Below are 57671 nucleotides of genomic sequence, written 5' to 3'. Positions count from 1 at the left end.
AAGGGCAAAAATTTGCTTTGCCGTTTCATCCTTGGATAGCATTGGTAAGCTTTCTTCAAGTCCATTTTTACTAATAAAGGTAACTTGATTCGTCGAGGATTGAAAACCTACACCTTCTTGGCTCACATCATTTACGACAATGGCATCTAAGTGCTTTTTCTTTAGTTTCTCTTTACCGTATGTCACTGCATCGTTCGTTTCCGCCGCAAATCCGACCAAATATTGCCCTTGTTTTTGTTCACCTAATGATTTTAATATATCTTTCGTTCGTTCCATTTCAATATGTAACGAGCCTTCTTTCTTTTTCATCTTCCGATCAAACACCATTTTCGGTTTATAGTCAGCAACCGCAGCGGATTTTATTACGATGTCACTGTTCGGATAGTGTTCGTGCACCGCCTGATACATTTCCTCTGCAGTAGTAATAGAAATACACTTCACGTTTGGAGGACAGTCTAAATTTGTCTTCCCGGCTATTAACGTCACTTCTGCACCAAGTGATGCTGCAATCCTTGCTATGGCATAACCCATTTTACCAGAAGAATGATTTGTAAAATAACGTACCGGATCAACTGCCTCTTGTGTTGGTCCTGCAGTTACTAGAACCTTTTTACCGTTAAAGTAAGAAGGAATCTCCTTCTCTTCATCCTCTAACACCTTTACAATGGTTTCGGGCTCTTCTAATCTACCTTTTCCTACGTATCCGCAGGCCAAATAACCTTCACCTGGTTCAATAAATTTATAGCCAAAGCTATCTAATAATTGAAGATTTCGTTGTACAGCTGGATGCTGATACATATGTACGTTCATAGCAGGTGCAACATAAACAGGAGCTTGTGTTGCTAAAAGTGTCGTTGTTAGCATATCATCCGCAATACCGTTTGCAATTTTGCCTAATACGTTAGCTGTTGCCGGTGCTATTAAAAATAAATCTGCCCAATCCGCAAGATCGATATGTGCAATTTTACTTGGATCTTTTTCATCAAAGGTATCTGTATAAACTGGTTGCCTAGACAATGCCTGAAATGTTATAGGTTGCACAAATTCTTGAGCACTATTCGTCATAATAACTTTTACATTTGCACCCTTTTGGACTAACTTACTCGTTAGAGCACAAGCCTTATATACGGCAATACCTCCAGATACACCCAATACAATATTTTTGTTTTTTAACATATGGTTCCCCCCTAATAACGAGTCTTGCAGGATAAAAATACCTAGTCACAAAAATAACAACCTAAAATAAGGTTGTTATTTACGTAAGTTAACTATTCATGTAATCGTTCGTTGTTGTTTCTAATTTATTGGCACGAATTTCCTCTAACGCCACTCCAACAAGTTTATGCGAAATAGGTTTTTCAATCATAGGATCTCTCGTATCTTGCATTTCACGAGCTCGTTTCGATGATAAAATAACTAAAGCATATTTAGAATTAATTTTTTCTAACAATTCATCAATAGAAGGATCTAACATCATGTTTAATCACGCTCCAAAGCTTTTTTATATTCTTTTGCAACACGTTCACGTTTACAGTGCTCACTTTGAACGATTGATTGGACTTTATTTACAGCATTTTCTATTTCATCATTTACTACTACATAATCATATGCATCCATCATTTCTATCTCTTCTTTTGCAGCTAAAAGTCTATTCTTTACTAAATCTTCTGTTTCCGTACCTCTATTAATGATCCGGTTTTTTAGTTCTTCTAAGCTAGGTGGAATTAAAAAGATAAAAACTCCTTCAGGGAAATTTTCCCTTACTTGCATTGCTCCTTGGACCTCTATTTCAAGAAACACATCTTTACCTTCTTCAATCGTTTGTTCCACATAATCTCTTGGTGTTCCATAATAATTGTTAACATATTCAGCCCACTCGATAAGTTTTCCGTTTTCGATCATTTTTTCGACTTCTTCTTTTTCGCGAAAAAAGTAATCAACACCGTCCACTTCGCCTGGTCGTGGCTTACGTGTAGTAACAGATATGGAATATTGTAAATTCGTAGATTGCTCAAACAATGCTTTTCTTACCGTACCTTTTCCTACACCTGAAGGTCCTGAAAGTACGAACAAAATCCCTTTCTCTTTAATCACCTTCTAGCCTCCTACCCTTCGTATGATATATCGTCACTGGAAATTACTCGTTGGCCAACTGTTTCCGGCTGAACTGCAGATAAAATGACATGGTCACTATCCGCTATAATCACTGCACGTGTACGTCTTCCGTATGTAGCATCTATTAGTTTATTATTGTCTCTTGCGACAGAGATAATTCTCTTAATTGGTGCAGACTCAGGAGATACAATAGATATGATGCGGTTAGCAGAAACGACATTCCCAAAACCAATATTAATTAATCGTAGTGCCATTTGTTGGTTCCTCCTCTATTAGCGCTTGCTAGGACAATATTCTCTCTTTATCGTTTTATTTAATTTACCTTATTCTTGTAGATTATTCAACATTTTGTGACTGTTCTTTTAGTTTTTCTACTTCACTTTTTAAAAGAACCACCCATTCACTAATTTTTACATCGTTTGATTTTGCTCCTATTGTATTCACTTCCCGATGCATTTCTTGCACAATAAAATCCAATCTTCGGCCAATTGGCTCTGTTTTTTCTAATGCACGTAAAAATTGTTGAATATGACTATATAAACGAGTTACTTCCTCTGTTATGTCCCCTTTTTCAGCTAAAATTGCAACTTCTTGAATGATTCTCGAATCCCCATCTATCGCTAAATTATTTAAATGTTCGTCAATTCTTTTTTTAATTCTGTCCTTATATTGTTCTGTAACAATATGTCGATGTTCATCTAGCATAGAGACGATTCGATGCAAGTTTTCCGCGCGTTCACTCAGGTCTTTTTCTAAACTCTCGCCTTCTTTAAGCCTCATTTCAGAAACAAGTTCCATCGCACGAGAAACGGTATGTATCAACTGATTTTCAAACTCATTGCTTTCATCACTTTGTTCCTCAATGGAAAAAGGCTCTTGTAATTGGATTATGTCTCGAATCGTAAAATGTTTTTCAAGGGAATATCTTTCTTGAATAAGCTGTAACTTTTCCATATATTGATCTAATAAATCCCAATCTACATTTAACTTTTTTTTATTTAAGCCTTCTCCCTCTATAGACACGAAGACATCAATTCGCCCACGCTTAAAAAAACTTCTGGCCAGCTTCTTTATTTTTTCTTCCATATAAAGAAGTGTTTTAGGCAACTTTATAGAAAGGTCAAGAAAGCGATGATTTACGGTACGAACTTCAACAGTTATTCTCGTTTCGTCTACAACAGTAGAGTTTCTCCCGTATCCTGTCATACTTTTAATCAAACGCATCACTTCCATTTCAAATTGAAACTAATACAAACAAAAAGCGCCAACACAAGATGTTCACTTGCACATAGTTAGCTTGGCGCTTTTCTTATTGATATGATTTTTTATGTTTCCCTTATTAATCATAACATAAATGTTGGGACTCTTGTAAAATTAATCTCTTTGTTTCTTTGTGCCTGGTCCCCAAATAACTGTAGGAATTGCACTTAGAGCAACGATAAACAGCCATTCATTTAATGGTAAACTTACCGTATGGAAAATTGGCTGTAACGGAGCATAGTATACGACTACTAGTAATAAAAGAATTGATGATAGAACGGCTCCTATTAAGTATAAATTACCAAATGGGTTTCTCGCAAATACGGAACGATCGGAACGGCAATCAAATACATGGATTAATTGAGCCATCACCAATGTGGAGAAAGCGATCGTTTGTGCATATTCTAAATGGTTCGGTTCCTTACTATAGGCAAACAGGAAGGCTATTAGCGTAACAAGTCCAATTAATATCCCTCTCGAAATAATTTTCACACCCAACCCTCTGGAAAATATACTTTCCTTTGGATTTCTTGGAGGCCTACTCATTACATTTTTTTCTGGCTTATCTAGGCCTAAAGCAAGCGCAGGCAATCCATCGGTAACTAGATTCACCCAAAGGATTTGCACAGGAACTAACGGTAAAGGCAATGCCAATAGCATCGCAAATAACATGACAAGAATTTCCCCAACATTCGAGGCTAATAGGTACCGGATAAATTTCCTTATATTTTCATAAATATTTCTACCCTCTTCAATGGCTGACTTAATGGTTGCAAAATGATCATCCATTAAAATTAAGGAAGAAGCCTCTTTTGTAACATCTGTTCCACTTTTCCCCATGCTTATTCCAATATCACTTGCTTTAATTGCCGGAGCATCATTTACCCCGTCTCCTGTCATGGCAACAACATGACCGTGAGATTGAAATGCTTTTACAATTTGGAGTTTATGCTCGGGTGATACTCGTGCAAATACATAAACATCATTAATGACATCCCGTAACTCATCCTCCGTCATCCTGCTAATATCGGCACCTTGAAGAACTCGTCCGTGTTTAGGCAATAGATTTAATTGTTTTGCGATTGCAGTTGCAGTTTGAACATGGTCTCCTGTGATCATAACGGTTTTTACTCCCGCTTGATGACAGGATGCTATTGCTTCTTTTACCTCTTCTCTTGGTGGGTCCATCATACCAACTAACCCTAAAAAGCATAAGTCCGTTTCGAGTTGATGATCCGTATATCTTTTGTTTCGATCAATTTCTTTAAAACAAACCGCAATCGTACGTAACGCCTGATTAGCCATTTGACCTAATTGCTCGTACACAATTTTCTTTTTATCCTCTTTAAAAGGAATTTTCTTCTCCCCATCCTTCATCCAGACCGTTGCGTGTAAAAGAACATCAGGAGCACCTTTTGTAATAACAAAGCGATTTTGATTTTCATCCTCTACTACGACGGACATTCGTTTTCTCGTCGAATCAAAAGGAATTTCATGAACAATTTTAAGGGATTGTAAAGACTTTCTAGTAATTCCTGCTTTTTCTGCTGCAACTACCAAGGCACCTTCAGTAGGGTCACCATCAATAAAATATTTCCCCTTTGCTTCCATAAGCTCAGCGTGATTACATAACAATGCATACTCCAGTAGTTGTTTTGTAGTTTGATTGGTTAGAGGGTCTATTCGTTGATCGTTAAAGTAAAAGCTTCCTTTAGGCTCATACCCTTTCCCAGAAACGGCAAGATGTATGCCAGGAACATATATTTGTCGTACAGTCATTTCATTTTGAGTCATCGTTCCCGTTTTATCGGAACAAATGATGGAAGCACTTCCTAATGTTTCAACTGCCGACAGCTTCCTAACTACTGCTTTACGCCGAATCATTCGCTGAACACCAAGAGAAAGCGCAACCGTTACAATGGCAGGTAATCCCTCTGGAATGGCGGCAACAGCAAGTGAGACGCCCGCTAAAAACATTTCGTATATCGGATGACCTTGATAAATACCGAGTACCGAAACGAGTACAGTTAACAGTAAAGCTACTATAATTAACACTTTTCCTAACTCCGCTAGCTTTCTTTCTAATGGAGTCGGAATTCGCTCCGTTGTTGACAACATTGTTGCAATTTGACCCATTGCCGTCTTCATACCAGTTGCAATAATAACACCGACACCACTTCCGCGGGTAACTAGCGTACCAGAGAAAGCGAGGTTCGATTGGTCTCCTAAACTGACTTCATCTTCTTGAATTTCATCTGTATTTTTACTAGCAGGTAGTGATTCCCCTGTAAGTAAGGACTCCTCTATTTCAAGGCCATGTGCTTCCAGAAGGCGTAGATCTGCACTTATTCGATCTCCTGTTTTAATCTTTACTATATCTCCTGGAACTAAGTTGCGACTGGATACATTAATCCATGCACCATCTCGTAACACCACTGCATTCGGAGCAGATAGTTCTTTTAATTTTGCTAACGATTTTTCTGCCTTTTGTTCTTGGAAATAACCTAGAATGCCATTTATTAAAACGATAGCCATTATAGCAATGGCATCCACATATTCTCCTAATATCCCGGATACTAATGTGGCGGCTAGCAATACTAAAACCATGAAATCTTTAAATTGTTGCACAAACAAATACAATTTCGAGACCTTTTCACTGTCTTCAATCACATTTTGACCAAATTGATTCAGTCGTTCCTCAGCTTGTTTTTGACTTAAACCATGTGTTGGATCTGTTCCTAGAGTTTCTGTTGTTTCTCGCTTACTATATTGATACCATTTCACCGTCTGTCCTCCCCTTTTCTACATAACAAAAAAATGCTCCAATTCTAAAGCTTATTTTGGAGAGCCACAAAATTAAATAGCATCATTCCAGAGATTGCTTTGATTGGAGTAGGTACTTGTAGTTTTTCTACTGTATATCTATTCAGACTTGTCCTAAAAAATGCTATACTTTGTATGGATGTGAGGTGATTTTCATGTCATTTGATGGTGTTGTTACTCGTGCAATTGTTCATGAGCTTTCCGAGCAACTTATTTCGGGAAGAATTTTGAAAATTTATCAACCAACAAATACTGAAATAATATTAACTGTACGCGCTAAAGGAAAAAACCATCAACTTCTTTTATCCGTACATCCTAATTATTCAAGAATCCATGTTACAAATGAATCATTGAAAAATCCGAAAGAGCCACCGATGTTTTGTATGGTTCTTCGTAAATATTTGTCAGGTGGGTTTATTGAACGTATTTCGCAATTGGAAATGGAGCGGGTAATTGAAATACAAGTTAAAAGTAAGGATGAAATCGGGGATATTACGACTAAAAAAATCGTTGTCGAAATCATGGGGAAGCATAGCAATATAGTTTTAGTTGATGTAGAGCGCAATGTTATTTTGGATAGTATTAAACATATATCCCCTGCACTAAATAGACATCGCAGCATTTTACCGGGGCAACCTTATGTGTTACCACCAGATCAAGGAAAACAAAACCCACTTACTATTTCGACAGACGAATTCATCCGAAAACTCGATTTTAATAGTGGGAAATTAGATAAGCAGATAGTAAATAATATAATGGGTTTTTCTCCCATACTATCAAACGAAATTGTCCATTTAGCTTATTTAGGATCAAATGCAAAATACCAAGAAGTGTTTGAGTCCATTCAAAAAAACTTATTACAGCATAAGTATGAACCTATTATTTATCGCGGGGAAAAAGAACAGTTTTATGTATTAGACTTACAATCCGTCAATGCGGATAAAGAGCACTATTCTTCTGTTAGCGGCATGCTTGATGCTTTCTATAGTGGCAAAGCAGAACGCGATCGGGTGAAGCAACAGTCCGGAGATATTCATCGCCATATACTGAATGAACGGAATAAACTAATTCGGAAAGTAAAAAAGCAACAGCAAACAATAAAAAAAGCGGAAAAAGCAGATGAATACAAACGTTTAGGGGAGCTATTAACCGCACATATGCACTTGATTAAAAAAGGCGATACAAGTGTGACCGTTGTGGATTATTATGATCCAGAGGAAAAAGAAGTGAAGATAGAATTAAATCCTAATAAATCACCTAGTGAGAACGCACAGAAGCTTTTCCAAACCTACCATAAATTAAAAACATCAAAAGAGTATGTTACGATGGAAATTGAAAAAGCGAATGCTGAAATATTATATTTAGAACAGCTTATGCAACAACTAGAATCCGCTAGAGAGCAAGACCTGGAGGAAATCCGAGAAGAATTACAGGAAGAAGGGTATTTACGGAAGCGACCTACACAAATGAAGAAAAAACAACAAAAGCATATTCCACTCCCTGACTCTTATGTTTCATCAGATGGAACCGTCCTTTTAGTAGGTCGGAATAATAAGCAAAATGAATACTTGACCAACCGACTAGCAAGTAAAAATCATATTTGGTTACACGCAAAAGACATTCCAGGTTCTCATGTAGTCATTCAAGATGAACAGCCTTCAGAGGAAGCCTTACAGGAGGCTGCGATTTTAGCAGCGTATTTTAGTAAAGCAAAACTGTCCTCTTCTGTGCCTGTGGATTATACACAGGTTCGAAATGTAAAGAAACCGAATGGGGCAAAGCCTGGATTCGTTATTTACGAACAACAAAAAACAGTATACGTTACACCAAATGAGCAATTCGTAAAGACCTTAAAAAAGAATGCCCAATAAAAGACAGTTTCTTTACTGGATTCGAGAAGAGTTCTAGTTCGTAAACATTTACAAGCCGAAAACGGACGCGTATTTTCCGTTTTCGGCTTGTATTATTTTGGATTTAACTCGTAAATCTATGTTATGGACGAGTATTTATCAAGCGGACGAGTATTTTTAATATGAGATGAGTATTTTCCCTTGATTGAAGAATAAGTTTGCCATTAGACGAGTATTATCGATTTGGACGAATAAGTACGTAAAATAGACATGTAAAATTATAAAGTTGAAGAATATTCTTCATGGAATGACGAGTATTTATTCATTTCATGTATTTTTCCCTTGATTCCCCTTATAACAAAGCATCAAATGTACAACTAATTTTTTAATCCATTCCATACTAGAAGAACTACGTGGCAATTCCGCTAAAATGTGAATGAAGATCATCATAGTATAAAAACATCGCTATCGAAAAAAGCAAGTGTTTTCGAACTGGCTCATCTTTATTTTTATACAAATTGAAACATGAAAAAGAATAATATAATAGTGCCTAAAAATGTTGTAATGCTATGTATCCAATATTTCTTATGATGCATTTTTAACATAAAGTAATTCCAAATGACATAAACAACGAATCCGATGATAAAACCCAGTCCTGTTCGTACCGAAAAAAACGTATCCGTATTCTGGCCAGAATCGGTAATCCACAAAAAAATACTTGCATAACACGTGAAAAGACCAAGTGCTGCATTTCCTATTATTAACCAAGCCCACCTCGAAATTTGCATATTTATCACTGCCTTTTTTCCACAATTATGATTGACTAATTTTACTATGACTAGAGGATGAAGCACAACCATTTCAATTGATAAAAATTCAATGCTTTTATATTATATAGCATCACATGTCGTTATTTTTCATAAATCGAAACGTCATCAAGCTGATCCGTTTCCTTTAATTGTACAACAATTACTTCATTTTGAGACGTTGGGATATTTTTGCCAACATAATCTGCTCGAATTGGTAGCTCACGATGCCCTCGGTCAACTAAAACAGCCAATTGAATTTGTCCTGGTCTTCCCTTATCCATTACTGCATCCATTGCAGCTCTAACTGTACGTCCTGTATATAAAACATCATCTATTAAAATAACCGTTTTTCCAGTAATATCTTTATGGATTGCGGTGCCTTTTAATTCAGGCTCCATCAAGCTATTTTTATTGCTTAAATCGTCGCGATATAAGGTAATATCCACTTCTCCTGTTGGTACTGCTATCCCTTCAATTTCTTCAATCTTTTTTGCTAGCCTTTCTGCAATAGGTACCCCTCTTGTTTTAATTCCTACGAGCATTAGTCCTTCCGTTCCTTTGTTCTTTTCTAATATTTCATGAGCAATTCTTGTTAATCCACGACGTATTGCGGCGTCATCCATGACCTGTGCTTTTAATTGCAACGTTTTAACCTCCTTTAATAATAAAAAAACCCTTTCACCACAGAAGGTAAAAGGATTTAATATAACGGATCCGGTTCTTGTATTCCATAACCTTCTTTAGCCTCTCTGGACTAAAATGAAAGGGCCTATTTATTTCCTATTCGATTATGTCATCCATGCTATAAGATGTCAATGCCCTTTTCTAGTTGTTCCAAGGTCTCTTGAAAGATTTCCGGTGGCTCTACACTAAACTCCAACCACTTGTTTGTTATCGGATGTTCAAAACCAATGACTTTCGCATGAAGAGCTTGTCCATTTAATTCTAACGTTTTTCTCGGGCCATATTTTGGGTCACCAGCGAGCGGATAACCTATATATTTAAAATGAACACGAATTTGATGGGTTCTTCCTGTTTCTAGTCGGCACTCCACATGGGTAAACTGATTGTAGCGCTTTAGTACTTTAAAATGTGTAACTGCATGTCGACCATTGTCCACAATAGCCATCCGTTGCCGATCTTTTGGGTCTCTTCCAATAGGAGCATCAATCGTCCCTACTTCGTGTGGAAGTTCTCCGTGTACAATGGCTTCATATTTTCGCTTAACTGTTTTCTCAGAAAGCTGCTTCGCAAGACCTACATGAGCTTGATCACTTTTGGCAACCATTAATAAACCACTCGTATCTTTATCAATACGGTGTACAATACCTGGACGTAAAACCCCATTAATACCAGACAAGTCCTTACAATGGTAGAGAATCGCATTTACAAGCGTTCCAGACATGTGCCCAACAGAAGGATGTATTACCATTCCTCTTGGTTTATTGACAACAAGGACATGCTCGTCTTCATAAACAATTTCAATAGGAATATTTTCAGGTTTAACATCAAGGGGCTCAGGCTCCGGGACCTCCCAAGTGATTTCATCCTCTATTTGACACTTATAATTACTTTTAACTTCTTTTCCATTTACTTTAACCAGTCCATCTTTTATGAAAGCTTGAGCTTGAGATCTTGACATATCCTCATTGATATTCGCTAAAAGCTTGTCAATCCTCTCATTTCCTTCTTCTGATGTTACCGTGTGTGACAATACTTCCATTCTTAAGATCTCCTTTTAAGCTTTTCTTCAAATAAAATAAAAATAATCATTAAAATGACACCTACGACGAGGGCAGAGTCTGCTATGTTAAATATCGGAAAATCGTAACTAAAAATAATAAAATCAAAGAAGTCTACAACCTCTTGACGAAAAACACGATCGATGAAATTCCCGATTGCACCACCTAAAATAAAGCCTAGAGCAATTCCAGATAACATATGCTCCCTGCCATACTTTTGTAAATAAAAAATAACAAAGCCTACAACAATAATGGTAACGATGTAGAAAAAGCCCATTTGTCCTTGTAGTATACCCCAAGCCGCTCCTTTATTACGATGGGATGTTATGTAGAAGAAATTTTCAATGACTGGAAAACTTTCATATAGCTTCATATTATTAACAATGATCCATTTCGTGAGCTGGTCAATACCAATTACACCGAATGCTAAAATGTAATACCACACATTATGTTCCCCCATTTTGTTTTTATTCCTCTATGCATTTTACCATAAAAAAATGTACCAGACACGAAATAGTCGTATCTGGTACACCATAAAAATAATTAATAATGTGTTGCTACAATATCAGCACAGCGATCGCATAGATCAGGATGCTCTTCATTCTTTCCAACTGTATCTGATGCTACCCAACAACGTTGACATTTCTCAGCAGAATGTTTCTCCACAAGCACTTTTACATGGTTGTACTCTTTTGCATCTGGATGATTATCCAATACATTTGCTTCGGACACAATTAAATATTGATGTAAATGCTCAACATCTGTCAAGATTGTTTTTGTCTTTTCATCTTTTGGTACAATCGTTACTTTTGCTTCTAATGATTTACCAATTACCTTTTCCGCTCTAGCTTCCTCTAGTGCTTTAAGCACATCATCACGCACTTCAATGAAATGATCCCATTTTGCTTTTAATTGATCCGCATCGGCAATTTCTCTCGCTTTTGGAATATCTGTAAGCTGGATACTTTCTTCTTCCACTCCAGGAATATAGGACCATAATTCATCCGAAGTATGTGCTAGGATTGGTGACATAACTTTCGCTAAAGTAGTTAAGATTTCATAGTATACTGTTTGAATACTTCTACGTCGTGCATCATTTTCTGGTTCAATATATAAGATATCTTTTGCAAAGTCTAAATAGAATGCACTTAAATCAATCGTAACAAAGTTTTGTACCACATGATAAATAGTAGAGAATTCGTATTCATCATACGCTTTTGTAACTTTTCGTAAGACATCTTGAAGTTTTACTAGCATGTAGCGATCTACTTCTTGTAAATCTTCTTCTTTCACCGTATCTTTTGCCGGATTGAAGTCATTTAAATTTCCAAGCATAAAACGGAATGTGTTACGGATTTTACGATATACTTCCGCCACTTGCTTTAAAATGTCATCTGAAATACGAACATCCGCTTGGTAATCTACACTTGCTACCCATAGACGTAAAATATCTGCACCAAGCTGTTTGATCACTTTCCCCGGAATAATGACATTACCTAATGATTTACTCATTTTACGTCCTTCACCATCAAGTGCAAATCCATGACTTAATACTGATTTATAAGGAGCTTTTCCAGTTACGGCAACACCTGTAGTTAAAGAAGAGTTAAACCATCCACGATATTGGTCAGAGCCTTCCAAATACAAGTCTGCTGGGCGCTGTAATTCAGGACGCTCTACTAAAACCCCTGCATGAGAAGAACCAGAATCAAACCAAACATCCATAATGTCTGTTTCTTTCGTAAATTGACCATTAGGGCTAGAAGGATGTGTGAAGCCTTCTGGAAGTAGGTCCTTCGCTTCCCGTTCAAACCATACATTCGAACCATGCTCACGGAAAAGCTCCGAAACATGTTTGACTGTTTCTTCTGTAATAATTGGTTCCCCGTTCTCTCCATAGAATACAGGGATTGGAACACCCCATACCCGTTGACGAGAAATACACCAATCTTCCCGATCTTTAAACATATTATACATACGAGTTTCTCCCCACTCTGGAGTCCACTTCGTATTGTTTATTTCCGCTAAAATATCATCACGGAATGCTTTAATAGATGCAAACCATTGAGCGGTTGCACGATAAATTACCGGTTTCTTCGTGCGCCAGTCATGTGGGTAGGAATGGGTAATGAATGTTAACTTCAGTAATGCACCCACATCTTCCAGTTTTTGGGTAATCTCCTTATTTGCTTTATCATAAAATTGTCCTTCAAATCCAGGAGCCTCAGCTGTAAACTTACCTTTATCATCTACTGGACAAAGCACGTCTAATCCATATTTCTTTCCTACCCAGAAATCATCTTCCCCGTGTCCTGGTGCAGTGTGAACACAGCCAGTACCAGCCTCTGTAGTAACATGCTCACCTAGGATAACTAAAGATTCTCGCTCGTAAAATGGATGTTTTGCTACCACTCGGTCAAGCTTATTACCAACAACAACTTTCTTAATCTCGTAATTTTCCCACTCTAATACATCCGCAACTTCTTCTACCATTTTGTGAGCAACAATATATTTATCTCCATTTACTTCTACTACTGCATACTCCAAATCTGGATGAATCGCTATTGCTAAGTTTGCAGGAATCGTCCATGGAGTTGTGGTCCAAATAATAAACTTTTCATCACCATCTAGTACCCCTTTACCATCCACAACATTAAAGGCGACATAAATAGATGGGGAGCGTTTGTCTTTATATTCAATTTCTGCTTCCGCAAGGGCTGATTCAGAAGAAGGAGACCAGTATACCGGTTTTAATCCTTTATAAATATACCCTTTATTCGCCATTTCGCCGAAAACTTGAATTTGAGCTGCTTCAAATTCTTTTGTTAACGTAACATACGGATTTTCCCAATCGCCACGTACACCTAATTGTTTAAATTGCTCGCGCTGACGATCGATCTGTTCAAATGCGTATTCCTCACATAACTTACGAAATTCTGCAATACTCATTGCTTTGCGATCTACTTTACTGCTTTTTGTTAGTGCTACTTCGATTGGTAATCCATGTGTATCCCAGCCTGGTACATAAGGAGCATGGAATCCAGACATCGATTTATAACGCACAATAATATCTTTTAGGATTTTATTTAATGCGTGACCAATGTGTAAATCTCCATTCGCATATGGAGGCCCATCGTGTAGAATAAAAAACGGACGTCCTTCTGTTCGCTTTTGCACCTTTTCATAAATTTTTGTTTCATCCCAATGCTTTTGCATTTCCGGTTCACGCTTCGGTAAATTACCACGCATTGGAAACTCTGTTACCGGCATCCGTAACGTTTCTTTGTAACCCATACCTTTTCCTCCTTATTTCACTCACTCTTACATGCTAGTTTTTAGAAAAATAAAAAAAGACCACCTCATCCCCGGAAAGGGACGAGATCGTCTCGCGTTACCACCCTAATTGGTTTTTAGTAAAAATACTATAAACCCTCTTAATTATTCTTAACGTGAATAAACCGTCCATAGCTACTTATACATGATTCACTAGGAGACTCCAGGGTGATCTTCCTCAGAATGACTGTATCAGGCTTCCACCATCCCTGACTCGCTTGACCAAGTCGTTAATTCTTCGTACTGTCCCTATCTTCGTCGTAACCATATTTAAATTTTACGTTATGATAATGAATTATATTGAATATTGCAGTAAACGTCAAGATTGATCGGCAAAATTATAATTTCTTGCATTCTGTTCTGTTTCTTCTGGCTCGTCAAAATCTGTATTAAATAGATCGTCCCAATCATCATTTTCGATCATATCTAATTGCGCTTGTACGATCATTTTCATTCTAGTTCGGAACACTTTTGCTTGCTTTTTAAGCTCCTCAACCTCAATAGCTAGACGACGAGATTTGGATAATGCTTCATTTATGATACGATCTGCATTCTTTTCTGCCTCTTTAATAATTAACTTCGCTTCTTTATTGGCATTGTTTTTAACTTCTTCAGCTGTTTCCTGAGCTACTAGAATAGATTTGTTTAACGTTGATTCAATTGTATTAAAATGGCTTAGTTTTTCTTGCATTTCAATTAATTGTTGCTCAGATTCTTTTTTCTCACGTATTATTTTTTCAAAGTCTTTTATTACTTGATCTAGAAATTCATTTACTTCATCTTCATCATATCCTCGAAAAGCACGAGTAAATTCTTTATTATGAATATCTAATGGAGTTAATGACATGAAGGATCCCCCTTTTAGCAGTTATATTTATTATCTAGTAATTCGACGTAATTCTCCAATAATCCTTCTATTCTGCTAGTTTTATTTTAACATAGCTGTCGTAATTCGCCATTTATCTTTTTTTGTTTTTCCTTCAATTTTTACAATTTTACTCCTGCCTTTTTTCTGAAAGGATATCATATCCCCCTCTTCCATCTGAAAAGCAGGATTTTCGACAATTCGAAAATTTACTTTTATCGCACCTCTTGTTATGAATTCAGAGGCTTTTTGTCGCGAGATATTATAAATCTCTTTAATGATAGCATCTAAACGTAAAGAGGAGACCGTGCTAAGCGTCTCCTCCCAGTTTTGCTTAGCGATTTGTAAATTCGATATATCGACATGTTTAAAATGGACATTTGCCCTTTTGATTTGCGTCAAATGAAGTTGTAAAAAAGAAGAGATGGATTGATCAACGACGATTTGAATCGACCCATCCTCTACGAACAAATCCCCAATTTTCTTTCGTTGGATTCCTTGAGACATGAGTGCCCCTAATACATCCCGATGAGACAATTGAACAAACCTTTGTGCATAATTAGCTTGAAGTAAGTCGATTTGAAAATGCTCTTCCGTAATATTTTCATAATAAGGACTCAATATTGCTCTTTTCCGCTCTGTTTGTTCTAAACCTCCGAAAAAGTGAAGGTTTATGTCGGACTGATTTCCAATAATAGATTGAAAAATCCATTGCTCTCTTGGGTCTAGAAAATCGGTAAGTTTGGATTCATAGTACGTTTCAACCGATTCCTTCCAAGATAGAACTTGGTCAATAAATGGGCGTTCTTCTATTCGAAAGTGCTGGTATATGTCCATTTAAATTAAATCACCTTTTAAAATAAAATCATTTGAAATAATTCACCTAAACCAATTAAAGCAAATTGCAATGCAAAAATAGCAACAATTGGTGAGATATCAATCATACCAATTGGCGGTATAAGCTTTCGGAACGGCTCAAGATACGGCTCCACAAGTCTTCCTATAATTTGACCGAAGGATGATTCTCTTGCTCCAGGAAACCAGGACATTAATATATAAATAATAACGAGATATATGTAGATTTGAATTGCGTAATATATAATCTGATAAATATCAAGTAAATCCATTTGATGATCACCTTCTTTTCACAAAGTTATCCATTCCAATATATTGGTTAATATAAATCTTCCATTTCTGTTATCGTTCCGGAAATGTCAATATTATCCGGCGCACACAAAAAGGTTTGCTGCCCTAATTTTTGCATCGTTCCACCAATAGCATACACACATCCACTTAAAAAGTCCACAATCCGCTTCGCTTCATAATGGTCTACTCTTTGTAGGTTAATTACTACAGCTCGTCTATTCTTTAAGTGATCTGCTATCTCTTGAGAATCATCAAAGTCCTTTGGCTCAACCAACACAACTTTTGATGATGACTGAATGGACTCAAGACGAACAACATTATTGTTATTACTAGACTTCTTTACCTGTTGTACTTCTTCTTGTGCAGGTTCTTCTATGTATTCATATTCATCCTCAACTGAAAAAAACGATTTAAACTTATTTTTTATACTCATAATCCTCTCTCCTTATACCTCTTTCCCTACAAGACTTGTTCCTAACCGAATATGTGTTGCACCCTCTTCCACCGCAATTTGGAAATCGTTACTCATCCCCATTGATAAATAATGGCAAGGAGCATAGGGCAACTCTAAAGCTTCTACATGTTCTTTAAGTACTCTTAATTTCTTAAAGCAATTACGCAAAATGCTTTCATCCTCTATATGAGGTGCCATTGTCATTAATCCGACAACCTGCACATTCGGATACGGTTCCAGATTCCGAATAAAGCGCTCTACCTCATCAGGAGCTAATCCATGTTTTGATTCTTCACCGCTAACATTCACTTGTACAAAACAAGGAACTTGACGGCTAGATCGTTTGTTAATTTCCTTTGCTAAGGAAAGCCTGTCCAAGGAATGTACATAATCTACTTCATCGATTATTTCTTTTACCTTCCTAGACTGAAGGGTTCCAATAAAATGCCATGTAGCCTTATTTTGTAATACTTGCTTTTTGTATAATAAGCCCTCCACACGATTTTCACCTAAATTGGTAATCCCTGCATCAAGTGCTTGCTTCGCTCGTTCTATAGAGACATATTTCGTTACAGCTATTAACTGAACATCCTCTGCTTTACGATTCGACTTTTCACAAGCTTCTGCAATTTTTTGTTTTATGATCGATACGTTGTTTGCAACATTCATTTGTTATTTACTCCTTTCCAACCCGATAAATGCCATCATTCTCCCAGTTTCACCATTGTCTCTGCGATGTGAAAAAAATAGTTCTTTATCTTGGAAGGAACAATAATCTGTTACGTTGATTTGTTCTTCGTGAATTCCAGCATGGAGTAACATTTCTTTATTTAATTGCTTAAGATCCAGTAAATAATGGGTAGCATCTACTTTGGTAAGGGTTGAACTATGAAATGAGAGTGGAATATGTTTTACAACGTTTAGTTCCACTTCATAATGCGTAGCACTGATAGACGGACCAATAACAACTTGAATATTACGCTTGGATACGCCTTTCTTAACTAATGCTTCAACCATTTTTCTTCCAATACCATTTACAGTACCCTTCCAACCAGCATGAGCTAAGCCAATCCATTGATCTTTCTCACTATAAAAATATAATGGGACACAATCAGCAAATACCGCAGTTAATAGACAATTTTGTTGATTTGTTATGAATCCATCAAATTCTACATCAAAATTAGGTGGAGGTTGATTGTGAAGTAGATAGTGTTCATCTACTTCTAAAATACTAGTGCTATGTACTTGTTTTGAGCTAATCCAGTTATTTAACGGAATCGAAATGATGTTTTCAACAATTGAATAATTCGTATCCACTGCGTCTTTTTTATCACGTACATGATAGCCCATGTTTAACGAGCGAAACAGTTTTTGACTAACCCCACCATTTCTGGTTGTAAAACCGGCTATTACATGACTTTGGTCCCAATGCTTAATTGTCAATACTTTCTCGTTATCCGATAAAACGAAAGGTTCACACAAGTTTAAAACCCCCAGTAGGCGTAGTATCCTAACAAAGATGACTCCAGCATTTCGCCAATTTTGGAGTTTTTCTATCATTTTCTCTTATTTTATCATATTTTCTTAATCATTTCTTATCTTTTATTAATTATGAGCTTGATGAGATAATTTTGGACGTTCTGTACGAACAAGGATGACATCAGCACCAATCGTTACGATATTGTTCCAAGGAATGACCACTTCTTCCTCCTTGCCAAAAAAGCCAAGCATTTTCCCCCCTAAGGAGATTATTAAAGCGACAATATATCCACGATCAACATCAATTTCTAAATCCGATATAAAACCTAACTTCCTGCCATCTTCAATTGCCACTATATCTTTCATTTGTAGTTCTGTAATTGTCATTATCATCACCACCTTAATACACTATATGCAAGCATTATGCACATCTTCCCCTAATCATACGAAAAACCCCTGCTTTTCCATGAAAATAGCAAGGGTTTTTCGTTTCAAAGTGCCTATCGGTCCTGACCAAGGCGCCTTCGCTTTTCTTTGTCCAGCTACGGCGCCTAGGACCTCGGGGTCATAAGTCATTTCCCTCCGTGGCTCAAACCGCCACTTCGGGACTTGCCTTATGCCTGTCGGTCCTGACCAAGGCGCCTTCGCTTTTCTTTATTGATGTATGTTTTTGTTCATTTGTTCGATTGCGGCTTTTTCTAGGCGGGATACTTGTGCTTGGGAAATTCCGATTTCGTCTGCGACCTCCATTTGTGTTTTTCCTTGAAAAAACCGTTTGTTAAGTATCATTTTTTCCCTATCGTTTAGTCTTCTCATTCCTTCTTTTAAAGCAATCTCATCTATCCATATCGAATCCTTATTTCGCTCATCTTTTAATTGATCCATTACGAAGATTGGATCACCACCATCATTATAAATTGGTTCGAATAATGATACTGGATCTTGGATTGCGTCCAATGCGAAAACAACTTCTGAATGTGGTATTCCCATATCTTCTGCAATTTCCATTGGTGTCGGTTCTCGTGAGGTTTTGCTCATTAATTTTTCACGAACTTGAAGAGCTCTATAGGCAATGTCACGTAAAGAACGGGAAACTCGAATTGGATTGTTATCTCTCAAGTATCGGCGAATTTCACCAATAATCATAGGTACTGCATACGTTGAGAACTTTACATTTTGACTCAAATCAAAATTATCGATCGATTTCATAAGACCGATACAACCAACTTGGAATAAATCATCAACATATTCGCCGCGATGATGAAAACGTTGAATAACACTTAATACTAAACGTAAATTCCCGTTAACTAACTCCTCCCTTGCCGATAGATCACCTGCTTGCATTTTCTTAAACAATTTCCGCATCTCTTCATTTTTCAGTACTGGTAACTTTGATGTGTCGACACCGCAAATTTCTACTTTATGTCGTGTCAATCTAAAACCCCTCCTAAGTGGAGCTAGTGTCAAGAATAAGTTTCTCCATAGGAAAGGGTTTTTATGCAGTAATGTTAAGTCTTACTATATTTGTAACTTTCTAAATCCTTTTACAAAACTCACTGAATCTGGTTATCCTCTCATTTCATTAGACCATCTTGTTAAACTCTTTACGTAAACGCTTAATAATTTTTTTCTCTAGTCTGGAAATATACGATTGAGAAATTCCAAGCATATCCGCAACATCCTTTTGTGTTTTCTCTTCTCGACCAATTAACCCAAAACGTAGTTCCATAATTTGTTTTTCCCGATCATTTAATTTCGACAAAGCTTTTAAAAGAAGTTTTTTATCAACATTGGATTCTAGACCTCTTGTGATAATATCTTCATCGGTACCGAGTACATCAGATAGTAAAAGTTCATTACCATCCCAATCTACATTCAAAGGCTCATCAAAGGAAACCTCTGAACGAACTTTATTATTTCTTCTTAAATACATTAATATTTCGTTTTCAATACATCTAGATGCATAGGTCGCGAGTTTTATTTTTTTCTCTGGATTAAACGTATTCACAGCCTTAATTAATCCAATTGTCCCTATACTTATTAAGTCTTCTATATTAATCCCTGTGTTTTCGAATTTACGGGCTATATACACTACTAGTCGTAAGTTTCGTTCGATTAGAATAGATCTTGCCGCCGCATCCCCATTTGGCAGCTTTTTCAAAAGCTCCTCTTCTTCCTCTTTCGAAAGAGGAGGAGGCAATGCTTCATTTCCTCCTATGTAATAAATTTCATCTGATTTGATTCCTAATTTGAATAACACTTTATACCATGCAAGTTGTATTTTTATTCTCCATCTTTTCATATTGAACAATACTCCCCTCGCTTTTCTAATTCCTGCAATTATTACCATATTAAAAATGCTAAAAAAATCATGGTCATGGTAATGAAACTATGAAATTGTTTGAAGTTTAGGTGCCTGCATCATTTTAGGGTGTAGCAAGCAATGATAGCTACCATCTGCCGAAAGCTCTCCAAATTGAACGCCTATTAAAACGTTGTTAAAGCTCATTTGTTGTTCATTATACGTAACCAGCACATTATCTGGTTTTATAACAATAAGAAAAGCACTTTTTCCGCCAACCCCTTGATAAGGTATCATTCTCATTTTCGTTAACCATTTATCAGGTAATTTTTCAAAGGACCAGTCTTCCTGACACTTTTTCATTTGATCCCATTCTTCCGAAGTAAAACAGGGTTTTAAGGCAATTTCATCACAAACCACTACCGGCTTTTTTGTGAATGGGTCGACCAAGCTATTGCCACTATCTATAAAACCCACGATATCTTGTTTATACCCATTTAATTCAATCGTTACTTTACACATTTCATCGTAGCGGAGTTTATCAAACGATACTTGATCAAGTCTTCTCCTCGTAAAAAACCATACAATCGGAAAACAAATCACTACAAATATCCAGCTGATCATATCTCCATAGCCATAATTGTACGTTATAAACAACCCATTTTCAGACTGTATTTGTTGACCCACCAAATAATAAATACCGAATAAACCACCACCTAATGTAAAAGAAACAAAGTAGAAACTTAAAAACTGCTTCATAAATTGTCGTATGTTTCGAAAACCGAATGCTGAAAGAATGATGAGGAACGAAAATAATATTTTCCCAAAAAACGATGCAAAAATATTATTCGGATAAAATAGTGTCAACGGTACAAGTAAGGAGGCAACAAATCCACCAAACATTAACATTCCACGTTTTGTAGAGGATTTTGTAAGCCAGTGCACTAGTTGTAAAATCATCCAGTCAAATAGAAAATTTAATAGCCATACAGCATCTAAATAAATAGTCACAATCTTTCAGCCTTTCTTTTGGACAACTTTACTAGTCTGTCGTTAGTATAGAAAACATCCTCTGAAAAGTCTGTCAAAATCTGAATGCGAAAATTAACTTGTTTTGTCATCCTTCCTGTTACATGTCGAAATGTTTTGATTTCGACATGAAGAGCTGTCCCAAACTCTCTATTAAATCTATTTATATTCTGGTTGCCATTTCGAAACAACAAAAAAGCTTCTACTTTATGAAAAGTAGAAGCTTTTTATCTTTATATCATGGTCTACGATTGCGATTACGCAAGAACGTAGGGATATCTAATGTATCTTCTTCAACAACCGGTGTATTTCGTGCTGGCGTACGTCTTTCTTCTTTATCTTTTGCATTCGTTTTATTTCCACTAGCTGCTACCGGGCGCTTGGTCGGCTGTGGATTTGCTACTTGTGATTCATCAAATCCTGTAGCAATTACCGTTACAATAATTTCATCCTTCAAATCTTCATTAATGACAGATCCGAATATTACGTTCACTTCTTGATCTGCAGCAGATGTAACAATATCAGCTGCTTCTTGTACTTCAAACAAGCTCAAGCTTGCTCCACCTGTAATATTCATTAATATACCATGCGCTCCATCAACGGAAGTTTCCAACAATGGAGAAGAGATTGCCTTTTTCGCAGCCTCGGCTGCACGATTTTCACCAGTAGCAATACCAATACCCATTAACGCCGAACCTCTATCTGACATAATTGTCTTTACGTCTGCAAAGTCAACGTTAATTAATCCTGGTACTGCAATCAAATCAGATATACCTTGAACACCTTGACGTAAAACATTATCCGCTTCACGGAACGCTTCTAGCATCGGTGTGTTTTTATCAACCATTTCTAATAGACGGTCATTTGGTATAACAATTAATGTATCTACATTACCTTTTAATGATTCAATTCCACTTACAGCTTGGGTAGAACGGCGACGACCTTCAAACGAGAACGGTCGAGTTACAACACCTACTGTTAGTGCACCTAGTTCTTTCGCAACTTGTGCTACAACCGGAGCTGCACCAGTACCTGTTCCACCACCCATGCCAGCGGTAACAAATACCATATCTGCACCTTGTAATGCTTCTTCAATTTGCTCTTTACTTTCTTCAGCAGCCTTGCGTCCCACCTCTGGATTCGCACCTGCACCTAAACCTCTTGTTAATTTTTCACCTAATTGTAATTTCACATCTGCTTTTGATAGATTCAATGCCTGAGCATCTGTATTTACAGCAATAAATTCTACACCTTGCACTCCATGTTCAATCATTCGATTAACAGCGTTACTACCTCCACCGCCGCAACCAATGACTTTAATTGATGCGAGTTGATCCATATTTGTATCAAAGTTCAACATTTTCGTTCCTCCCAATTTGCAAGTTTACCAGATTCATTTTGTTTTGTTGAAGGAAACGCCAAATTAGTCAAAAAAGTAGCTGAACAATTTAGCAAAGCCAGATTCCTTTTTCTTTTCCGTTTCCGCATGGCGATTATTTGATGTATTTTGTTTCGCCTTTTTTATTTGTTTTACAGGGTTTTTATCAACTGTTTGCACTTTAACCATTGTTACGGATGGATGTAACTCTTTCCCTTGTACTCGTGCATTTCGGTAAGCAAACTGTAATGCTCCGAGACCAGCAGTATATTGGGGATCTCTTACACCGATGTAATCAGGAACGGCTATACGCACATTTGATTGGAAAGCGTGTTGTGCCAATTCTAGTACTCCAGGAAGATTCATAACTCCACCTGTTAACACAAAGCCTCCAGGTAAGTCGTAGTAACCCATTTTACGTATTTCCTGCATAACAAAAAGATAGATTTCCTCTAATCTTGCTTCAATGATATCCGCAATTTCGAGTTGGTTAAAAGTCTGCTTTTGATTGGAACCGATGATGGAAACTTCAAACGTCTCATCCTCTAAAGCATCATTGTAAAATGCATGTCCAAAATTTTGCTTAATTTCTTCTGCTTCTTCTGTTGTCGTTTTTAACCCAATCGATAAATCTTTTGTTATATTGTCTCCGCCTAATGGAATTACTGTTGAATCCTTTAAAAACCCAGATTCATACACAGATATAGTAGTGGATCCTCCACCAATATCAATCAGAGCCACACCTAGATTCTTCTCGTCATTTGATAAAGCTACAAATCCTGATGCAAGTGGATGTAAAACCACATCTTGAATTTCTAATCCGGCACCTTCAATACATTTTAATGTATTATGTAAAACTGTTTTCGAGCATGTGATTAATGTACCTTCCATTTCAAGACGAACACCAATCATTCCGCGAGGGTCTGTTATTTCGTCTTGTCCATCAACAATAAATTGTTTAGGGAAAACATCAATAATTTCCCGTTCAGGTGGAATGGAAATAACTTGTGATGCTTCAATCACACGTTGGATATCTTCTTGACTAATTTCACGATTCTCACTAGAAACAGCAACTACACCATGACAGGATTGTAGCTGTACATGGTTGCCATTAACGCTAACGATAACTCTTTCAATTTGCATATCGACCATTCTTTCTGCTTGTTCAACAGCAGAACGTATAGCATGTACTGTTTGGTCTATGTCAACAATGGCGCCTTTTTTCATTCCGTCAGATTTTGCAGTTCCTACACCAATAATGTTTAATGAATCTTTTGTTACTTCACCAATAATTACTTTTACTCTAGATGTACCTATGTCTAGGCTAACTAGTATTTCATTGTTGATCAAAATGTTGCACCTCCTAAAAAAGGGCCAAAAATATGTTTGATTAATTGTTTCATAGATTTGCATTTACAATGTTCAAAAATTACTTTGTATCTTACTATAATATTACCATAAAAGGTTACAGGTAGCCTCATAAAAATGAAAAGTTAAGGAAAAAAACTTAACAGCCGCTTCCTTTTCAATATTCTATCACTTTCTATCTAGTAACCCTATTATATATTATTAAACAATTCAACAAATAAATAAAGATTTCCTTTTAAATTTTTGATTTTTTCTTCCTGGTATTTTTTTCAAATCGTTCCAATATATATCTTCTGATTAATGCAATATTTTGGAACAGTCTTACACCGAAGGCAAACACGGCTGCTAAGTATAAATCAATACCTAATTGGACACCTAAAAAGGCTAGTAGCGCAGCTAAAAATATGTTTGCAAAAAAACCCGTTACAAATACTTTTTCATCGAACTTCTCTTCCAAATGAGCACGTATCCCACCAATTAAGGTGTCAAATGCAGCCAATACTGCAATGGATAAATAGTTTTCATATATATCAGGTACACGAAGATCGGTTAACAAACCTAACGTAATTCCAATTATAAGAAAAATAAAAGTAAGCCACATATTATGATTCACCTGTTTCTACATTTTCAGAATCAAACCATTGAAAATCAATTGGCATATCGTATTTAGGTAGTGTAATAACCTCTTCAATCTCATAGCTCAATTCAATATTTTCAATGGCAAAATAATCATTAATCTTATTCACTTCCATATAATCCATAAGCTTCTCTAAATCCTTAGACATCACCTTTATATCAATTGGTAATGGTGGGACTGGGCGATTATTTACATAGGTGGAATCCCCAACAGCACGAACTGGTGTAATGGAGATAATCCGCTCGTTTTCAATCGCAATATCTGTTGCTCCATATAGCTTTAACTCATTTAATAATCGGTTTATTAATTCAGGCGGAATAGTTGGGTACGCTTGACCATTTTTTATATCACGAAAAATTGGCTTTACCGTAATCACAAGACCCTTCCCTTGCTTTTCCGATAACCCAGCTTTCTCCTTTAATTTATTTACTTGTTCCTTTAATGTTTCAATTTTTTCTGTATTTGGTTCGTTTTCATACTGGTTAATAATTTCTTCTGCTTCACTAATTTGTTTATATAAGTTTTGCTGCTTTATTTGCTCTTCATTAAGCTCTGTACGAATTTCCCATAAATCTCTCGTATCTCTAGTTTCTGGTTTCTGATTGGACTGAAATAAAACAGCAATCATCAATCCAGCTAATAAAGAGACAAATGCTAACAACATTTTTCTCCTCATAGCTTTTACCACCCTTCACTAGAAATTCTAGCATCCATTGAAATTTTATCCTGTTTTTCCACTTTTACTTCTACATGATCGTATACAAGTTGCTCTACTACTCCGTTTTCAAGCATTAAGCTGGCTTCTAGTACTCCTGCATCACCAATAGCACTAATAACAAAAGGTGCAGGATGTTCTACACCATCAACTGAAATAACCGGTCCGATACATTGAATAAAACTATCATTTAGTAGACGTTGACCATTTATGGCGATTGCTGAAGCGCCTGAAGATAGCAATTCGTTAATCACCATATGAACATGTAGGTCGTGCACGATAAAATCATTTACATTTTGATCACTCGGAATATACTCTGCATCATTTAAGCTAACCACAACACCTGGGCCTGTAACTGGTATTTCCCCTGTTATCATTTGTAGCTGTCGTTTCTCATCGATATAATCCGATACAAGCACCTCTTGTCCTGCTAGCTGCTCCTCATAATCACTAATCTCCTCCTGTAATTTCATAAGCTCATCCATTAAATCCTTATTTTCTTTAATTGTCTCATTCAGCTGATTTCGATAAAAATAATCTTCCTCTAGCTGTTTATCTTCTACTTTTACGATTTTGGTTTCTTCTTTTGTTATTTGATAACTAAAAGCTACTAAGAAACCTGTAATTAATAGGATGAAGGAGAATATGACATGCCTACCTCTCACCTTCATTTACACTCTCTCCTTCTACTTCTATTGTTGATTCATCTGCTGATTTATCCTCATTTATTTTTTCATCAGAATCGTATGGTACAAAATATGCACCTAAATCAAGGTTAATATATCCTTCTTGATCTGGTTCAATTTGCATCGCTATTGAGGGATATGCCCTCATTTTTTCAGAGAAATTGCGTATGGATGTTAAAACTTCTCTTCCATTTACCATATACAGTCGCAATTTGTATGGGTTTGAGCTTTCTGGTATCCAGTGTATCTCTGAAATTAAAGCTGCTAGCTCACTATGTAAGCTTCGAAGCTCTTTCGTCATTTCCGTTAGGTAGGTGCTATCATTCCATCCAATTAAGATTGGAGCATCACCTTTAGGTACCGGAATAGCCTTATCTGTTAGTGCTTGTCCATTTTCTAGTACAGGGTAAAAGCTTTCCTTCTTTTTCACATACCCTACTCGGATAAATTCTTCTACTTCAATCTTTACGGTACTAGGAAGTTTTTTCGTTACCGATACATTTTTCACTTCAGGTAACGCTTTTATTTTTTTTTCGATTTCCTCAAAATCTATACTCCAAATATTATCCTTTGTTGTAATACCGCTTTTGTCTTTTACGAATTCTTCTTTTAATAATTCTGTACCAGATATAGCTACATGCTTCACATTACTTAATGGAGATTGCAAATAAATAATAATTAGAATTAATAAAAAGAAGATCGTTAAATAAAAGACTAATCTTCTATTCGCCTTTTTCTTTCTAGCCTCTTTTAATTTCGGTATCCGTTCCTCAATGGAAACTACTTTTTTTTCCTGCATATACGTTCTTCCTTTTTAAAATAATTAACGAAATTGGGTAATAAAACCCTACAACAGTTTCTACAGCATTGAAGTTTTCTTGTATTTCTATTCGTGCCACGTTCACTCATTTCTAAGTAAGTTATCGCAAAAACATTCATAGGCAAAATAAACGGCATGAAATCATGCCGTTTATTGTCGATAGTTCGATTATATCATACATTTGTTGTAAAAAAATAAATCAATAGTCCTTTAATTTTTAATAATTTCTACTTCCGTTTCCAATATAATATTATAGGTTGTTTTCACGGATTCCTTTATATAATTTATTAATTCCATTACATCTTTAAATGTTGCATTATTGTCATTCACGATAAAGTTCCCGTGTAGCTCTGATATTTTTGCCCCACCTATTTTTTTCCCTTTTAAGCCTAATTGTTCCACTAACGCACCTGCATGATGTGGTAATGGATTACGAAACACACTGCCACAGCATGGTAAATCCCAAGGTTGGGTCTCTTTCCGGTATGCTTTATACCTTTTCATTTTCTTCCTAATTTCTTCTTTATTACCTTCATTAAGGTGAAAAACAGCCTCTACACAATAACCCCTTGGTTCTTCCTGTAGTATAGATTTACGATAAGAAAATCTCATTTCCTTATTCGTTAACCATTTTGTGGTACCATCAGGAAATAAAATATGAGCCTTTACTAATATTTTTCCGATGTCAGAGCCGTGAGCACCTGCATTCATATAGACGGCTCCACCAACACTACCTGGAATACCACCAGCAAATGCCAACCCATCTCTTCCCTTTTTACTCATAATAGTAGACAGTCCCACAAGCGGATATCCCCCACCAACTGTGATTCGATTCCCATTTTCTACTAAATGGTCCATGCCTTTACCAAATTTAATAACCGCACCACGTATGCCTTCATCTGAAATTAACAAATTAGACCCTCTACCGATAACACGAATTGGTATTTGACTTTCCCTTAATATGGCTACTGTTGTTTTTATACTTTCGATACTATTAGGCTCTATAAAAATATCTGCGGGACCACCAATTTTAATTGTGGTATGTTTATGTAATGGTTCATTTAAGCTAACTTTACCTACATTCTTTTGCCCTAAAGCGTTTTTTATTTGCATCATATGTAATCCTCCTTCAGACCATAAAGGTTCCATACTAATGTATGCTATTCATTTACGAACGTGGAAATGACATAGATGTAGATTAAAAGAAAAAGAGCTTTTCCCCTTTTCGTAAGGTAAAAGCTCTTCTCCATATATACTTGAGTCACAGGTTAAATTTTAGAATATCTACTAATATTCAATAAAATTCCTACCGACAATAAGGTTAACGTTAAGGATGAGCCGCCATAGCTCAAAAATGGTAACGTAATACCTGTTACAGGAATTAATCCGATAACAACACTAATATTAATAAATACTTGAATCACAATCATGCCAACAATTCCTAAAGCTAGCAAGCTACCGTATAGATCTGGTGCATTTAAAGCAATTCTGATTCCACGCCACATAAGTAAGAAAAACAATAAAATGACGAAGGTTCCCCCGATAAACCCTAATTCCTCGGCTAAAATAGCAAAGATAAAATCGGTTTGTGGTTCAGGTAAATAAAAAAACTTTTGCAAGCTTTGTCCAAGTCCCATTCCCATTAGACCTCCTGGACCAATTGCATATAAAGATTGAATAATTTGAAATCCATCTCCTAATGGATCTTGCCAGGGGTCCAAAAAGGCTTGAATTCTACTAATTCGATAAGGTGCGGAAATAATTAATCCGATAAAACCTACCACACCAACCATCGCCAAGGAAACAAAGTGGGATATTTTAGCACCTGCTATAAAAATCATGACAAAACAAGTTAATACGAGTACCATACCTGTACCTAAATCCGGTTGTAGCATGATAAAACCAAAAGGAACGAATACCATTAACAAGGAAGGTAAAAATCCCTTTTTAAATGACGTTATGTACCTTTGATTTTTGGATAAGGTTACGGCCATAAAAATGATAAGTCCTAGTTTCATAAATTCAGAAGGTTGAATACTAAAAGCACCGATACCAATCCAACTTCTCGCACCTCCACGTACTAAACCAATCCCCGGAATTAATACGGCTACAAGAAGTATGTAACAGGCAATCAAAATCCATTTTGAATAATCCCGCCATTTATAATATGGAATATTCATCATCACAAACATCGCGATTAAACCAAGAAAAGCGAATAGTAGCTGCCTTTTTGCATAAAAGAAAGGATCATCAAATTTATAATCAGACCAAATGGCTGATGAACTGTATACCATTATGACCCCAATTAGTAGTAAGGCAAAAATAACGATCAGCAATGTAAAGTCTGGTGCTTTTGACTTTTTCGAAATGCGGTTAAACAAAAAAACACCCCCAAGTTCCACTTATGGAATTGGGGCTAAGTGTGAACAAGCCCCTATTATAGCTTATGCACAGCTTTGACAAACATGTCTCCTCGTTCTTCAAAAGAACGATATTGATCCCAACTAGCACATGCTGGGGACAATAAAATGACATCGTCAGCGCTTGAAAGTTCATAAGCTATTTGAACCGCTTGTTCTACATTATCGACAATATGAATCTGTTCTATCCGTGCATTTTGACCTGTTTCTTTTAATTTTTTCGCTGTTTGTCCAAATAAAACCATAGCCTTTACATTTTCTAGATAAGGTAGCAACCCATCAAAATCATTTCCTCGATCTAGACCACCTGCTAATAAAATAATCGGCTTTGAGAATGATGCTAAAGCTGTGGTCGTAGCCAAAATGTTGGTTGCTTTCGAATTATTATAAAACACTCTACCATTTACTTCTTTAACGAACTGAAGACGATGGGGAACACCTTGAAATGTTTCTAAAACATGCTTTATTCCTTCTGGTGTTGCACCAACTAGGCTTGCTGCTGAAACAGCTGCTAAAATGTTTTCAAAATTATGCTTCCCTACTAATGCAATATCTTCTTTTCGAATGATACGATTTTGTTGGAAATATAGCCATTCGTCATCTGCCCATGCACCTTTTGTATTCTCTACATTAGGAGAAAACGGAACCTTATTCGCACTACTTTCCTTTACAAGCTTTGATACAATAGCATCCTCACTATTAAAGACAACAAAATCATTTTCTGTTTGGTTTTTGAATATATTTGCCTTCGCTTGTGCATAATGTTCTAGTGTCTTGTGATAATCCAGATGAGCTTCAAATATGTTCAAAAACACAGAAACTTTTGGATGAAACGTTTTAGTGCCTAAAAGCTGGAAAGAAGATAATTCCATTACAAGAATTTCATCTTCCTTATTTTCTTTTGCAACCTCTGAGGCGACTGTTCCTATATTTCCAGCAACTTGTACCCTTTTATTACTACTCTTTAACATTTCAAAAATAAGTGTTGTTGTTGTTGTTTTGCCATTAGATCCAGTAATTCCAATTATTGGTCCTTTCGCCAGCATACCGGCAATTTCAATTTCAGTTATAATTGGAATCCCACGTGTCTCTGCTTCTTTAATAATCACATTATCATAAGGAATACCTGGATTTTTGACAACTACTTCAATATGATCTAAAACGGACAATGGATGCCCACCTGTAGTTACCTCAATACCTAAATTTCTTAATTCAGCTACGATTGGATTATGACCTTCATTTTCTTTATCATTCACACGAACCTTAACACCATTTTCTTGGAGAATACGTGCTGCAGCCTCTCCACTTTTGGCAAGTCCTAAAACAAGCGCATTTTTATAAGGAAAATTCGTTAATCTATTCAAACCATCCACACCTCGATGTATATACCTAAGGCAGCAAATAATATTCCCACGATCCAGAAGGTTACGACAACACGCCATTCTGACCAACCTTTTAATTCATAATGGTGGTGTAGTGGACTCATGCGGAATACTCTCTTCCCGGTAGTTTTAAATGATATTACTTGAATGATGACAGATAGTGTTTCAATAACAAAAACGCCACCGATAATAATTAAAATAATTTCGAGCTTCGTTAGTATTGCTACAATGGCAATTGCCCCACCTAATGCAAGGGAACCAGTATCACCCATAAATACCTTTGCAGGATGGGCGTTAAATACTAGAAAGCCTAATAGGGATCCAACTATAGCAATGGTAAATATCGAAATTTCAAATTGAGGAATTCCGTGCCATGCTAAAATACCAAATGCTCCGAAAGCTACAGCTGCAGTTCCTGCTAACAATCCATCCAGCCCATCTGTTAGGTTAACAGCGTTGGAAGCTCCAACCAGCATAAATAAAATTAGTAATGCGTACCCAATTCCTAAGTCAAATTGAATTTCAGTTCCCGGAATTTGAATATAGGTCGGAAAATCATGTTGCCTTAAAATAATATATACAATAAGTGCGATTACGATTTGACCAAGCATTTTTTGCTTAGAGGTTAAGCCTAAATTCCGTTTCTTTATAATTTTGATAATATCATCTAGGAAACCGAGTAACCCATAACCAATTAAAACAAATAATAGTAAAAACACCTCAAAGCTTAATGGTTCCTGTTTGAACTTGAGTGTCATAACGATTGTTGTAACAGAAACTGCTACTAAAATCATTAATCCTCCCATTGTTGGAGTGCCAGACTTCTTCTGATGTGATTTTGGCCCCTCTTCCCTAATGCTTTGCCCAAATTTTAATCGGCGTAAAAAAGGAATAAAAAAGGGGGAAATTAAGACCGTTATTAGAAATGATATAGCCATAGTTATAAGTAAAATGTTTTGTGACATGTTTGATTCTCCCTTTCCATTAACATCACACTAGTTGTTCGATTATGTCCTCAAGCTTCATTCCCCTCGAAGCTTTAAACAACAACAGCGTGCCTTCCTGCATTTCTTTTTTTAATGCTTTCGTTAATTCTGTTTTCGCTTGAAACGAGAAGGTCTCAATCTCCCCATCTTTATTCTTTACCGTTTCTGCAATGACATTACTAATTTCTCCATAAGTATAGAGTGCATCGATTGGCTTTTCGATTACATCGGCTACCGAACGATGAATCTCTTTTGTCTGTGCACCAAGCTCTAATATATCACCTAATACTAGCACTTTCCGAGTCGCATCCATTTCTTTAATTACTTCAATAGAAGCTTTCATCGATGTAGCAGAGGCATTATAAGCATCATTGATAATTAAGGCACCGCTTGTTGTATTTATTTTTTCAAAACGCATATTCGTTAATGCAACATTCTCTAAACTTTGTTTGATTTCTTCATTTGTTAAACCAAAAAGCTTTGCACATACTATTGCATAGGAAACATTTTTTGCTTGATGTCTACCGAGCGCTTGTATAACAAACGCTTCACCATTTAATTGAAAAGAAGTAGTTTCGTTCGTAATCAGGACATCCGTTATGCAATAGTTGTTGTCTTTATTAAAGCCTATTCGATAACTACTGAATTTATTTGCTAATGTTTCTAAGAGGGGTTCATCCCCATCATATAGTATACAACCATCCTCTTTTAGTCCTAATACTATTTCACTTTTTGCCTTTGCAATTCCTTCACGAGAGCCCAAATATTCGATGTGGGATTCACCAATATTTGTAATTACTGCAAAATTAGGTCTTGCAATCTTTGATAATGTTTCAATTTCCCCAAAATGGTTCATACCCATTTCTACGATCAAGACTTCTACATCAGGATCCATTTGTAATATCGTTAAAGGTAATCCGATATGGTTGTTGAGATTACCTTGGGTTTTCCATGTTTTGTATTTACGTTCAAACACGTTTGCAAAAAAATCTTTTGTAGTCGTCTTGCCGTTTGAACCAGTTATGGCAATCACTTTTGGGTTTACCTTCTCTCGATAAAATGCAGCTAGTCTTTGCATCCCAACGATGGTATCATCCACTAAAAATAGAGGGAAATCGGTAGGTACATAGGAAGGAATTTCCTTATCCTTTTGCCAAATTGCGCCTACTGCTCCGTTTTGGATTGCATCCTTTAAAAAATCGTGTCCATCGAAGTTTTCCCCAACAATTGGAATGAACAAACCAAAATGTACTTTTTTTCTACTGTCGGTAAAAGCCTCTTCTATTTGGATTGCATCCTTTGCTAACCCCCGATAAGTTGGGAAAATGGTCGTTAACCATCTTGTTGTAAACTTAATCATTTTGAACGCCCCTTTAATACATCCCGAATTAACGCACTTGCGATTTCTCGATCATCAAAATTATAGCGGACTCGATTTATTTCTTGATATGTTTCATGACCTTTTCCGGCAATGAGGATGACATCATCTTTTTTAGCTCGCTCTATTGCATATTTTATCGCTGCTTTACGGTCCGCCTCAACGATATAGTTTTCTGCTGTTAACCCATTAGTCATATCAACTAATATTTGGTTTGGGTCCTCTGTTCTCGGATTATCTGAAGTAAAAATAGCATAATCACTATAATTCACCGCAACATTTGCCATTTTTGGTCGTTTTGATTTGTCTCGATCACCACCACAGCCAACAACTACATATGTATCTCCCTTAGTAAAGCTTTGTACAGTTTTCAATACATTTTCTAGAGAATCGGGTGTGTGCGCATAATCCACAATGACACCAAAATCTTGACCACCTTGAACAGTTTCAAATCTTCCTGGTACTCCTTTAGACGTTTGGAACGATTGTTGAATAATAGATAAAGGAACACCCGCACATATTGCTGCACTAGTTGCGGCCATTAAGTTATAAATACTAAACATCCCCACTAATGGTGTGTGCACATGAATTTCTCCTACTGGCGTTTTCATAAGGAAAGAACTACCATTAGGAGTAAGTTCTATTTCTTCGGCCCATACGTCTGCCTTATTATGTATACCATAACGCAACACTTCGTACGGTGTGCTTTTAATTAACTTTTCACCATATGGATCATCTACATTGATTACTGCATATTTAGGTTTGTTTCCATATGTGTTTCCCAGCTGTGAAAACAAAAGACTTTTTGCCCGGAAATAATCCTCCATACTATCATGATAATCCAAATGATCTTGTGAAAGATTCGTAAAAACCGCAATATCAAATTCACAACCATAAACTCGCCCAAGATCTAATGCGTGTGACGATACTTCCATAACCGCAGTGGATACTTCTTGATCGACCATTTTACGGAAGGTATTTTGTAATACAAGTGCATCAGGGGTTGTATTTTTCGTTGGAAGAATTTCATCTCCAATTTTCATTTGTATTGTACCAATGACACCTGTTTTCTCTTTGGCACATTTAAAGATTTCATCTAGTAAATACGTAAGGGTTGTTTTTCCATTTGTCCCCGTAACACCTATAAGCCTCAAATGTTGCGTTGGGTGTTGATAATAAACATTACTTAAATGGGCTAACACTTTTGATGTGTCTGATACAACGATGACTGGGATATCAAGGTGAATAGGGTGCTCCGCTACAACAGCACAAGCACCCTTTCTTTCCGCATCTTTAGCATAATCATGTCCATCCACAGTAAACCCACGAATACAAACAAAAACATTTCCTTCTTGAACGCTTCTTGAGTCCATTTCTATTCCAGTTACGTAACAGTCTTCTATCGTTTTAGTTACCTTATAAAATTGTATAGCTGATAATAGCTCTGTAAGTTTCATTAAATTCGCCTGCCTTATTGTGCCTCTAATATACATACGTAACCTATTATAGCAAAAATGGGGGCTGTAGACGATATCCCTTATTGTTTATTTTTTACATCATCTTCATCACTAAGGAAAATGCGTATGGTTGAACCTTGATCTACCAGTTCACCTGCCTGTGGAGACTGTTCTATAATATACTCCCCTTCCCCCTTCGCTTCTATATCTAAATTGGCTAAATAGCTTTGCAATTCTTTTGTTGTAAGGCCAATTAAGTCAGGGACTTCTACTTTTGGTACATCGGGCCATGTGTATTCTTTCGGAAGTCCATTCTCCCGTTCTTCTACTCCCATTGTTCTTAAACTATCTTCCATAATTGTTCCAACGATAGGGGCAGCCACAACACCACCAAATTGAACCGTATTCTTCGGATTATCGATTGCAACATATATAACGAGTTCTGGGTCATCTGCTGGCGCAAATCCGATAAACGAGACAATGTGGTTATTACTCATATATTTACCGTCTTCTCCAACCTTTTGAGCAGTACCAGTTTTCCCGCCCACCCGGTATCCTTCTACATATGCCTTACCACCTGTACCAAATGCAACAACACTTTCTAACGCATAGCGTATTTCTTCTGATGTTTTTTCAGAGATAATTCTTCTTTTCATCGTTGGCTCTGTGGCTTCAACTACCTCCCCAGTAACAGGATCAAGCCATTCTTTCGCAACATAAGGTTCATATAAATAGCCCCCGTTAATTGCCGCAGACACAGCTGTAACCTGTTGAATTGGTGTTACAGAAACCCCTTGTCCGAAAGCAGTTGTGGCGAGTTCAATTGGTCCTACATTATCAAGGTCAAACAGTATTCCAGTACCTTCACCATGTAAATCAATTCCGGTTTTTTCACCAAAACCAAAGTCTTTAATATACGTAAACAGCTTCTCTTTCCCTAACTTTTCACCTAGTGACACAAATCCTGGGTTACATGAATTTTGTACAACCTCTAAGTAGGTTTGATGGCCATGGCCCCCACTTTTCCAGCAACGGAGTCTTGCTCCAGCAACTTCAATGGAACCAGAATCGGTAAATTCATCTTCCGTCAAATTCACTAAGTCTTCCTCCAATGCAGCAGCTAACGTAATGATCTTAAAGGTTGACCCAGGCTCATATGTACTCCAAACCGGTAAATTACGATTATAAATTTCGGCATCTACATTTTGGTAATCGCTCGGATGAAAGTTCGGCCGACTATCCATCGCTAAAATTTCACCAGTATCCGGGTCCATTGCAATGGCAATTGCTCCATCTGGATCATATTTTGCTTCAGCCAAATCTAGTTCTCTTTCTACGATGGTTTGAATTCTAGAGTCAATCGTTAATTTCAAATCTAATCCATCTTTTGGCTCAGAATATATATCTGCAATGTCACCTAGTTTATTACCCTTTGCATCGGAGAAAAATGATAGGGCGCCATCTTCACCGGATAGCTTTTCATCATAAAAAAGTTCAATCCCCGCCAATCCTTGGTTATCAATCCCTGTGAAGCCTAATACATGAGATAGGAAAGCTCCATTCGGATAATAACGTTTCGAATCCTCCGCTAAATATACACCTTCCATATTTAATTCCTGTATCTGAATTGCTTGCTCATCTGTTAATTTCCTGCCTTCTGGGTTAATTATCCACACATTTGCACTTCTCGTTATATCCTCATATGCGTCTTTTACAGGCATTTCTAAAATTTTAGCAAGCTTTTCTGCTGTTTCTTGAGGATTTTTGATTTGCCTTGGAACTACCGCAACAGAGGGTGCTGTTGTATTTTCAACAATCACTTCTCCATTACGGTCTATTATTTCCCCTCGTTCTGCTCGGAGTGGTATGTCACGACTCCATAGGTTCTCAGCTTTTTGAACTAATTCATCACCAATTATAAATTGGACGTAGCCAAGACGAAAACACATCACAACAAAAAATAGAAGTGCAAAAATAAAAATTGCTACTAATCTCTTACGTACGGTTACTTGAGATACACGCTTCATGAACATCATCCTTTTGTACAAGGTATAGCTTGTTTCAATATATGAACGTATGGAATACTTTAGAACTATGAATAGGTTAGAGTGACAAAACCAAAAAAAAGAACCTGCTGCAATAATGCAACAGGTTCTACTATATGATAATCTATTCCTCTGTTTCAGATGGAACGTTCGAATCTGGATCTTCACTAGTTTCCTCTTGGTTCGTACCCTCTTCATCCGAAACTGTCTCATTAGAAGGATTAGGGGCTTTTAATTCAATACTTAAGTAATTATTCCCTTTAAACTCTGAGCCTGCAGCAATACTTTGCTTGACCGTAAATCCAGAACCTAAATAATCAACTTTTATATCCAAAAGCTCTCCAAGTTGAATAACCTCTCGAAGTGACCATCCTGTTAAATCCGGCATTGTAACATTCCCATCAGTACGTATCATCACACTTGCTCCCGGGACTACTTCCATACCTTCATTTGGATAGAGCGCATCTACTTTCGAACCATTCCCTATAACCTTCGTGTCGAGTCCAAGCTCCTGTAGGTTTTGTACTACCGCATCAACAGACGCTCCCTTGCTAGAAGGTATTGGAAATGGGTTCACATTAAGCGCAGTACTTTCTTTATCTGGTTTTATCTCTAAATACTTTAAACTATTTTCCATTACGGTTTTAAAAATATAGGATACAGGTTCGGAACCTGCCTCCGTATCTTCTAACTTTGGTCTTTCCACTGCAACAAACATCATCAATTCTGGATTTTCAGATGGCGCCATACCTAAAAAAGAAAAGACATAATTTTCTCTTCCAGTTAAATAGCGTCCTGTTTCTGGGTCAGGTATTTGCGCAGTACCCGTCTTACCTGCAACGGAATAATCGTCCAAAGTATACACACCGTAACCAGTACCAAGTTCATCATTTACTACGCCCTCCATAAGGGTCATTACTTGCTTTGCAGTATCTTTAGAAATTGGTTGTCCAACTACTTCAGGCTCGGATTCCTTTATTACTTTACCAGTATCCGCATCCTCTATTTTAGAAATTACGTATGGTTTCATCATTTTTCCATCATTTACAATAGCAGTAGCAGCTTTCATTAACTGCATCGGTGTCACCGTAGTACCCTGTCCATATGAGGTTGTTACTTTTTCAGATGGCCAGTTATACAATATGGTGCCTTTTGTTTCACCAGCTAAATCGATATTTGTTTTTTGATCAAAATGGAATTTTTGTAAATACTCCAAAAACGTTTCCGTCCCCATCTTTTCCCAAACTAGTTTGGCCATCGCAACGTTAGAAGAACGCGTAAATCCTTCATCATATGTGATATAGTCCCAACCTTTACCCCAGTTGTGATCATGGACTGGACGCACATTATCTAGATATTGATACGTACCAGATTCAAAGAGTTCATCCCCATTATAGTTACCAGAATCAATTGCAGCTGCTACTGTGAAAATTTTCATTGTCGAGCCAGGTTCAAATGGATAAGCAATAATATCGTTATACCAGTTTTCGATATTTTCCTTTACGTTCGGATCGAAGCTTGGTCGGTTACTCATTGCAAGGACTTCCCCAGTTTTGGGATTCATGACAACAGCCATTATTTTTTCCGGCTCGTATTGTTCCTGTACCTCTGTCATGGCGTCCTCTAAAAAGGTCTGTATTTTTTGATCAATCGTTAAATAAACATTGTCACCATCTTCTGCTTGGACAATGGCTTCTTCTGGATTTAATAGTTTTGTAGCATATCGGTCTCGCTGATAGCTAATTTTTCCAGGCTTACCTGTCAAAACGTCATTAAAACTAGCTTCAATACCCATTGCCCCTTCAAGGGTATCTTCTTTCTTTTGTGTAAACCCAATCACATGAGAAGCAAACTGACTATTTGGATAATATCTTTCCGAATGCTTCGAAAAATAGATACCAGGCAAGTCCAGCTTTTCGATTTCCTTCTTTTCTTCTTCTGTGAAACTACGATTTGTAAATTCAACTTGGAACTTATCGTCTTCTATTGCTGAGTTTAATGTATCTGCTAATGCACTTTCTTCTAAACCTAAATAAGGAGCCAGCTTATTTGCAGTGTTAAATGGGTCTTTAACATGTAGCGGCTCCTTTTCATTCGTTGTATATTCTTCATCTAATATTGCATATAAACGGTAAACTGGTCGATTTGCCGCCAGTACCATGCCTGAACGATCGTAGATTAGCCCTCTTTCTGCAGATAAGGGATAACTGGAAGTTCTCTGCTTTTCTGCCCACTCCTCTAAATTTACACCCTCTATTTCTCCAGATGCTTGGATATACATTATCCTACCGAACAGCACCAAAAAGAGAATAGAAAACCCCACTATAAATAGTATCGCAACTCCATTTGTCGCCTTCAGCTTTTTCATAAAAATCCACCTTTAGTTTTGTAAAATCTCAGCTTGTTCTACTGTTGCATTTTTAATGTCAAGACCGTTAGCTTTTGCAACCTCAATAATTCGACTTGGTTCGCTTAATTCATTTACTTGTGCTTCTAGTGTTTCATTTGCTAGTAATTGCTCTTCTACTTTGTTTTCTAAGCTTTCAATATCACGGTTTACGGAATCTATGGAGGAAGAGAAAGAAACTACGTAAATGCTTACTAAAATAGCGACAATCGTTATAAGAGAATATGTAAACTTCTCACCTTTTGTAATCCACCTTTTTTTCGGTACCGCTACAGGTGCTTGTACTTGTCTTTCTACCTTATATTGAGTTTCTGTTTGTTCTAGCTTTCTTGCAAAAACGGATGCCATTAAAATTACTCCCTTCCATTATATCGGAATTTATCTTCCCAAGGTTTAACTTTTTCTACAATTCTTAATTTCGCTGAACGTGATCGACGATTTTCCTCTAATTCGTTTTCTGCTGGTAATATCGGCTTTTTTGTAATCATTTTAAAGGGTGGCGCAATATCTTCAGGTAGGACAGGAAAGTTTTTTGGTAATGGTGGTGGTGTACTCCACTTTTTCATCGCTTGCTTACAAATGCGATCCTCCAAGGAATGGAAGGTTATAACAGATATCCTGCCACCTATTGCTAACACTTCTGCAGCTTGCTGCAGAGCATCCTCAAATACAGTAAGCTCATCATTAACAGCAATTCGAATTGCTTGAAAAATTCGTTTTGCAGGATGCCCACCTTTACGCCTAGCAGCTGCAGGTATAGCATCTTTTATAATTTCTACTAATTCGGTAGTTGTCTCTATCTCTTTTTCTTCTCTCCGTTGTTCTATTTTTCTTGCAATTTGCTTAGAGAACTTTTCTTCTCCATATCGGAAGAAGATTTTCACTAGTTTCTCGTACGGCCATGTATTAACAACATCATACGCTGACAACGCTTGTGATTGGTTCATGCGCATATCCAACGGAGCATCCTGTTGATAGCTAAACCCTCTTTCTGCATGGTCTAACTGAGGAGATGAAACACCTAAATCAAACAAAATTCCATCCACTTCTTGTATCCCATGACGCACTAAATTTTCTTGCAAGTGTTGGAAATTCGAATGAACAAACAAACATCGATTTTTGTACAATTTCAACCGTTCTTTAGCAAAAGCAAGCGCCTCTATGTCTTGATCAAAAGCAATTAATTTACCATTATCATTTAGTGACTGGACAATCATCTCCGAATGTCCTCCACCACCTAATGTACAATCTACGTATGTACCTTCTGGGCGAATATTTAGTCCATGGACCGCTTCTGTTTTTAACACGCTGTAATGATCAAACATTTTTGTCACCTTTTCATAAAGTAATTCATCGCCCTATTATTCCTTAAATGTCAAAATCCATCATATTTTCTGCAATCTCTGCAAAGGATTCCTCCGATTGCTCGAAATATTCTTCCCACTTGTCTTGTGACCATAATTCAATTCTATTGGATACACCGATTACGACACATTCCTTATCTAATTCGGCATATTTTCTTAGGGGCGATGGGATGTTTATTCTTCCCTGTTTGTCGACTTCACATTCAACAGCGCCAGAGAAGAAGAAGCGGGTAAAAGAACGGGCGTCTTTTTTTGTAAGGGGAAGTTTTTTCAGCTTCTCTTCTAACTGTCGCCATTCATCCATGGGGTAGGCAAATAAACATTTATCAAGACCTCTCGTAATGACGAATAGGTTTCCTAAACCATCTCGAAATTTAGCAGGAACAATAATCCTACCTTTTTGGTCGATATTATGTTGATATTCCCCCATGAACATGTACATCGCCCCACCTTCTGATATTAGTTTACCACAATCCCCCACTTTCCTCCACTCCATTTTTATATATTTTTTTGAAACACGAAAAAAGGCCTACCATTATGGCGGTAGGCCTTTCGAATAAGCATCTCTAAACCTTTATATTTCAAGGTTTTTAATCCATTTTCTAAATTGGTGGTAGGAAGTGGGGGATAATCCTTATAAATAAACTAAATAGTGGGGGCTATCCCATTTCACTTCTTGGTTCATTAATTCCTTAATCCAATTATCCCCATATTCATTAATCCAGTAATATACATTCCATATCCGCTCCTGTAGTCCTCCTTCTGGATGAAGCAGCACTTCTAGCCAATCAAACTTTCGTAGTACATTTTGATTGTTTACATTCAACTGATGGATAATACGTTGTTCTAAGTATTCTATTTCTCGTAACAGAATTACCAAATTTTTGTCAGCAAGGTCCCCTAAGTCAGGCTGAAGCTCTTTGGCTACTTCCTTTAACGGTTTGTGTGCTTTTTCAATCGTTAATTTCACGTGATCTGCTAATTGTTCTATCGGTGGATTCGTTTGGCGTTTGAGCCACATCCCTTTGTCAAAATCTACTCCGCTCCTAATAACTTCCGAGTCCTTTAAAGCTAGTTGCTCCATGTACTTCTCCCCTTTACGATCCAATAACGTAAAGGATAATCTAGGTAGAACTGGCGGCATCTTTATTTCTAGCGTGTCAAAAACAGGCTTTAAAACAGACCAATAAGCTACTTCACCTGGTCCTCCAATAAAGGACAATACCGGTAATAACAAATCCTGCATCACTGGTCTCGTCACGACGTTATTACTTAACAAATAAGGTCGTTCTTGGGCAATGGACAACAGTTCGTCTTTTGTAAGTTCACATTCTTCTGCCTTTCCAACCCACCTTCCATTACTATCAACCCGTAACAATACTCGCTCCCCATTATGATGATAAAATAAATGACCGTCATCCTTTTCGGCATCTAGCGCAATGCTATATTCCATCGAACTCGTGGCATTTAATGCTTTTCGTACCCCACGAGCAATTTCCTCTTGCTTCTGAATGAGCTTTTGAAAATAGTCGCTCTCAAGTCTACGAATATTCCGATCATTAGAATCCAACAGTACAATACCTTCACTTGGGAATAGCTTAAATATCAATTGGGCAAAAAAATCTACGAAAGTATTACTCTCCTTTACGATTGTGGTAATTTCCGTTTTTAAATCCTTTGTATACTTTGTCTCGCTCATATTAGAAAAGATACTCTCGACCCAATCACTTGTTACCTGTTTATCTAACATCATGGAGGAAACAGGTTGTTTGGCTATTTGTTTTTGACGTGTCTTATATTTTTTCATACGAGAAGCGATAGGTAGTGCAATATGATTAATTTCTTGAAAATCATGGTCTTCTCCAGCAATCCAAAATACAGGGATAACAGGGACACCTAGCTTATCGGCTTGTTCTCTAGCTAACTTTATAATGCTAATGATTTTATGAATTGTATATAAAGGTCCAGTTAAGAGTCCCGCTTGTTGTCCACCAACTACTACTACAGACTTTTCATCCTTTAACGCATCAATATTGTTGATTGTTTCTGCTTTTGCCCCCCACTTTACATTACATTCCTTTAATACTGATACAAGCTCTTCTCTTTTGAAAGATCGAGAGGATAGCTCTTGCAAACGCTCCTTATATACGTTTTCTTCAAAAGGATTATAATGAAAAAATTGAAGTGCATTGCTATGTTGCTTTCGGTAGTCTTGAATTAACGAATTCCCATTTATGGAAATTGGTTTGATATGCATGTAACCTTCTCCTTTATATCCTACTATGTACACCTTTTTGTATTGTATCGAATATATATGTATGTTTCACATAATTTGTTTTAAGAAATAGACTTAAGTTATATCCTTTGGAGTATTCCAAATAATAAAGAAATTGTATAAAGGCCAAAGAAAAGCAAAAAGGATGTTCGCCAAGTCTTTAAGATGGCTTTTTTTAATTGAACCTCCTGCTCTTTCCTCCATAACATTACTAAATATAACGCCATAATAATAATGATAAGCATAATAATCCATAAAATGATTATTTGCTTAAACAGAATATATGCACTAAAAACGACAGAAAGGATAAACCAGAAAGTTGAAACATCTGCTGCTCGCTTAAATGCTTTTTGACTCCTAACATTAAATAGGTTCAATCCAATCAACAAGCCAAAAAACAACACAAACGGGAGTGTAATGGTAGCAGCTAAAATATATGTGATTATGTCAATCATCCTCTACTCCTCCCAATTCTTTTGCCTTTATCGCATGATAGACGAATTCGGTATTAGGCATTCCCGTTTTGGCTTTCGATAAAAGATACCCCGTTATAGAATCAATTTCAGTTTCTTTTTGAAGGCGTATGTCTTGAAGCATCGAGGACATGTTTTTGGAGGTCCTTTCCACAACATCCAACACCTTCCTCCACATCAATACTGGGTCCATATCTAAAACGTCACAAGCTTCTTGACAAATAGCATATGCCAAACGATGGATATGTACATTAGAAACAATTTCCCCGTTTCTCACATTTAGTATGGCTGTTAATGGATTAATAACCGCATTTACAATCAACTTATGTCGTAGTATCTGTTCCCAATCTTTTTCAACATATATAGGAAAAGCATCACTAGACAAACAATCTACCATATTTTCCAATAACTGAAAATACTCATCCTTTATCGAACCAATTCTAATAATCCCTTTTCCAGTATGCTCCACGGTATAGTCGTTTACTCTTTTTGCACCATGATCTAAAACCCCAATAAAAATAGGGTTAATTAAGGTTTGAGCTCTATCAATGTGTGACATCCCATTTTGCAAAAACAGAATAGGAATATGTGGAGAGAGTGCTTTTTCTAGCTGATCCAAAACAGCAAACAACTGAGGTTGCTTCACACAAATGATATACAAATCATGTTCTTGAATGTTGGATATGTCTTCCGCTTTTATGTATGATGTATGTTGGTACGGTAATAAATAAATACCATTTTTGTTAAGCGATTCTTTTTGCTCCTCTCTACGCACATAACAAGTTATAGTATGTCCTTGTTTTCGTAAAAAGGCTGATAGTAGTAATCCTGTTGAGCCTAAGCCAATTATTCCTATATTCAAAGTATTCACCATCCGGAAAGTTATCATTGATGCCAAACGAAGGAAAATGTATTTTTCCTAACCTACTTTCTTGACGCTTTTCTATCTTATTCTATCAAAAATTAGGCCAAAGGATAAATTTATTTGAAAATTTCAATAAGTATCGTTTTGTTTACCTATTTTTTATATTATAATAAGACTATACAGATGTTGAAGGGGGATTTTTTTATGGAAGATGTAAAGGTTGAACGTTTATCCATTAACTATAAAACACTTGAGGAATTTAAGCGCTTTAAAGAGTATGGTATTCAAGAACTGTCCATGTTAGATGAGCTTCAAAGCAATATGATTGAAAATGATAGTGAATCCCCATTTTACGGCATTTATTACGGTAATTCACTTGTAGCAAGAATGTGTTTATATCGTGTAGATAAAAAATACGATAGCTATTTCGAGCCTCCACAAGATTATTTAGAGCTTTGGAAGCTAGAGGTACTCTATGACTATCGCGGAAGAAAATTAGGTAAACAACTTGTTGATTACGCTAAGGGTTTTAACATACCTATTAAAACAAATCCAAGAGTTAACTCTCATGGTTTCTGGGAAAAAATGGGGTTTCAAAAAGTACATTATGATGTACAACGTGATTTAGGGGAAAATCCTCTGATCTGGTTACCTGAAGGTGTCAAAGAGCATATTGAGGACAAAAAACAAGGCTGATTCATTTCAGCCTTGTTTTTTGTCCTCTAGCGAATAGACATCTTTCCAAATTGTAATTATTTCCTCTAGCGCCTGTTCGTAGCGTTGTATTTTTCGTTTTAAAATTTCATTTTCAGACGATATTTGTTGTATTCGTTCATCCACTTGCACCGAAGAACTTGCGCTTGTTTCATAGGTTTCCTTAATCTTTTTTAGCAATTCTATTGCCTCGTCAAATTCAAAGGGTTGACTTTCTGATTTTACTACGATTGATTCTGGTTGCTTATTTTTCGATCGTCTTTCTTCCTTTGCTATTTGTATTTCCTTATCATATTGTTTACGAACAGTCGCATTCCATCTAAATCCACATGCTGCAGGTGTACGAGAAAGGTTTTTTGCAACTTCTTCAAAAGCTTCTAATTGCGTTTTACCTTCGCGTATAAAACGAAGTACTACATCAGCTAGATAAATATCTTCATCTTCAGTCCAAGCATCTTGTCTATTATGAACCATTCTATCCCTCCTATTTCTTTTACTATGAATCTATGCAAGAAACAGGAGTGATAGACTATTTTTTTATTAAGGATATTACTTCGATTTCCTCAAAAAGGAATCTACTGCTTTTTTGTGTTCATCTGATACCCACAATTCTGCACATGTTTTTAGTTCCTGTTCCATTTGCTCTTGTAGATTATTAAGCAATGGTTGAGATAAGTATTGTTGCTTAAAGTGTTGCATTTGCTTAATATTTTTTTGTAGAAAAGGTTTTACTAAATCGTTCATGAGATTATCTCCCGCATGATATACCTGCTGAATCCACCCCCAAGTGTTTAGTTCATCAACGGAATAAACATCAGATGAGGTTAACCAATAATAAGCATAGGTAGGTGCAATTCGTTTATATAACATAGCCCCGCCTCCCCAACCTGGTAATATTCCTAGCTTCCCCTGAATAAACCCATGGGTTGTACCTTCTCTCGCAAAACGAAAGTCACATGCAGTTGCTAGCTCGCAGCCGCCACCTCTAGAATGGCCATTCAATATACTAATGGTTGGTACCGGAAACGTAAAGAGCTTTACTAACACTTGATTTATAGGCTGCAGCAATTCCAAAACCTCATCTTCTGACATATCACCGTGGAAATCATTTAAATCCCCACCAGAACAAAAGGCTTTCTCACCACTTCCTGTCAAGACAAGAAACTTCAAATTCGTTATCGACCTCGCCATCTCTAATGCTTTATCCAATTCCTTTGCTAGCGAAATTGATACAGCATTTCTTTTTTCAGGTCTGTTAAGTGTGATGGTTATGTACTTCTCCTCTTGATTGTGTTCATAGATTAGTGATTCAAACATCGTACACCTCCTAATTGTAACAGGTCTATTTTATAAGTTTACCTTTTTTATTCGTTAAGAAAAATAGTTACTTTTCACGAAAAAAAGGATGTCTAATTCATAGACATCCTTTTTGGACTATCAAAAAAATTTATTGTTCAACAACTTGTTTTCCGTCATAGTGACCACAAGCTTTACATACATGGTGAGACTTTTTATACTCACCGCAATTTGGACATTCTACCATACCAGGTACATGTAACTTTTTGTGTGTACGGCGTTGACGTTTTACTTTTTTAGAAGTTTTTCTAAATGGTACAGCCATGTGTAACACCTCCTTCAGTCGTAAAAGCAAAAAAGCATATCAGTTCTCAGCCTATTTTTTATCGAAAAACTGACTTAACTTTTCAAGTCTAGGATCTACTTTTTGCTCCTCTTGCTTCATTTCATCTACTAATTTCCAACCCCGTCCTTCTTCAGGACTTTTTGAAGTTTCATCATCATTACTAGCAAACACTTGTAATGGGACTTCCAATAAAATATTTTCCTTAATATAAGGAACTAAGTCAAGAACTTCTCCGGTAATTCCATGAATTTCATCATCATCTTCTTTATGATATGGAGAAGTGGAAAAAACCTCGATACACGATATAGAAAATGGGTATTCCACATCAACTAATGTTCTAGCGCATGGTAATACCATCATACCAGTGATATCGAATTGTAACGTAATATGTTCACCACGAACAGTCGCTTCCCCTTTAACATGTACAGGAGGAATTCTACGAATATCATTATTCATCTCTTCAAGCTCGGATACATCTACATCTTCTTCAAATTGTAAAGGTGTTTCAGCTCTTAATTTTTGAAGAGAAAATTTCATCATTATCACCTCAAGGCAACAAAAGATATTTTAAAAGGAAAATGCAGTTTTGTCAATATTTTTTCTTAACAGTCTACTACCTATCCACATTTTATAAAATATCTTTCTTCATATTATTTTCCAAAAAGCGTTCGACATTTCCTTGACTTTTCTATTATTTTCCTTCTCAATAACAATAGAAGCTACTGGAGGGAAAAGAAAATGAAAGCTTGTGGAGTTATTGTCGAATATAATCCGTTTCATAACGGACATGTATATCACGTTGAGTCGTCACGCGATGCTACAAATGCAGATTGTGTCATTGCTGTAATGAGCGGAAATTTTTTACAAAGAGGCGAGCCTGCAATTATAGATAAATGGCATCGTACCCAGGCAGCCCTTCAAACAGGAGTAGATCTCGTAATTGAGTTACCCTATGTATTTGCCGTTCAGCATGCAGACCTTTTTGCGAAAGGTGCCGTTCTTACACTAGACGCATTAAAAGCACAATCTGTTTGTTTTGGCAGTGAACATGGTAAAATCGAAAGCTTTATATCCGCATACAAGCTATTTAAAGCACGTGAGAAGGATTTTTCAGAAACCTTAAAGGTTCATTTAAAAAAGGGATTATCCTTCCCGGAAGCAAGCCGTATCGCTTATGGGAGCATAAGCTTAAATACAGATGAGCTTGATCTTACACAACCGAATAATATATTAGGGTTTAGTTACATTAAAGCGATTTATGATTTTAAATGCTCCATTTTACCCGAAACAATACAACGCACAAAAAGTGGCTATCATGATTCAGAAATTCATGATCACATTGCGAGCGCTACAAGTATTCGAAAGGAAATTATAGCACAGAACAGACTAAATGAAAAAGTAAAAAATACAATTCCTTTCTCTACCCTTCATGCACTAGAGAGTTATAATGACAAAACGGGGATTTTTCATCATTGGGAGCTTTATTTTCCCTTTTTACAACATGCTGTTTACACGAAGGATGAAAAAGCGCTTAGACTTATTCATGGCATGGAAGAAGGATTAGAACACCGACTAAAGAAAACAGCAAAGCAAGCTACCTCTTTTGTACATTGGATGGAACTTTTAAAAACCAAACGGTATACGTGGACTAGGTTACAGCGAATGTTTGTGCACTTACTAACGAATACCACGAAAGCAGAAATGGTACAAGCTCAACACTTAACCTCCATTCCATACGTAAGGGTATTGGGGATGAACAAAACGGGAAGAGCCTATTTACATTCCATAAAAAAAGATTTGGAAATACCATTCCTTACTGCACTTCAAGCTAGTGAAAACCCGTTGTTAACCATTGAAGAGCGAGCAATAAACAGCTACTACCTGCCTATTGAACCAAATAAACGAGCGTTGGTGCAGAATAGAGACATTCAAGCACCAATTATTTTGTGAAATAAAGAAAGAGAATGGGAACATAACGAAACCGTTTGAATCAAAAGGCGAATAATGAACTTCATTAGCGGAGTAAACACACGGAGACTCCTGCAGATAAGCCTAGGTGAGACCCCAAAGAGCGTCAGCACGAGGAGTCTATAGCTGCACCCTAAGGTCCGCGTAGTGCATTTCTAGATCGGAATTTCTTCGCTAGTCAAAGTTCGGGTTTTCCTTTTTAGAAAAAACTTTTGTCCCATTCTCTTTTGTTTTATGATTTAGGTTCTAATGCTTCCAAATAGGTAACCGCTTCGGTAAACGTATCGACAGGAATCACTTTCATATCTGTTTCAATCTCCTTGGCTGTTTTACTAGCTACTTGAAAGTCTGAATCCTTCTCCCCGTTTTGATTTGGCGCAAAAAATAGATCACACCCATCATTATCCGAGGCCACTACTTTTTGATCTATTCCACCTATTGGTCCTACTGTTCCATCTTCTGAAATAGTTCCTGTACCACATATTTTGTATCCTTTTGTATAGTCCTTTTCTGTAAGTTGGTCAAATATTTCCAAACTAAACATAAGGCCAGCACTCGGGCCACCAATATCTCCACTATTAATACTTATCTCTGGTGACGTAACAATTTCCCGATCCGCAACTAGACCAATTCCCATACCAACTGTCTCTGGACTATCTGGAAACGTGGTTAACCCAACTTTTTCCGTTCTCGTTTCTCCGTCACGTATAAATTCGACTTCAACAGAATCATCTTCCGTTTTACTTGTAACATAATCCGAAATATCTTCTGTCCTTTCAATGGCCTTACCATCTACAGATAAAATTTGATCCCCTACTTTTAACACATTAAAGGCAGGCATTCCCTCTTCAACGTGAAGTACATAAACGCCATTATATTCATAGCTATACTCCTTCCCCGCTGCATCAAAAGCTACTGCAATTGCTGTATCTTGTGAAGAATTCATAGATTGTAGTTGGATATGATTATACTCCTCTTGACTAATCCCTTCTGGGCGAATTTCTTCTAAATCATAAATATGATAATATGGTCGAACCTTCGCCCATAAGTAATAGATTGGCGTTGCTTGACCACCACGAACAGTTACTAAGTGCATATCCCCTTCACTATCATATCCACCATCTATCTCGACAAAAGGGTCAAGCTCTGATGCATTTCCTGGTTGGTATATGTAAAATGGTAATTTAAAGCTTGTTATAAACAAAACGAAAATTAAAACGAAAGCCCCTACGAGCAATTGTATAATACGTTGTTTCATGAATTAGTTCTCCTTCCAATTAAAGACAGCATCTTTTATCATATCTATGTTCTTTATCGTTTCCTGTTCTCCTTCTTCTATAATGTCATCAATATTCGTAAACGCTTTAGAGCTAAACCTAGATACATCGGGTCTTAATAAAAAATCCGCATCCATTACTGTATTTTTTATAATTTCATCCTGCATAATATCAAAGCTTTGCATCAAAACATCGAAGATAGATGTTATATTACCATAAGCTTTATAATGAGAACAATCGACCCCAATGACAATGTCTGCCCCCATATCTCTCACTGTTGACACTGGAACCCTATCTAGTACGCCGCCATCAACAAGAAGCTTATCTTGATAAGGAACCGGCACGAAAATCCCCGGTATGGATATACTAGCTCTTACCGCTACCGAAGGGTCTCCTTCTTGAAAGACAATTCGTTCACCAGTTTGCAAATCAGTCGCCACTACCGCAACTGGAATGGAAAAATCTTCATACTTTTTTCCATATGTAAATATTTTTATATATTCTTGAATTTTATTCCCTTGGATAAAGCCCATTTTTGGAACCGTAATATCGAGAAAATATTTGCGTTTAAAATACTTCGCTAATTTATATAAGTGTGGAACAGATTGTCCAGCACCATATAAGGTACCAATTAAAGCTCCCATACTACTCCCAGCTATAACATCAATTGGAATGTTATGTTCCTCTAACACTTTAATAACACCTAAATGGGAAAAACCTCGAGCACCACCAGATCCTAAAGCTAAACCTACTTTTGGCTTTGCCAACCTTTAGAACCCTCCCCCAATTGTTTTTTACTATAATTTTATGCTTTCTATATAGATTCATGAGCTTATTATGGAATAGTAACGAGCTTGTACGAATAAAAATGAAAAGAATACTCTTTAATTTTACTACAAATCAAAAGTTCTTACATTACCTTACAACCGAAACATTATTCCAAGAAAAAGCCATGAAACTTCAATCATTAGCTATAATCGCTGTAAACAAGGGCAGGAGGATCTATACTCAATGAAAAGTAAACTTAAATCAATATTGTTGGCTACAGGAGCAGTATTATTAACTGCCATATTGTTTCAATTTCCAAAGGAAGCTCTTGATGCTTCCATAAGAGGATTAGATTTATGGTGGAAGGTAGTTTTTCCGTCATTGCTTCCATTTTTCATTATTTCTGAACTTTTAATTGCCTTTGGGGTAGTAAAGTTTTTTGGTGTACTTACAGAGCCTGTTATGCGCCCTCTCTTTAATGTACCAGGTTCAGGTAGCTTTGTATGGGCGATGGGGATGGCTAGCGGCTATCCATCAGGAGCAAAGTTAACAGCTAGATTAAGACAGGATGAACAATTAACAAAAACAGAAGCAGAACGGTTAGTAGCTTTCACAAATGCTTCAAACCCATTATTTATCATTGCGGCTATATCTGTAGGTTTTTTCCATGATGAAAAGCTTGGAATATTACTGGCCGTATGTCATTACGTGGGTAATTTCTTCGTCGGTATATGTATGCGATTTTATCGTATAAAAGATGTAAATCCACATATGAAGAAATCGAAGCTATCCATTAAAAGAGCCTTCCGAGAGTTACACGCTACGAGAATAAAAGACGAAAGACCCTTTGGAAAGGTTTTCGGTGATGCAGTAGTGAATTCTTTACAAACGTTACTTATGGTTGGTGGTTTTATCATTATTTTTTCCGTAATCAACCAACTACTCTATTTGGTTCACTTCACACCATACATCGCTCAATTTTTACAATATCTTTTTGCTTTATTCGGCTTACCAGAATCCCTTACCTTGCCTTTTATATCGGGAATCTTCGAAATAACGAATGGTGCACAATTAACATCGGAAACCAATACGAATCTACTACAGCAAATTGTGATTATCTCTTTTATATTGGGCTTTAACGGTCTATCCATTCAAGCTCAAGTGGCAAGCATTCTAGCGGAGACAGATATTCGATTTTTTCCGTATTTTATCGGTAGACTTCTACATGGTACGTTCGCGAGTATACTAGCTATTCTATTGTATAAACCTCTATACTTAAATAACAAAACAGAAAGCACATCCAACATTCCAGTAGGAAATACACCAGACCACCATTCCACTTGGTCTGAAATACTACAATCATTATCTAATTACGGACCGATCTTCACATTGACATTTTTGAGTTTAGGTGTACTGATTTTAACAAGACGAATACAGAGGGAGTAGTGATAACGACATGTTTGGTGGAAAAAGCACTAAAATTCGAAGTTAAGCTCCCGCTCATTTTATTGCTGATAAGTGCATGTATACGCTGCGGGAAAATACTTCGCTTTCTAAGGGTGCATGCCTAAGGTAGCTCAGTAGACGCCTTCGCTTAGTGTATTTCCGTAGCGTTCCAATCATCACTCATCATCATTTAAATGGGCGAGAATACTCGAATAATTTAATGTTAACCGGAGAATATGGTGACTTACCTCCAAATCCCCACAAAAAAACCAAACCATAATACTTATGGTTTGGTTTTAAATCACGTTCATGAAAATTTCTCAACTAATGCCTTTGCAATTGGTTTCGGTACAAAGTTTTCTATATTAGCATGGTGTTTTGCTGCTTCTTTTACGATACTGGAGCTTAAAAAGGAGTACTCTGGATTCGTCATTAAAAAGAAAGACTCAATAGAATCATCTAATTTTCGATTCATGGTAGCGTTTTGAAGTTCGTATTCAAAATCACCTGGCCTTAACCCTCTCACAATCACACTAGCGTTCTTTTTCTTCACAAAATCAATGAGCAGCCCAGTACTATAATCTACCGAAACATTACCGAACGTTTTTGTTACATCTTCAATCAGCTTTACGCGCTCTTCAATAGTGAAGAGCGGTTTTTTCGATTGATTAATAAACATAGCAACAATAACTTCATCAAAAATACGAGAAGCACGTTTTATGATATCCAAATGGCCATTTGTTAATGGATCAAAACTACCTGGAAATACTGCTATCTTCCCCAACTTACTATCCTCTCCTTTTTAAGCATATTGATAATAACTAACTTGTATCGCGTTGTAATTAACAGATTTATATAGCTTAAGCGCACCCATTGCTTCTGGTAAGACTTGCTCCGGAGTATGCTCACAAATTACAACACTTCCTCGCTGTATTAACTGTAATTCTAGAATCGTTTCAAATAATTTTTCAAAGGAAACCTTGCCATAAGGCGGGTCTAGAAAAATCCAATCAAATGTTAATTCTCTTTTAGCAGTAGCTTTTAATGCTCGAAAGGCATCCGTTCGATACACTTCCGTCTGATCTTCCATGTTTAATTGTTTAATATTTTTATGAATTGTAGCAATAGCTGCGGATTGTTGGTCAACAAATATTACCTTTTCAGCTCCTCTACTAATTGCCTCGATTCCTAAACCACCGCTCCCTGCAAATAAATCCAGTCCAATCCCTCCTTCAAAATACGGCCCAATTATTTGAAAGATTGCTTCTTTCACTTTGTCTGTAGTAGGTCTTGTCCCTTTACCAGGAACGGCTTTTAGTGGATGTCCTTTCCATTTCCCTGATATTACTCTCAAATGCTCTCACTCCATCACGTATATAACTGAACATATCCTATCATAATTACCATTTAAATTCATTATTTTATACTTTGCTAAGAGAAAAAGATATTTTTAAGAAAAAATAATGTGTAAGATGAATAAACCAAAATTACTTGGTCACACTAAAGGATGTGAACGATACAAATTCGTTCTAAAACGGAGAAGACTTACGTTTCCCCATAAGTTCTTCCTCCGGTTTCTCCTCTCCCTTTTTTGATCTCTTTGTATGAATACAAAGAGAGCCTGCGGAATTTTCTGCAGGCGTTTTTTTTATGTTTTCCCCAATTCGTATCCATGCTAAAATAGGTGGAGAAAGAGGTGGTTATGATGTTACAAAAATTTATTCCACTGGGAAATGGATATACAGATGTATACGAACTACTTACCTTAGGGAAACAAATGAACGACAGAGTACAGCACTTTCTTATTTTCCACACATTGAAAAATACGGAGCCTAAATCATCTTTAGCACTTATTATGAAACCTACCGAAGTTGGCGATTTCCAACCAATTTATATTTGTTTAGAAGGTATAGACACTCCAAACGAAAAGAAAGAAAGTAAACGTATTCAATTATTTAAACAATTAGCAGACAAGCAAAATAAAACTCCTATTGAACTAGAAGTACAGCCTTCCAGTCATTTCAGAGACCAAGAATTGTATTTTCAACACCTTATCGGAATATTAAGGGCTAATCACTACCTGAAACCTTTAACGTTGAGATTTTAACGATAATAAAAACACCTTAGAAGTTCTTATTTTAGCAACCTCTAAGGTGTTTTTTTACATGCTAACTTCCACAGGGATGACGTTACCAAGGTAAATACCTTCTAGCGTAAGTTTACAGCTTACCGCTCTAATTTCCACCCCACTATTTTGTGCTAAATGGAGAGCTTCTGTAAAAGTCGGATCGATCCAGTGGCAAGGCTTAACCATACGTATATCTTCTCGCTGACAAACGAAGAGCACTCCTGTTTGATAGTGTCCGGAAAGCTGAATCTCTGTTAACTCTCTTACATGCTTTGTTCCTCTCTTGGTAGGGGCATCCGGAAAATAACCAACTCCATCCATTTCCATCGTCACACTTTTCACTTCTAATAAATATGGATTATGATTTGCTTGAAGTAAAAAATCCCACCGAGAACCACCATAGGTATACTCTTGTTTTCTATATTCTAGAAAAGCTAACTCCTCTATTGCTTTTGTTTGAAGCGCATTTCGAATGAGCTTATTCGGAAGTGTGGAACGCAAGGATACGAGAATACTTGTATTAGGCTTTGTCACAAGCTCAGCTGTCCACTTTGTTTTACGATGAACTTCGTTATGATACGAAACATATATGGTGTTACCAGGTATTAGTAAGTCTAGTAATCGACCTGGGTCTTGTAAATGTACTGTTATTCTTTCATTCGAATCCGTTTTTTCACATAGTAGGATAAATCGGTTTACTCTTTCCAAAAACGTTGCTTTATAAAGCGTATCTTGAAATGGTAAAAACATTATATTTCCTTAAAATAGTCCTTTAAAAACCCACCGATTTTCCCTGTATTATCAATAATAAAATAAAACTCTTCTGTTTCATTCTTTACATCATAAACCTTTCCAGGTGTTAATACATTGTGTACAACAAATTTTTTCGCATCAGCATGAACACATTCAATCTGTTTTATCGTTTCTTTATTTTCCCATGTTTTATGAATCATGTTTATCGCTTCCTTTCTTTTACTTTCTTTATCATATCTATCTTATATTGATTTTTCAATAAAGGTTTTCCCTTCGTGACCTTTTTGGAATTTTGGTAAAATCCATTGTAGTATCAACGGCAGTAGGAGAACAATAATGAGTAAACGTATCATTTGTAGCGATCCGACAATAGATGGATCCCCTCCAACCTCCTGTGCAGTAATAGCCATTTCAACTAGACCACCAGGAGCAAAGCTCAAAATAGCAGTCACTAAATTCATTGGTGTAAGTAAAGTAAACAAATAGCCAATGAAAAATGTAAAAGCAATCACTACAATATTCAAAAGAAAATACGTCGTACAGTGCTTTCCAGCATTTTTTAAGTCTTCAACGGAAACAGAATGCCCAAGATTAGCCCCTAAAATAATCTGTGCTGCGATAAATAATACCATTGGTAGATGAAATAGAGTCAATCCTAAGCTATTGGATATCGCAGTGAATAGCATTGGTATAATGACATAACTTGCTGGAACTTTATTATCCAAAAGTCTTGCAATAATATAAAAAAGTACATAAATCCAAATCGTCCACAAATGACCATTGTCCTCAACAAAAAGAAATGTACTTGAATTTCTATGGTGATCCATAAAGAAATGAGTTGCAACGAATGGAACAATAAATAACACCGCAAGCAGCCGAATAGAATGGAATAGTGTTACATAAATCGTATTACTCTTAAATGACTCACTCATCGCAACCATTGCGGATAACCCTCCAGGTATAGCTCCTAAAACACTCGTCATTTTATCAATTTTTGTAAGTTTCGATAAAAAATAGCCGCTTAAAATAGCGACAAAAATGGTCAAAAGAGTAAACAGCAAAAACGGAAAAAAGTAAGGTGTTACAATATTGACTGTATCAGTAGTGAATGTACTACCTATTTGAATTCCTAAGAGTAGGAAGGCTATATTTTGCAATGTTGCTGACTTTTCGGTTTTTTTATGAAACAAACCTTTATACAATAGTAAAAATACAATCGGCCCCAGCACCCAAGAAAGTGGCATATGTAGGAAATTTAATAGAACGCCACCAAGCCCAGCAACCGCAAGTGTCATACATAATGTTTGAACATAATTCTTCATGTTTATCCCCATTTCTCAATTCTATAGAAGTCATCTATGATAGACATTATACAATAATGTGAAAATTTAAAAAGTATTTTACTTAAAGGAGAGGAGATTATGTATAAGGAAATATATGTTTTTCATAAGCAGACTAGAAAACCGAAAAAGGCTTGTATTCGTAACTACACCAAACATGATTTTCAAGGATTAATACAAGTACAACAAGAAGCATTCCCTCCTCCATTTCCTCCAGATTTATGGTGGAATGAAGAACAATTAACAAATCACACAGACATTTTCCAAGAAGGTGCGTTGTGTGTTGAAGTAGACGGAAGAATTGTAGGATCCATGACAGGGTTAATTACTCAAATGGAAAATCCGGAAGACTACCATACATGGGAGGAAATGACAGACAACGGATATATTTCGAACCACAATCCATCAGGAAATACTTTATACGTCGTTGATATATGCATTTCTCCAACTTATCGCCCATACTCCCTTGGCAAATGTCTTATGCAATCTATGTTTGAAGTGGTTATTCAATATGACTTAGATCGATTATTAGGTGGTTCTCGAATGCCTAATTACTATAAATACAAAAATGAATTAACAGCTGAACAATATGTAAAACAGGTTGTTCAAGGCAATATATATGACCCTGTCATAACGTTTCTATTAAAAACCGGTAGAATGCCAGTTAAACCTGTTCCTAATTATTTAGAGGATGAAGAATCCTGTCATTATGGATTATTGATGGAATGGAAAAATCCATTTAAGCTACAAACACAAAAGTGAAAAACCATGCTATTAGGAACAATCATTTTGTCATATCAACTTTGAATACACTTTAACCTGAAACGAAGCAATAAGAAAGGAGCTTTCATGTCTTCGATTGACATGGAGCTCCTTTGAAAACGCTACTTTTTTTGTTTCTCTATATCTGTATTGTTTATTTACCCATTCACATCTGTTTTTAAACATCTTATAACGTTTAATTCCTATACTCCTGTGGTGAATATATAAAAATAACACTCTAAATCGCTCTACCCTACTTTTCAAATAAATATTTAAAGCGTCCATACCCTTTTTCCTCTAATTCATCCTTAGGGATAAATCGAAGTGCTGCAGAATTAATACAGTATCTTAGCCCTCCTTTATCGACAGGACCATCCTCAAACACATGACCTAAATGAGAATCCCCATATGCACTTCTAACTTCAATTCTACGCATACCAAAGGAAGTGTCTAAGTCTTCTTTTACTTGTTTATCAACAAGTGGCTTCGTAAAGCTTGGCCATCCACATCCAGCATCATATTTATCGGTCGAGGAAAACAAAGGTTCACCAGAAACAATATCTACATAAATCCCATCCTCTTCGTGATCCCAATACTCATTTCGAAACGGGGGTTCTGTTCCATTTTCCTGAGTCACATTGTATTGCATCGGAGAAAGAACTTCTCGTAATTTTTGAAGATCTTTCTCTTTCCCCCAATTCTGCTTGATAAAATCTTCACGACCAGAACCTTTTTTATACATTTTATAATGTAATTGGTTCTTTAAGTAGTAATCTTGGTGATGCTCCTCTGCAGGATAAAACGTTTTTGCTGGTAAAATTTCGGTAACTATCGGTTTAGAAAATTTACCACTAGCATCTAGCTGTTGTTTCGAACGCGTGGCGATTTGTTTTTGCTCTTCATTGTGATAAAAAATAGCTGTCCGATACGAGCTTCCTCGGTCGTGGAATTGTCCCCCTGCATCAGTCGGATCAATCAATGTCCAATAAATTTCAATCAATTTTTCATAG

At 36.6% G+C, this 57671-nt stretch carries 58 protein-coding genes and 1 other annotated feature (2 of these 59 cut by a window edge); of the genes, 6 read left to right on the top strand and 52 right to left on the bottom strand.

Annotated elements, in window-relative coordinates:
- The 6 genes from coaBC to C1A05_RS06285 form a co-directional block, all read right to left on the bottom strand.
- A protein-coding gene (gene coaBC, locus C1A05_RS06310) for a bifunctional phosphopantothenoylcysteine decarboxylase/phosphopantothenate--cysteine ligase CoaBC (RefSeq protein ID WP_102027326.1) crosses the window boundary here: on the bottom strand, window positions 1-1176 show its 5' portion. Its footprint begins 33 nt before the window's first position; the window shows 1176 of its 1209 coding nt (coding positions 1-1176); it begins with the start codon at window positions 1174-1176; its stop codon lies beyond the left edge, outside the window.
- An 88-nt stretch (window positions 1177-1264) separates the two neighbouring features.
- The gene (gene rpoZ, locus C1A05_RS06305) at window positions 1265-1474 is read right to left on the bottom strand and encodes a DNA-directed RNA polymerase subunit omega (protein WP_234998375.1); all 210 of its coding nucleotides are present in this window, start codon (window positions 1472-1474) and stop codon (window positions 1265-1267) included.
- A gap of 5 nt (window positions 1475-1479) precedes the next feature.
- Window positions 1480-2094, bottom strand: a complete 615-nt coding sequence (gene gmk / locus C1A05_RS06300) for a guanylate kinase (protein ID WP_102027324.1) — start codon at window positions 2092-2094, stop codon at window positions 1480-1482.
- Between the two features lie 11 nt (window positions 2095-2105).
- Entirely contained in the window at window positions 2106-2369 is a 264-nt protein-coding gene (remA, locus tag C1A05_RS06295; protein WP_102027323.1) for an extracellular matrix/biofilm regulator RemA, read from the bottom strand.
- Window positions 2370-2451: 82 nt separating this feature from the next.
- Window positions 2452-3339, bottom strand: coding sequence for a YicC/YloC family endoribonuclease (locus tag C1A05_RS06290; RefSeq protein WP_234998358.1), 888 nt, complete (start codon window positions 3337-3339; stop codon window positions 2452-2454).
- Between the two features lie 150 nt (window positions 3340-3489).
- Complete coding sequence (locus C1A05_RS06285) at window positions 3490-6159, bottom strand: calcium-translocating P-type ATPase, SERCA-type (protein ID WP_102027321.1); 2670 nt, start codon at window positions 6157-6159, stop codon at window positions 3490-3492.
- A gap of 194 nt (window positions 6160-6353) precedes the next feature.
- Here C1A05_RS06285 and C1A05_RS06280 point away from each other — a divergent pair, with 194 nt between their 5' ends.
- The gene (locus tag C1A05_RS06280) at window positions 6354-8069 is read left to right on the top strand and encodes an Rqc2 family fibronectin-binding protein (protein ID WP_102027320.1); all 1716 of its coding nucleotides are present in this window, start codon (window positions 6354-6356) and stop codon (window positions 8067-8069) included.
- 889 nt (window positions 8070-8958) lie between these two features.
- Here the strand turns inward: C1A05_RS06280 and pyrR are convergent.
- From pyrR to C1A05_RS06100, 34 genes are all read right to left on the bottom strand, one after another.
- A complete protein-coding gene (gene pyrR / locus C1A05_RS06270; protein ID WP_102027318.1) occupies window positions 8959-9501 on the bottom strand; it encodes a bifunctional pyr operon transcriptional regulator/uracil phosphoribosyltransferase PyrR in 543 nt (180 codons plus the stop codon).
- A 158-nt stretch (window positions 9502-9659) separates the two neighbouring features.
- Complete coding sequence (locus C1A05_RS06265; RefSeq protein WP_102027317.1) at window positions 9660-10580, bottom strand: RluA family pseudouridine synthase; 921 nt, start codon at window positions 10578-10580, stop codon at window positions 9660-9662.
- Between the two features lie 2 nt (window positions 10581-10582).
- On the bottom strand, window positions 10583-11059 hold the full coding sequence (gene lspA / locus C1A05_RS06260; protein ID WP_102027316.1) for a signal peptidase II: 477 nt from the start codon (window positions 11057-11059) through the stop codon (window positions 10583-10585).
- Between the two features lie 83 nt (window positions 11060-11142).
- On the bottom strand, window positions 11143-13893 hold the full coding sequence (gene ileS / locus C1A05_RS06255; protein ID WP_102027315.1) for an isoleucine--tRNA ligase: 2751 nt from the start codon (window positions 13891-13893) through the stop codon (window positions 11143-11145).
- A 74-nt stretch (window positions 13894-13967) separates the two neighbouring features.
- Window positions 13968-14197, bottom strand: a binding site (T-box leader).
- A gap of 54 nt (window positions 14198-14251) precedes the next feature.
- On the bottom strand, window positions 14252-14779 hold the full coding sequence (locus C1A05_RS06250; RefSeq protein WP_102027314.1) for a DivIVA domain-containing protein: 528 nt from the start codon (window positions 14777-14779) through the stop codon (window positions 14252-14254).
- 81 nt (window positions 14780-14860) lie between these two features.
- Window positions 14861-15634: a YlmH family RNA-binding protein gene (locus tag C1A05_RS06245; RefSeq protein ID WP_102027313.1), complete on the bottom strand. Its 774-nt coding sequence runs from the start codon at window positions 15632-15634 to the stop codon at window positions 14861-14863.
- Window positions 15635-15651: 17 nt separating this feature from the next.
- Window positions 15652-15924 carry a YggT family protein gene (locus tag C1A05_RS06240; RefSeq protein ID WP_102027312.1) on the bottom strand — a complete coding sequence of 91 codons (273 nt, stop codon included), beginning with the start codon at window positions 15922-15924 and terminating at the stop codon, window positions 15652-15654.
- A gap of 47 nt (window positions 15925-15971) precedes the next feature.
- A complete protein-coding gene (locus C1A05_RS06235; RefSeq protein WP_102027311.1) occupies window positions 15972-16376 on the bottom strand; it encodes a cell division protein SepF in 405 nt (134 codons plus the stop codon).
- Between the two features lie 12 nt (window positions 16377-16388).
- Window positions 16389-17066 (bottom strand): YggS family pyridoxal phosphate-dependent enzyme, encoded by a 678-nt coding sequence (locus C1A05_RS06230; RefSeq protein ID WP_102027310.1) that lies wholly within the window; start codon window positions 17064-17066, stop codon window positions 16389-16391.
- A 3-nt stretch (window positions 17067-17069) separates the two neighbouring features.
- A complete protein-coding gene (gene pgeF, locus C1A05_RS06225) occupies window positions 17070-17879 on the bottom strand; it encodes a peptidoglycan editing factor PgeF (protein ID WP_159462011.1) in 810 nt (269 codons plus the stop codon).
- Window positions 17880-18002: 123 nt separating this feature from the next.
- Window positions 18003-18266, bottom strand: a complete 264-nt coding sequence (locus C1A05_RS06220; protein WP_102027383.1) for a YlmC/YmxH family sporulation protein — start codon at window positions 18264-18266, stop codon at window positions 18003-18005.
- A gap of 264 nt (window positions 18267-18530) precedes the next feature.
- Complete coding sequence (gene sigG / locus C1A05_RS06215) at window positions 18531-19310, bottom strand: RNA polymerase sporulation sigma factor SigG (RefSeq protein WP_102027308.1); 780 nt, start codon at window positions 19308-19310, stop codon at window positions 18531-18533.
- Between the two features lie 148 nt (window positions 19311-19458).
- Complete coding sequence (gene sigE / locus C1A05_RS06210; protein ID WP_102027307.1) at window positions 19459-20178, bottom strand: RNA polymerase sporulation sigma factor SigE; 720 nt, start codon at window positions 20176-20178, stop codon at window positions 19459-19461.
- 87 nt (window positions 20179-20265) lie between these two features.
- Entirely contained in the window at window positions 20266-21189 is a 924-nt protein-coding gene (gene spoIIGA, locus C1A05_RS06205; RefSeq protein ID WP_159462010.1) for a sigma-E processing peptidase SpoIIGA, read from the bottom strand.
- A 256-nt stretch (window positions 21190-21445) separates the two neighbouring features.
- On the bottom strand, window positions 21446-22567 hold the full coding sequence (ftsZ, locus tag C1A05_RS06195) for a cell division protein FtsZ (protein WP_102027304.1): 1122 nt from the start codon (window positions 22565-22567) through the stop codon (window positions 21446-21448).
- Window positions 22568-22630: 63 nt separating this feature from the next.
- Window positions 22631-23935 (bottom strand): cell division protein FtsA, encoded by a 1305-nt coding sequence (gene ftsA, locus C1A05_RS06190; RefSeq protein WP_102027303.1) that lies wholly within the window; start codon window positions 23933-23935, stop codon window positions 22631-22633.
- Window positions 23936-24188: 253 nt separating this feature from the next.
- Complete coding sequence (locus tag C1A05_RS06185; protein ID WP_102027302.1) at window positions 24189-24554, bottom strand: small basic family protein; 366 nt, start codon at window positions 24552-24554, stop codon at window positions 24189-24191.
- Window position 24555: 1 nt separating this feature from the next.
- Window positions 24556-25266 (bottom strand): DUF881 domain-containing protein, encoded by a 711-nt coding sequence (locus C1A05_RS06180; RefSeq protein WP_102027301.1) that lies wholly within the window; start codon window positions 25264-25266, stop codon window positions 24556-24558.
- A 5-nt stretch (window positions 25267-25271) separates the two neighbouring features.
- A complete protein-coding gene (locus C1A05_RS06175) occupies window positions 25272-25976 on the bottom strand; it encodes a DUF881 domain-containing protein (RefSeq protein ID WP_102027300.1) in 705 nt (234 codons plus the stop codon).
- Window positions 25960-26790, bottom strand: a complete 831-nt coding sequence (locus tag C1A05_RS06170) for a cell division protein FtsQ/DivIB (RefSeq protein WP_102027299.1) — start codon at window positions 26788-26790, stop codon at window positions 25960-25962. The genes C1A05_RS06175 and C1A05_RS06170 overlap by 17 nt, the downstream gene beginning before the upstream one ends.
- A 231-nt stretch (window positions 26791-27021) precedes the next feature.
- Complete coding sequence (gene murB, locus C1A05_RS06165; protein ID WP_102027298.1) at window positions 27022-27927, bottom strand: UDP-N-acetylmuramate dehydrogenase; 906 nt, start codon at window positions 27925-27927, stop codon at window positions 27022-27024.
- A 152-nt stretch (window positions 27928-28079) separates the two neighbouring features.
- The gene (gene spoVE, locus C1A05_RS06160) at window positions 28080-29180 is read right to left on the bottom strand and encodes a stage V sporulation protein E (RefSeq protein WP_102027382.1); all 1101 of its coding nucleotides are present in this window, start codon (window positions 29178-29180) and stop codon (window positions 28080-28082) included.
- A 68-nt stretch (window positions 29181-29248) separates the two neighbouring features.
- Complete coding sequence (gene murD / locus C1A05_RS06155) at window positions 29249-30595, bottom strand: UDP-N-acetylmuramoyl-L-alanine--D-glutamate ligase (protein WP_145997290.1); 1347 nt, start codon at window positions 30593-30595, stop codon at window positions 29249-29251.
- Window positions 30592-31578 carry a phospho-N-acetylmuramoyl-pentapeptide-transferase gene (mraY, locus tag C1A05_RS06150; protein ID WP_102027296.1) on the bottom strand — a complete coding sequence of 329 codons (987 nt, stop codon included), beginning with the start codon at window positions 31576-31578 and terminating at the stop codon, window positions 30592-30594. Before mraY ends, murD begins: the two co-directional genes overlap by 4 nt.
- A 25-nt stretch (window positions 31579-31603) precedes the next feature.
- The gene (locus tag C1A05_RS06145; protein WP_234998357.1) at window positions 31604-32959 is read right to left on the bottom strand and encodes a UDP-N-acetylmuramoyl-tripeptide--D-alanyl-D-alanine ligase; all 1356 of its coding nucleotides are present in this window, start codon (window positions 32957-32959) and stop codon (window positions 31604-31606) included.
- The gene (locus C1A05_RS06140) at window positions 32956-34434 is read right to left on the bottom strand and encodes a UDP-N-acetylmuramoyl-L-alanyl-D-glutamate--2,6-diaminopimelate ligase (RefSeq protein ID WP_102027295.1); all 1479 of its coding nucleotides are present in this window, start codon (window positions 34432-34434) and stop codon (window positions 32956-32958) included. Before C1A05_RS06140 ends, C1A05_RS06145 begins: the two co-directional genes overlap by 4 nt.
- Window positions 34435-34514: 80 nt before the next feature.
- Window positions 34515-36461, bottom strand: coding sequence for a stage V sporulation protein D (locus C1A05_RS06135; RefSeq protein WP_102027294.1), 1947 nt, complete (start codon window positions 36459-36461; stop codon window positions 34515-34517).
- Between the two features lie 142 nt (window positions 36462-36603).
- A complete protein-coding gene (locus C1A05_RS06130; RefSeq protein WP_102027293.1) occupies window positions 36604-38847 on the bottom strand; it encodes a penicillin-binding transpeptidase domain-containing protein in 2244 nt (747 codons plus the stop codon).
- 12 nt (window positions 38848-38859) lie between these two features.
- Window positions 38860-39234 (bottom strand): cell division protein FtsL, encoded by a 375-nt coding sequence (gene ftsL / locus C1A05_RS06125; RefSeq protein ID WP_102027292.1) that lies wholly within the window; start codon window positions 39232-39234, stop codon window positions 38860-38862.
- A gap of 5 nt (window positions 39235-39239) precedes the next feature.
- Complete coding sequence (rsmH, locus tag C1A05_RS06120; protein ID WP_102027291.1) at window positions 39240-40211, bottom strand: 16S rRNA (cytosine(1402)-N(4))-methyltransferase RsmH; 972 nt, start codon at window positions 40209-40211, stop codon at window positions 39240-39242.
- Between the two features lie 43 nt (window positions 40212-40254).
- Window positions 40255-40686, bottom strand: coding sequence for a division/cell wall cluster transcriptional repressor MraZ (gene mraZ / locus C1A05_RS06115; protein ID WP_102027380.1), 432 nt, complete (start codon window positions 40684-40686; stop codon window positions 40255-40257).
- Between the two features lie 198 nt (window positions 40687-40884).
- Window positions 40885-42507 carry a bacillithiol biosynthesis cysteine-adding enzyme BshC gene (gene bshC, locus C1A05_RS06110; RefSeq protein ID WP_102027290.1) on the bottom strand — a complete coding sequence of 541 codons (1623 nt, stop codon included), beginning with the start codon at window positions 42505-42507 and terminating at the stop codon, window positions 40885-40887.
- A 98-nt stretch (window positions 42508-42605) separates the two neighbouring features.
- Complete coding sequence (locus C1A05_RS06105; RefSeq protein WP_102027289.1) at window positions 42606-42980, bottom strand: DUF3397 family protein; 375 nt, start codon at window positions 42978-42980, stop codon at window positions 42606-42608.
- Window positions 42973-43860 (bottom strand): 2-dehydropantoate 2-reductase, encoded by an 888-nt coding sequence (locus C1A05_RS06100; RefSeq protein ID WP_159462009.1) that lies wholly within the window; start codon window positions 43858-43860, stop codon window positions 42973-42975. Before C1A05_RS06100 ends, C1A05_RS06105 begins: the two co-directional genes overlap by 8 nt.
- Before the next feature lie 207 nt (window positions 43861-44067).
- Here C1A05_RS06100 and C1A05_RS06095 point away from each other — a divergent pair, with 207 nt between their 5' ends.
- The gene (locus C1A05_RS06095; RefSeq protein ID WP_102027287.1) at window positions 44068-44559 is read left to right on the top strand and encodes an N-acetyltransferase; all 492 of its coding nucleotides are present in this window, start codon (window positions 44068-44070) and stop codon (window positions 44557-44559) included.
- Window positions 44560-44565: 6 nt separating this feature from the next.
- On the opposite strand, the gene C1A05_RS06090 is transcribed toward C1A05_RS06095, so the two are convergent.
- The 4 genes from C1A05_RS06090 to C1A05_RS06075 all read right to left on the bottom strand — a co-directional run bounded on the left by C1A05_RS06090 (window position 44566) and on the right by C1A05_RS06075 (window position 46756).
- Window positions 44566-45051 carry an RsfA family transcriptional regulator gene (locus C1A05_RS06090; protein ID WP_102027286.1) on the bottom strand — a complete coding sequence of 162 codons (486 nt, stop codon included), beginning with the start codon at window positions 45049-45051 and terminating at the stop codon, window positions 44566-44568.
- Window positions 45052-45126: 75 nt separating this feature from the next.
- Window positions 45127-45894: an enoyl-CoA hydratase/isomerase family protein gene (locus tag C1A05_RS06085; RefSeq protein WP_102027285.1), complete on the bottom strand. Its 768-nt coding sequence runs from the start codon at window positions 45892-45894 to the stop codon at window positions 45127-45129.
- A 130-nt stretch (window positions 45895-46024) separates the two neighbouring features.
- Window positions 46025-46198, bottom strand: coding sequence for a 50S ribosomal protein L32 (gene rpmF / locus C1A05_RS06080; protein ID WP_102027284.1), 174 nt, complete (start codon window positions 46196-46198; stop codon window positions 46025-46027).
- A gap of 51 nt (window positions 46199-46249) precedes the next feature.
- Window positions 46250-46756: a YceD family protein gene (locus tag C1A05_RS06075; protein WP_102027283.1), complete on the bottom strand. Its 507-nt coding sequence runs from the start codon at window positions 46754-46756 to the stop codon at window positions 46250-46252.
- Between the two features lie 201 nt (window positions 46757-46957).
- Here C1A05_RS06075 and C1A05_RS06070 point away from each other — a divergent pair, with 201 nt between their 5' ends.
- Window positions 46958-48169, top strand: a complete 1212-nt coding sequence (locus C1A05_RS06070; protein WP_102027282.1) for a nucleotidyltransferase — start codon at window positions 46958-46960, stop codon at window positions 48167-48169.
- A gap of 250 nt (window positions 48170-48419) precedes the next feature.
- Here the strand turns inward: C1A05_RS06070 and C1A05_RS06065 are convergent, their stop codons facing one another.
- Window positions 48420-49445, bottom strand: coding sequence for a SepM family pheromone-processing serine protease (locus tag C1A05_RS06065; protein ID WP_102027281.1), 1026 nt, complete (start codon window positions 49443-49445; stop codon window positions 48420-48422).
- 3 nt (window positions 49446-49448) lie between these two features.
- On the bottom strand, window positions 49449-50231 hold the full coding sequence (locus C1A05_RS06060; RefSeq protein ID WP_102027280.1) for a patatin-like phospholipase family protein: 783 nt from the start codon (window positions 50229-50231) through the stop codon (window positions 49449-49451).
- 244 nt (window positions 50232-50475) lie between these two features.
- Here C1A05_RS06060 and ylbJ point away from each other — a divergent pair, with 244 nt between their 5' ends.
- Window positions 50476-51678: a sporulation integral membrane protein YlbJ gene (gene ylbJ, locus C1A05_RS06055; RefSeq protein ID WP_102027279.1), complete on the top strand. Its 1203-nt coding sequence runs from the start codon at window positions 50476-50478 to the stop codon at window positions 51676-51678.
- Between the two features lie 307 nt (window positions 51679-51985).
- Here ylbJ and coaD read toward each other — a convergent pair whose 3' ends face one another.
- Window positions 51986-52462: a pantetheine-phosphate adenylyltransferase gene (gene coaD, locus C1A05_RS06050; protein ID WP_102027278.1), complete on the bottom strand. Its 477-nt coding sequence runs from the start codon at window positions 52460-52462 to the stop codon at window positions 51986-51988.
- An 18-nt stretch (window positions 52463-52480) separates the two neighbouring features.
- Window positions 52481-53032, bottom strand: a complete 552-nt coding sequence (rsmD, locus tag C1A05_RS06045; protein WP_102027277.1) for a 16S rRNA (guanine(966)-N(2))-methyltransferase RsmD — start codon at window positions 53030-53032, stop codon at window positions 52481-52483.
- Window positions 53033-53380: 348 nt separating this feature from the next.
- Between rsmD and C1A05_RS06040 the strand changes: the two genes are divergently transcribed.
- A complete protein-coding gene (locus tag C1A05_RS06040; RefSeq protein ID WP_306373246.1) occupies window positions 53381-53785 on the top strand; it encodes a DUF7147 family protein in 405 nt (134 codons plus the stop codon).
- A gap of 54 nt (window positions 53786-53839) precedes the next feature.
- Here the strand turns inward: C1A05_RS06040 and sfsA are convergent, their stop codons facing one another.
- Genes sfsA through C1A05_RS06025 form a run of 3 tightly spaced genes read right to left on the bottom strand, consistent with a single transcriptional unit; the run spans window position 53840 to window position 55881 of the window.
- Window positions 53840-54556, bottom strand: coding sequence for a DNA/RNA nuclease SfsA (sfsA, locus tag C1A05_RS06035; protein WP_102027276.1), 717 nt, complete (start codon window positions 54554-54556; stop codon window positions 53840-53842).
- Entirely contained in the window at window positions 54556-54759 is a 204-nt protein-coding gene (locus tag C1A05_RS06030) for a DUF6501 family protein (protein WP_102027275.1), read from the bottom strand. The genes sfsA and C1A05_RS06030 overlap by 1 nt, the downstream gene beginning before the upstream one ends.
- Before the next feature lie 42 nt (window positions 54760-54801).
- Entirely contained in the window at window positions 54802-55881 is a 1080-nt protein-coding gene (locus C1A05_RS06025; protein WP_159462008.1) for an AbrB family transcriptional regulator, read from the bottom strand.
- A 99-nt stretch (window positions 55882-55980) separates the two neighbouring features.
- On the opposite strand from C1A05_RS06025, the gene C1A05_RS06020 reads away from it, so the two are divergent.
- Entirely contained in the window at window positions 55981-56661 is a 681-nt protein-coding gene (locus C1A05_RS06020; RefSeq protein WP_102027273.1) for a GNAT family N-acetyltransferase, read from the top strand.
- Between the two features lie 253 nt (window positions 56662-56914).
- Here C1A05_RS06020 and msrB read toward each other — a convergent pair whose 3' ends face one another.
- Window positions 56915-57671, bottom strand: the 3' portion of a protein-coding gene (msrB, locus tag C1A05_RS06010; RefSeq protein ID WP_102027271.1) for a peptide-methionine (R)-S-oxide reductase MsrB. 209 nt of this gene lie beyond the right edge of the window; the window shows 757 of its 966 coding nt (coding positions 210-966); the start codon falls outside the window, past its right edge; its stop codon occupies window positions 56915-56917.

It is taken from the genome of Salirhabdus sp. Marseille-P4669 (genome assembly GCF_900240405.1).
Taxonomy (GTDB): domain Bacteria; phylum Bacillota; class Bacilli; order Bacillales; family Alkalibacillaceae; genus OEQK01.
This window is presented reverse-complemented; position numbering and strand designations above follow the sequence as displayed.

What these genes read in the sequence shown, in the direction of transcription:
- rpoZ (WP_234998375.1), bottom strand. Translation starts at nt 1,474, where the DNA reads ATGTTAGATCCTTCTATTGATGAATTGTTAGAAAAAATTAATTCTAAA.
- remA (WP_102027323.1), bottom strand. Translation starts at nt 2,369, where the DNA reads ATGGCACTACGATTAATTAATATTGGTTTTGGGAATGTCGTTTCTGCT.
- C1A05_RS06290 (WP_234998358.1), bottom strand. Translation starts at nt 3,339, where the DNA reads ATGCGTTTGATTAAAAGTATGACAGGATACGGGAGAAACTCTACTGTT.
- C1A05_RS06280 (WP_102027320.1), top strand. Translation starts at nt 6,354, where the DNA reads ATGTCATTTGATGGTGTTGTTACTCGTGCAATTGTTCATGAGCTTTCC.
- C1A05_RS06265 (WP_102027317.1), bottom strand. Translation starts at nt 10,580, where the DNA reads ATGGAAGTATTGTCACACACGGTAACATCAGAAGAAGGAAATGAGAGG.
- lspA (WP_102027316.1), bottom strand. Translation starts at nt 11,059, where the DNA reads ATGGGGGAACATAATGTGTGGTATTACATTTTAGCATTCGGTGTAATT.
- ileS (WP_102027315.1), bottom strand. Translation starts at nt 13,893, where the DNA reads ATGGGTTACAAAGAAACGTTACGGATGCCGGTAACAGAGTTTCCAATG.
- C1A05_RS06250 (WP_102027314.1), bottom strand. Translation starts at nt 14,779, where the DNA reads ATGTCATTAACTCCATTAGATATTCATAATAAAGAATTTACTCGTGCT.
- C1A05_RS06245 (WP_102027313.1), bottom strand. Translation starts at nt 15,634, where the DNA reads ATGGACATATACCAGCACTTTCGAATAGAAGAACGCCCATTTATTGAC.
- C1A05_RS06240 (WP_102027312.1), bottom strand. Translation starts at nt 15,924, where the DNA reads ATGGATTTACTTGATATTTATCAGATTATATATTACGCAATTCAAATC.
- C1A05_RS06235 (WP_102027311.1), bottom strand. Translation starts at nt 16,376, where the DNA reads ATGAGTATAAAAAATAAGTTTAAATCGTTTTTTTCAGTTGAGGATGAA.
- C1A05_RS06230 (WP_102027310.1), bottom strand. Translation starts at nt 17,066, where the DNA reads ATGAATGTTGCAAACAACGTATCGATCATAAAACAAAAAATTGCAGAA.
- sigE (WP_102027307.1), bottom strand. Translation starts at nt 20,178, where the DNA reads ATGAAAAGATGGAGAATAAAAATACAACTTGCATGGTATAAAGTGTTA.
- ftsZ (WP_102027304.1), bottom strand. Translation starts at nt 22,567, where the DNA reads ATGTTGAACTTTGATACAAATATGGATCAACTCGCATCAATTAAAGTC.
- C1A05_RS06185 (WP_102027302.1), bottom strand. Translation starts at nt 24,554, where the DNA reads ATGTGGCTTACTTTTATTTTTCTTATAATTGGAATTACGTTAGGTTTG.
- C1A05_RS06180 (WP_102027301.1), bottom strand. Translation starts at nt 25,266, where the DNA reads ATGAGGAGAAAAATGTTGTTAGCATTTGTCTCTTTATTAGCTGGATTG.
- C1A05_RS06175 (WP_102027300.1), bottom strand. Translation starts at nt 25,976, where the DNA reads ATGAAGGTGAGAGGTAGGCATGTCATATTCTCCTTCATCCTATTAATT.
- C1A05_RS06170 (WP_102027299.1), bottom strand. Translation starts at nt 26,790, where the DNA reads ATGCAGGAAAAAAAAGTAGTTTCCATTGAGGAACGGATACCGAAATTA.
- murB (WP_102027298.1), bottom strand. Translation starts at nt 27,927, where the DNA reads ATGATGCAAATAAAAAACGCTTTAGGGCAAAAGAATGTAGGTAAAGTT.
- mraY (WP_102027296.1), bottom strand. Translation starts at nt 31,578, where the DNA reads ATGTCACAAAACATTTTACTTATAACTATGGCTATATCATTTCTAATA.
- C1A05_RS06145 (WP_234998357.1), bottom strand. Translation starts at nt 32,959, where the DNA reads ATGATTAAGTTTACAACAAGATGGTTAACGACCATTTTCCCAACTTAT.
- C1A05_RS06140 (WP_102027295.1), bottom strand. Translation starts at nt 34,434, where the DNA reads ATGAAACTTACAGAGCTATTATCAGCTATACAATTTTATAAGGTAACT.
- C1A05_RS06135 (WP_102027294.1), bottom strand. Translation starts at nt 36,461, where the DNA reads ATGAAGCGTGTATCTCAAGTAACCGTACGTAAGAGATTAGTAGCAATT.
- C1A05_RS06130 (WP_102027293.1), bottom strand. Translation starts at nt 38,847, where the DNA reads ATGAAAAAGCTGAAGGCGACAAATGGAGTTGCGATACTATTTATAGTG.
- ftsL (WP_102027292.1), bottom strand. Translation starts at nt 39,234, where the DNA reads ATGGCATCCGTTTTTGCAAGAAAGCTAGAACAAACAGAAACTCAATAT.
- rsmH (WP_102027291.1), bottom strand. Translation starts at nt 40,211, where the DNA reads ATGTTTGATCATTACAGCGTGTTAAAAACAGAAGCGGTCCATGGACTA.
- mraZ (WP_102027380.1), bottom strand. Translation starts at nt 40,686, where the DNA reads ATGTTCATGGGGGAATATCAACATAATATCGACCAAAAAGGTAGGATT.
- bshC (WP_102027290.1), bottom strand. Translation starts at nt 42,507, where the DNA reads ATGCATATCAAACCAATTTCCATAAATGGGAATTCGTTAATTCAAGAC.
- C1A05_RS06105 (WP_102027289.1), bottom strand. Translation starts at nt 42,980, where the DNA reads ATGATTGACATAATCACATATATTTTAGCTGCTACCATTACACTCCCG.
- C1A05_RS06095 (WP_102027287.1), top strand. Translation starts at nt 44,068, where the DNA reads ATGGAAGATGTAAAGGTTGAACGTTTATCCATTAACTATAAAACACTT.
- C1A05_RS06090 (WP_102027286.1), bottom strand. Translation starts at nt 45,051, where the DNA reads ATGGTTCATAATAGACAAGATGCTTGGACTGAAGATGAAGATATTTAT.
- C1A05_RS06085 (WP_102027285.1), bottom strand. Translation starts at nt 45,894, where the DNA reads ATGTTTGAATCACTAATCTATGAACACAATCAAGAGGAGAAGTACATA.
- rpmF (WP_102027284.1), bottom strand. Translation starts at nt 46,198, where the DNA reads ATGGCTGTACCATTTAGAAAAACTTCTAAAAAAGTAAAACGTCAACGC.
- C1A05_RS06075 (WP_102027283.1), bottom strand. Translation starts at nt 46,756, where the DNA reads ATGAAATTTTCTCTTCAAAAATTAAGAGCTGAAACACCTTTACAATTT.
- C1A05_RS06070 (WP_102027282.1), top strand. Translation starts at nt 46,958, where the DNA reads ATGAAAGCTTGTGGAGTTATTGTCGAATATAATCCGTTTCATAACGGA.
- C1A05_RS06065 (WP_102027281.1), bottom strand. Translation starts at nt 49,445, where the DNA reads ATGAAACAACGTATTATACAATTGCTCGTAGGGGCTTTCGTTTTAATT.
- ylbJ (WP_102027279.1), top strand. Translation starts at nt 50,476, where the DNA reads ATGAAAAGTAAACTTAAATCAATATTGTTGGCTACAGGAGCAGTATTA.
- C1A05_RS06040 (WP_306373246.1), top strand. Translation starts at nt 53,381, where the DNA reads ATGATGTTACAAAAATTTATTCCACTGGGAAATGGATATACAGATGTA.
- sfsA (WP_102027276.1), bottom strand. Translation starts at nt 54,556, where the DNA reads ATGTTTTTACCATTTCAAGATACGCTTTATAAAGCAACGTTTTTGGAA.
- C1A05_RS06030 (WP_102027275.1), bottom strand. Translation starts at nt 54,759, where the DNA reads ATGATTCATAAAACATGGGAAAATAAAGAAACGATAAAACAGATTGAA.
- C1A05_RS06025 (WP_159462008.1), bottom strand. Translation starts at nt 55,881, where the DNA reads ATGAAGAATTATGTTCAAACATTATGTATGACACTTGCGGTTGCTGGG.
- C1A05_RS06020 (WP_102027273.1), top strand. Translation starts at nt 55,981, where the DNA reads ATGTATAAGGAAATATATGTTTTTCATAAGCAGACTAGAAAACCGAAA.